The sequence below is a fragment of the Vibrio profundi genome (assembly GCF_005281835.1).
GTDB classification, from domain to species: Bacteria; Pseudomonadota; Gammaproteobacteria; order Enterobacterales; family Vibrionaceae; genus Vibrio; species Vibrio profundi.
The window spans coordinates 288,358-346,028 of the sequence record NZ_RZIS01000005.1 but is presented as its reverse complement, the minus strand read 5'-3'; the positions used below and the strand labels follow the sequence as shown (position 1 = coordinate 346,028).

At 42.3% G+C, this 57,671-nt stretch carries 42 protein-coding genes (2 of these 42 only partly in view); 20 read left to right on the top strand and 22 right to left on the bottom strand.

Going from position 1 to position 57,671, the window contains the following annotated elements; translation table 11 throughout:
- The 12 genes from ELZ11_RS15020 to ELZ11_RS14965 all read right to left on the bottom strand — a co-directional run.
- Nucleotides 1–1,880, bottom strand: the 5' portion of a protein-coding gene (locus tag ELZ11_RS15020; RefSeq protein WP_137358234.1) for an ABC transporter ATP-binding protein. Its footprint begins 37 nt before the window's first position; 1,880 of the gene's 1,917 nt are visible here — the first part of the coding sequence; it begins with the start codon at nt 1,878–1,880; its stop codon lies off the left edge, out of view.
- Nucleotides 1,858–2,100 carry a glutaredoxin family protein gene (locus tag ELZ11_RS15015; protein WP_137358233.1) on the bottom strand — a complete coding sequence of 81 codons (243 nt, stop codon included), beginning with the start codon at nt 2,098–2,100 and terminating at the stop codon, nt 1,858–1,860. The genes ELZ11_RS15020 and ELZ11_RS15015 overlap by 23 nt, the downstream gene beginning before the upstream one ends.
- 14 nt (nt 2,101–2,114) lie before the next feature.
- A complete protein-coding gene (gene rlmKL / locus ELZ11_RS15010; RefSeq protein ID WP_137358232.1) occupies nt 2,115–4,235 on the bottom strand; it encodes a bifunctional 23S rRNA (guanine(2069)-N(7))-methyltransferase RlmK/23S rRNA (guanine(2445)-N(2))-methyltransferase RlmL in 2,121 nt (706 codons plus the stop codon).
- Nucleotides 4,236–4,681: 446 nt separating this feature from the next.
- Nucleotides 4,682–5,233 (bottom strand): cell division protein ZapC, encoded by a 552-nt coding sequence (locus ELZ11_RS15005; RefSeq protein WP_137358231.1) that lies wholly within the window; start codon nt 5,231–5,233, stop codon nt 4,682–4,684.
- Nucleotides 5,234–5,391: 158 nt separating this feature from the next.
- Nucleotides 5,392–6,402 (bottom strand): quinone-dependent dihydroorotate dehydrogenase, encoded by a 1,011-nt coding sequence (gene pyrD / locus ELZ11_RS15000; protein WP_137358230.1) that lies wholly within the window; start codon nt 6,400–6,402, stop codon nt 5,392–5,394.
- Nucleotides 6,403–6,649: 247 nt separating this feature from the next.
- On the bottom strand, nt 6,650–11,494 hold the full coding sequence (locus tag ELZ11_RS14995; RefSeq protein ID WP_137358229.1) for an NAD-glutamate dehydrogenase: 4,845 nt from the start codon (nt 11,492–11,494) through the stop codon (nt 6,650–6,652).
- 219 nt (nt 11,495–11,713) lie between these two features.
- Nucleotides 11,714–11,932 (bottom strand): DUF2835 domain-containing protein, encoded by a 219-nt coding sequence (locus tag ELZ11_RS14990; protein WP_137358228.1) that lies wholly within the window; start codon nt 11,930–11,932, stop codon nt 11,714–11,716.
- An 83-nt stretch (nt 11,933–12,015) separates the two neighbouring features.
- Nucleotides 12,016–14,622, bottom strand: a complete 2,607-nt coding sequence (pepN, locus tag ELZ11_RS14985) for an aminopeptidase N (RefSeq protein ID WP_137358227.1) — start codon at nt 14,620–14,622, stop codon at nt 12,016–12,018.
- A gap of 192 nt (nt 14,623–14,814) precedes the next feature.
- The gene (locus ELZ11_RS14980) at nt 14,815–15,477 is read right to left on the bottom strand and encodes a hypothetical protein (RefSeq protein ID WP_137358226.1); all 663 of its coding nucleotides are present in this window, start codon (nt 15,475–15,477) and stop codon (nt 14,815–14,817) included.
- A gap of 144 nt (nt 15,478–15,621) precedes the next feature.
- The gene (gene prc, locus ELZ11_RS14975; RefSeq protein WP_137358225.1) at nt 15,622–17,622 is read right to left on the bottom strand and encodes a carboxy terminal-processing peptidase; all 2,001 of its coding nucleotides are present in this window, start codon (nt 17,620–17,622) and stop codon (nt 15,622–15,624) included.
- 17 nt (nt 17,623–17,639) lie between these two features.
- Nucleotides 17,640–18,266 (bottom strand): RNA chaperone ProQ, encoded by a 627-nt coding sequence (gene proQ, locus ELZ11_RS14970; RefSeq protein ID WP_137358224.1) that lies wholly within the window; start codon nt 18,264–18,266, stop codon nt 17,640–17,642.
- Nucleotides 18,267–18,365: 99 nt separating this feature from the next.
- The gene (locus tag ELZ11_RS14965) at nt 18,366–18,839 is read right to left on the bottom strand and encodes a GAF domain-containing protein (RefSeq protein WP_137358223.1); all 474 of its coding nucleotides are present in this window, start codon (nt 18,837–18,839) and stop codon (nt 18,366–18,368) included.
- A 91-nt stretch (nt 18,840–18,930) separates the two neighbouring features.
- Here ELZ11_RS14965 and ELZ11_RS14960 point away from each other — a divergent pair, with 91 nt between their 5' ends.
- The 4 genes from ELZ11_RS14960 (at nt 18,931) to rsmF (ending at nt 26,213) form a co-directional block, all read left to right on the top strand.
- On the top strand, nt 18,931–20,727 hold the full coding sequence (locus tag ELZ11_RS14960) for an ABC transporter ATP-binding protein (RefSeq protein WP_137358222.1): 1,797 nt from the start codon (nt 18,931–18,933) through the stop codon (nt 20,725–20,727).
- A gap of 42 nt (nt 20,728–20,769) precedes the next feature.
- Complete coding sequence (locus ELZ11_RS14955) at nt 20,770–22,014, top strand: paraquat-inducible protein A (protein ID WP_137358221.1); 1,245 nt, start codon at nt 20,770–20,772, stop codon at nt 22,012–22,014.
- Nucleotides 22,004–24,661: an MlaD family protein gene (locus tag ELZ11_RS14950; protein ID WP_137358220.1), complete on the top strand. Its 2,658-nt coding sequence runs from the start codon at nt 22,004–22,006 to the stop codon at nt 24,659–24,661. Before ELZ11_RS14955 ends, ELZ11_RS14950 begins: the two co-directional genes overlap by 11 nt.
- A 130-nt stretch (nt 24,662–24,791) precedes the next feature.
- Nucleotides 24,792–26,213, top strand: coding sequence for a 16S rRNA (cytosine(1407)-C(5))-methyltransferase RsmF (rsmF, locus tag ELZ11_RS14945; RefSeq protein ID WP_137358219.1), 1,422 nt, complete (start codon nt 24,792–24,794; stop codon nt 26,211–26,213).
- 252 nt (nt 26,214–26,465) lie between these two features.
- Here the strand turns inward: rsmF and ELZ11_RS14940 are convergent, their stop codons facing one another.
- Nucleotides 26,466–27,302 (bottom strand): CvfB family protein, encoded by an 837-nt coding sequence (locus ELZ11_RS14940; protein ID WP_137358218.1) that lies wholly within the window; start codon nt 27,300–27,302, stop codon nt 26,466–26,468.
- Between the two features lie 98 nt (nt 27,303–27,400).
- Here ELZ11_RS14940 and ELZ11_RS14935 point away from each other — a divergent pair, with 98 nt between their 5' ends.
- Nucleotides 27,401–28,753, top strand: a complete 1,353-nt coding sequence (locus ELZ11_RS14935) for a hypothetical protein (RefSeq protein WP_137358217.1) — start codon at nt 27,401–27,403, stop codon at nt 28,751–28,753.
- Nucleotides 28,754–28,818: 65 nt separating this feature from the next.
- Here ELZ11_RS14935 and ELZ11_RS14930 read toward each other — a convergent pair whose 3' ends face one another.
- Nucleotides 28,819–29,304, bottom strand: a complete 486-nt coding sequence (locus ELZ11_RS14930) for a DUF4442 domain-containing protein (protein ID WP_137358216.1) — start codon at nt 29,302–29,304, stop codon at nt 28,819–28,821.
- A gap of 133 nt (nt 29,305–29,437) precedes the next feature.
- Entirely contained in the window at nt 29,438–30,325 is an 888-nt protein-coding gene (locus tag ELZ11_RS14925; protein WP_137358215.1) for a putative PEP-binding protein, read from the bottom strand.
- Between the two features lie 207 nt (nt 30,326–30,532).
- Here ELZ11_RS14925 and ELZ11_RS14920 point away from each other — a divergent pair, with 207 nt between their 5' ends.
- Both ELZ11_RS14920 and ELZ11_RS14915 read left to right on the top strand, forming a co-directional pair.
- Nucleotides 30,533–31,591 (top strand): 3-deoxy-7-phosphoheptulonate synthase, encoded by a 1,059-nt coding sequence (locus tag ELZ11_RS14920; RefSeq protein WP_137358214.1) that lies wholly within the window; start codon nt 30,533–30,535, stop codon nt 31,589–31,591.
- Between the two features lie 12 nt (nt 31,592–31,603).
- Complete coding sequence (locus ELZ11_RS14915; protein WP_137358213.1) at nt 31,604–32,086, top strand: YajQ family cyclic di-GMP-binding protein; 483 nt, start codon at nt 31,604–31,606, stop codon at nt 32,084–32,086.
- 49 nt (nt 32,087–32,135) lie between these two features.
- On the opposite strand, the gene ELZ11_RS14910 is transcribed toward ELZ11_RS14915, so the two are convergent.
- Nucleotides 32,136–33,074 carry an NAD(P)-dependent oxidoreductase gene (locus ELZ11_RS14910; protein ID WP_137358212.1) on the bottom strand — a complete coding sequence of 313 codons (939 nt, stop codon included), beginning with the start codon at nt 33,072–33,074 and terminating at the stop codon, nt 32,136–32,138.
- 458 nt (nt 33,075–33,532) lie between these two features.
- Between ELZ11_RS14910 and ELZ11_RS14905 the strand changes: the two genes are divergently transcribed.
- The 6 genes from ELZ11_RS14905 to ELZ11_RS14880 all read left to right on the top strand — a co-directional run bounded on the left by ELZ11_RS14905 (nt 33,533) and on the right by ELZ11_RS14880 (nt 39,074).
- Entirely contained in the window at nt 33,533–34,561 is a 1,029-nt protein-coding gene (locus ELZ11_RS14905) for an amino acid ABC transporter substrate-binding protein (protein ID WP_137358211.1), read from the top strand.
- Nucleotides 34,562–34,632: 71 nt separating this feature from the next.
- Nucleotides 34,633–35,838 carry an amino acid ABC transporter permease gene (locus ELZ11_RS14900; RefSeq protein ID WP_137358210.1) on the top strand — a complete coding sequence of 402 codons (1,206 nt, stop codon included), beginning with the start codon at nt 34,633–34,635 and terminating at the stop codon, nt 35,836–35,838.
- Between the two features lies 1 nt (nt 35,839).
- Nucleotides 35,840–36,937: an amino acid ABC transporter permease gene (locus tag ELZ11_RS14895; RefSeq protein WP_137358209.1), complete on the top strand. Its 1,098-nt coding sequence runs from the start codon at nt 35,840–35,842 to the stop codon at nt 36,935–36,937.
- Between the two features lie 22 nt (nt 36,938–36,959).
- On the top strand, nt 36,960–37,724 hold the full coding sequence (locus ELZ11_RS14890) for an amino acid ABC transporter ATP-binding protein (protein ID WP_137358208.1): 765 nt from the start codon (nt 36,960–36,962) through the stop codon (nt 37,722–37,724).
- Between the two features lie 212 nt (nt 37,725–37,936).
- A complete protein-coding gene (locus ELZ11_RS14885; protein ID WP_137358207.1) occupies nt 37,937–38,602 on the top strand; it encodes a Bax inhibitor-1/YccA family protein in 666 nt (221 codons plus the stop codon).
- A gap of 142 nt (nt 38,603–38,744) precedes the next feature.
- Nucleotides 38,745–39,074, top strand: coding sequence for a TusE/DsrC/DsvC family sulfur relay protein (locus ELZ11_RS14880; RefSeq protein WP_137358206.1), 330 nt, complete (start codon nt 38,745–38,747; stop codon nt 39,072–39,074).
- 27 nt (nt 39,075–39,101) lie between these two features.
- Here the strand turns inward: ELZ11_RS14880 and yccX are convergent, their stop codons facing one another.
- Nucleotides 39,102–39,377 (bottom strand): acylphosphatase, encoded by a 276-nt coding sequence (gene yccX, locus ELZ11_RS14875; protein WP_137358205.1) that lies wholly within the window; start codon nt 39,375–39,377, stop codon nt 39,102–39,104.
- A gap of 91 nt (nt 39,378–39,468) precedes the next feature.
- Here yccX and ELZ11_RS14870 point away from each other — a divergent pair, with 91 nt between their 5' ends.
- Both ELZ11_RS14870 and ELZ11_RS14865 read left to right on the top strand, forming a co-directional pair.
- On the top strand, nt 39,469–40,872 hold the full coding sequence (locus tag ELZ11_RS14870; RefSeq protein ID WP_137358204.1) for a methyl-accepting chemotaxis protein: 1,404 nt from the start codon (nt 39,469–39,471) through the stop codon (nt 40,870–40,872).
- 111 nt (nt 40,873–40,983) lie between these two features.
- A complete protein-coding gene (locus tag ELZ11_RS14865) occupies nt 40,984–42,177 on the top strand; it encodes a class I SAM-dependent methyltransferase (RefSeq protein ID WP_137358203.1) in 1,194 nt (397 codons plus the stop codon).
- Nucleotides 42,178–42,274: 97 nt separating this feature from the next.
- Here the strand turns inward: ELZ11_RS14865 and ELZ11_RS14860 are convergent, their stop codons facing one another.
- Nucleotides 42,275–48,601 (bottom strand): Ig-like domain-containing protein, encoded by a 6,327-nt coding sequence (locus ELZ11_RS14860; protein ID WP_137358202.1) that lies wholly within the window; start codon nt 48,599–48,601, stop codon nt 42,275–42,277.
- Nucleotides 48,602–49,005: 404 nt separating this feature from the next.
- On the opposite strand from ELZ11_RS14860, the gene ELZ11_RS14855 reads away from it, so the two are divergent.
- The 4 genes from ELZ11_RS14855 to ELZ11_RS14840 all read left to right on the top strand — a co-directional run bounded on the left by ELZ11_RS14855 (nt 49,006) and on the right by ELZ11_RS14840 (nt 53,567).
- Nucleotides 49,006–50,316, top strand: coding sequence for a TolC family outer membrane protein (locus ELZ11_RS14855; protein WP_374939822.1), 1,311 nt, complete (start codon nt 49,006–49,008; stop codon nt 50,314–50,316).
- Between the two features lie 2 nt (nt 50,317–50,318).
- Complete coding sequence (locus ELZ11_RS14850; protein WP_137358201.1) at nt 50,319–50,930, top strand: OmpA family protein; 612 nt, start codon at nt 50,319–50,321, stop codon at nt 50,928–50,930.
- A gap of 144 nt (nt 50,931–51,074) precedes the next feature.
- Nucleotides 51,075–51,425: a DUF2750 domain-containing protein gene (locus ELZ11_RS14845; RefSeq protein ID WP_137358200.1), complete on the top strand. Its 351-nt coding sequence runs from the start codon at nt 51,075–51,077 to the stop codon at nt 51,423–51,425.
- 150 nt (nt 51,426–51,575) lie between these two features.
- A complete protein-coding gene (locus tag ELZ11_RS14840; protein ID WP_244291666.1) occupies nt 51,576–53,567 on the top strand; it encodes a tetratricopeptide repeat-containing diguanylate cyclase in 1,992 nt (663 codons plus the stop codon).
- On the opposite strand, the gene queC is transcribed toward ELZ11_RS14840, so the two are convergent.
- Both queC and queE read right to left on the bottom strand, forming a co-directional pair.
- Complete coding sequence (gene queC / locus ELZ11_RS14835) at nt 53,536–54,222, bottom strand: 7-cyano-7-deazaguanine synthase QueC (protein ID WP_137358199.1); 687 nt, start codon at nt 54,220–54,222, stop codon at nt 53,536–53,538. The two genes, ELZ11_RS14840 and queC, sit on opposite strands and share 32 nt — an antisense overlap.
- Nucleotides 54,223–54,249: 27 nt before the next feature.
- Nucleotides 54,250–54,900: a 7-carboxy-7-deazaguanine synthase QueE gene (gene queE / locus ELZ11_RS14830; RefSeq protein ID WP_167494700.1), complete on the bottom strand. Its 651-nt coding sequence runs from the start codon at nt 54,898–54,900 to the stop codon at nt 54,250–54,252.
- A gap of 192 nt (nt 54,901–55,092) precedes the next feature.
- Here queE and ELZ11_RS14825 point away from each other — a divergent pair, with 192 nt between their 5' ends.
- The gene (locus tag ELZ11_RS14825) at nt 55,093–55,899 is read left to right on the top strand and encodes a Cof-type HAD-IIB family hydrolase (protein ID WP_137358197.1); all 807 of its coding nucleotides are present in this window, start codon (nt 55,093–55,095) and stop codon (nt 55,897–55,899) included.
- A 45-nt stretch (nt 55,900–55,944) separates the two neighbouring features.
- Here the strand turns inward: ELZ11_RS14825 and ELZ11_RS14820 are convergent, their stop codons facing one another.
- Complete coding sequence (locus tag ELZ11_RS14820; RefSeq protein WP_137358196.1) at nt 55,945–57,372, bottom strand: bifunctional NUDIX hydrolase/phosphatase PAP2 family protein; 1,428 nt, start codon at nt 57,370–57,372, stop codon at nt 55,945–55,947.
- A 187-nt stretch (nt 57,373–57,559) separates the two neighbouring features.
- Nucleotides 57,560–57,671: the 3' end of a trypsin-like serine protease gene (locus ELZ11_RS14815; RefSeq protein ID WP_137358195.1), read on the bottom strand. Its footprint extends 1,445 nt past the window's final position; only the last 112 of its 1,557 coding nucleotides appear in the window; its start codon lies beyond the right edge, outside the window; the stop codon is at nt 57,560–57,562.

Genomic DNA, 57,671 nt, shown 5'->3' with positions numbered 1-57,671 from the left:
CGCTCAAAGGCAACTTCAAGCTCCTGCTCAGTAGCAGCAAGCTTATCTAATATCACTTTGGTGTCGTCTACAGGCTTACTGAAAAACTCAGGGCTATTCACCTGTTCCTGTAGCGACTCAATTTCGGCTTCCAATTCCTCTAAACGCATAGGTAGCGCTTCTAGTTCTCGCTGTAGCTTATAAGATAACTTCTTAGTCTTAACTTTCGCAGGTGCAGTTTTGGGAGTTTCCTCAACTACTTTTACCTGCTTAGCTGGCTTTTCGACCTGGCGAGACTGTAATACCTGTTTTCTTTGTTGCTGGGCGTCGTGATAACCACCAACAAACTCTTCAATTACACCTTCACCTTCGAATATCCAACTTGTCATTACCGTGTTATCTACGAACTGACGATCATGGCTTACTAGAAGTAACGTCCCCTGATAGTTGGCAAGCAAATCTTCTAAAAGTTCCAATGTTTCGATATCTAAATCGTTAGTCGGTTCATCTAGAATCAAAAGATTGTTTGATTTAAGGAAAATACGAGCAAGTAACAGGCGGTTTTTCTCCCCCCCAGACAAGGCTTTAACAGGAGTACGAGCGCGTTTTGGAGAAAATAAGAAATCTTGCAGGTAGCTCAACGCATGACGCTCACGACCGCCAACGGTTACTTCTTGCTTACCATCCGCTAAATTATCAATAACCGACTTTTCAGGGTCTAGAATTTCACGATACTGGTCAAAATAGGCAACTTCTAACTTGGTACCGCAGTGTAAACGACCAGAGTCAGGCTTAAGCTGGTCTAATAGCAATTTAAGAACGGTACTCTTACCACAGCCGTTAGGTCCGATAAGAGCGATTCTGTCACCACGCATAATGTTAAAGCTAAAGTCTTTAACAATATCCTTGCCCTCAAAACCAAAGTTAATATTTTCAGCTTCGAATACAATCTTGCCAGAACGATTTGATTCATCGATTTGAATGTTCGCCTTACCCTGCACTTCACGTCTGTTTAAACGCTCTTCACGTAGCTTCTTCAGCGCACGTACGCGGCCTTCATTACGCGTACGACGAGCTTTGATTCCTTGGCGAATCCATACTTCTTCTTGGGCGAGCTTCTTATCAAACTCAGCATTTTGCATTTCTTCTACACGGAGCGCTTCTTCTTTCTCAACAAGATAGTTTTCGTAATCACCCGGGAACGAACTTAACTGACCACGATCGAGATCGACAATACGTGTCGCCATTGACTTAATGAATGCGCGATCGTGAGAAATGAAGATAATCGAGCCACGGAAATCCTTTAAGAATCCTTCTAACCATTCAATTGTCGTTACATCTAAGTGGTTGGTAGGTTCATCAAGGAGTAATACATCAGGGTCGCACACAAGAGCGCGAGCAAGGGCCGCTTTACGTTGCCAACCACCTGACAGATCAGTCAGCTTAGTATTTGGTAAAAGCTTAAGTGCACCCAACACATTGTTAACACGATCATCAAAACGCCAAGCATTGGCATGATCAAGTTGTTCTTGAACACGAGATAAACGATTAATGTTCTTCTCGCTTGGATCTTCCGCAATAAGATCCAATAGATCGTGATAGATCTTTAGCTGTTTGCCAATTTCTGCCAATCCACCAGCAACGTACTCATAAACCGTTCCCTCTTCGTTACGAGGAGGATCTTGTTCTAATCGCGAAACGACTACATCTTGAGTAATTTGCATTTTTCCGTCATCCATAACGATTTCGCCGGCAAGCACCTTCATTAAGGTTGATTTGCCCGCTCCGTTACGACCTACTAAACACACACGCTCATTTTCTTGCAAAGCAAAGTCGGCTTTATCCAATAAAGGATGGTCACCAAAAGCTAATTGCCCATTATGAATGGTAAGTAATGCCATTTTCATCTAACCAATTTTGTAATTCTTGAAGGCCAAAAGGCCAATTTAATTCTGACTCTTGATATTTCAGCACAGGAATCGTTACGCCGTAACGAGAAAACAATGCGTCGTCGAACGCAATATCCACAACTTCAACCTGTTCACTAATATTCAATTGTTTCGTAAGTTCAAATGCCATCTCACAAAGATGGCATCCTTCAGTACTGTATAAAGTCAGCACTCGATATTCCTTTTCTATTTGTGCGTGATAAGCCAGCAGTTATGAATGTGCTTATTACGAGAGAAATCCAGCGGCAAAGTCTTAGAAGATATGTTTTGAGCAGATAAGCCTAGAGCTTCTAACGCTTCAAGATCCATTTTGAAATGACGCTTATTGTTTGAGAATACAATCGTACCCTCTTCCCTTAAGATGCGCTTCAAGTTTTCCATAAGCTGGATATGATCACGCTGAACATCAAAAGTTTGTTCCATACGCTTTGAGTTAGAGAACGTAGGAGGATCAATAAAAATCAGATCATACAAGCCTGACGCTTGCGCTAACCATTGAAGGCAATCTGCCTGTACAAATTGATGCTGTCGTCCCACGCGGCCATTTAATGTCATGTTTTCTTTAGCCCACTCAAGGTAGGTATTAGACATATCAACAGTCGTTGTAGAACGAGCACCACCGACTGCAGCATGCACACTTGCACTACCTGTATATGCGAACAGGTTAAGGAAATCTTTACCTTGCGCCATTTCGCCTAAACGTCGGCGTGTAATCTTATGGTCTAAGAATAACCCGGTATCAAGATAGTCATGAAGATTAACGATAAGTTTCACGCCGTATTCATTAACTTCCATCTGAGACGACTCTTGAGACAGCTTTTGATACTGAGAACGTCCTTTTTGCTTTTGGCGTACCTTAAGCACTACGTTGTTCGCCTCTACACCAGTCACTTGGATAGCTGCACGAATAATATCAGTTAAACGACGCTTCGCTTTCTCTTCAGGGATATTTTTCGGTGCTGCGTATTCTTGGATAACAAGATGATCCAGGTAAACATCAATAGCAACGTTGTATTCAGGGAGGTCTGCATCGTAGATACGGTAACAGTCTAACTGCTCTTTCTTAGCCCACTTACCTATTTTGCCAATGTTCTTCTTGAGACGATTAGCAAAGTCTGGTGCGATCAAAGATTCGCTATCCTTGTTTGGGCGGTCTTCTTGAGGTCTGTCTGAAATTGAATAGTTCTTTTGGTGACAAGGTAACGCACCATTATTCAACTTGAACTGCTTATCGGCGCGCATGCGTAAACAGCTTAGTAGCTCATCAGAACTAGAGAAGATTGATGCATTGCAGCCACCAAATTCGGCTTTCAGTTGAGCACCAAAAGCGGTGTACAAGGCAATCAACCCAGGCTCTGTACCTAAACGCTCGCCGTATGGTGGGTTTGAAACGATCACGCCGTTTTCAAACGAAGCCGGACGTTTCACCAAAGCGGCATCGCCAACTTCAAATTCGATTAAATCTGCAACACCAGCGCGTCGAGCGTTATCTCGAGCTACCTGAATAACGCGACTGTCGTTATCGTATCCGTAAAACTTACATTCAACTTTCTTAACACCACGACGAGCTTGAACGTTCGCTTCTGCTTTCACTTCAGCCCATAGTTCTGCATCAAAGTCTTCCAGTGATTCAAAACACCATTTCTGACGCTTTACGCCTGGAGCCATGTTTGCCGCCATCATCGCCGCTTCAATCACCAAAGTACCAGAACCACACATTGGATCTAAGAATGGCTTGGTTTCATCCCAGCCACTACGAAGCAAAATAGCAGCAGCTAAGGTTTCCCTTAATGGCGCTCTACCCGATTCAGGTCGGTAACCACGCTGGTGCAAACCACTACCTACCATATCCACACCTAAAATCGCCTTATCGCGATGTAAGCGCACATGAATACGTACATCTGGGTTTTCTTTACTGATTGATGGACGAGGTAAGCTCTTTTTCTCGAAGCAATCGACCACCGCATCTTTAACTTTCATCGCACCATACTGGCTATTGCGAATTTCCCGGTTAGTACCATTGAAATCAACGACGAAACGCTTACTGCTATGAAACTGGTTTACCCAGTTAACTGCTGTCGTAGAAAGGTAAAGATCCATGTCATCTTGACAGGTGAATTCAGACAAAACACGCACAAATCGAGAGGCTAGACGACTCCACAAACAACAGCGGTAGATCTGCTCATTGGTCGCCTTGAATTTAACGCCCGCTTGGACTGGTTTTGCGTTCGTAATCCCTAATTGGGTTAGTTCTTCAACTAGTAAATTCTCAAGGCCGTTTGAGGTAACCGCTAGATATTGATTCATAGTGTTCTTTTATTGATAAAAATGACCTCAATTATACCTCACTTTCCTTGTCAATCATCCTACTAACGTATTCTTTTCTCAGATATAGACAGTAAACGCTCAGCAAATAAACAAGACGGCTAAAAGGACCAAACCCTTTTGAAGTAAGTACTTCTTTACCCACAAAACCACCAAATGCATAAATATTCGAATCAAAATTGGTATATACCAGCAACGAGATAGAGGTGTAAGTTAGCTACATATGAAGGTAAAACGGGAATTTATGAGGAAAATACCAACTATAGCGGCTTAAGAATCGCGTAAATGTATGGATAAAAAGCGTGCTATTGCTCCCATTTATCAGCGATGAATAGTAGAAGTACTATGATCACCCTGAATTTTAGGTAAAAAAAATCAGCCGAAAGGCTGATTAAATAACACAGGAATGAATATTTTGAGATGAATGCTTAGCCAACTAAGGCCATCGGAGGATTATTTTTATTAACAAGTGAATTGGCGCAAACCATTCGGTCATGCATGACTTTAATATAATCACCAAACCTCAATGATTTTGAGCTGGTTAAACTGAATTCTTCTAGCTCTATTAAGGCGCACAAACTGGAGCTGTCCCCTACCTCTAGGACGATAAAATGCCCTTGACTCAGGTCATTACTCAAACGAACGATATCACCTTCTTGAGGTTCTTCATGGCTATCAAATTGAGTATCAAAAAACCAGCTTTTTGGCTGAACAGGCTTATGGAATCGCTTAGCGGCAACGCAATACAACGTCAATTCTGCCTGTCTAGGTTCAGAAAGGTCCAAACCACTGATTTTTTCTTTAAAGGTTTGATAGGAAGATGCATCATCTACAGTGAATTCGTTATCTTGAAATGCACACTGCACCAGCGTTTTCTTGACGAGATTAGTTTTAAACAACATATCTTGCCCAAGATTCAGCATTAACGAGCTGTGTTGCTCGTCGTAGTACCAACTCCATGTATCGCTGGGTTTAAGCATTGTATCGTCTCACACTGATTATATGTTTCTCTAGGTAAAACGCTTAATTACCTTCCTAATAAACGTAATTCTACTAACGAAAAGACAAAAAAAAAGAGGAAATGAATTCCTCTTTTTGCCCCTAAAACTTGTAACTTCAAATAGTTACACTGTAGCTTCTATAGGTTTTTTACAATATCTCGAACTAAGCCTGGGCCCTGATATATAAAACCAGAGTAAACTTGAACTAGCTTAGCGCCAGCCATCATCTTCTCTTTTGCTGCTACATAAGAATCGATGCCACCTACCCCAATGATTGGTAGTTGATCGCCAAGCTCTTCATGTAAACGACGAACCACTTCAGTGCTGCGAGATTGAACCGGGCGGCCACTTAGACCACCAGCTTCATTAGCGTGTTTCATACCTTCAACGATACTGCGATCTAAAGTCGTATTAGTTGCGATCACGCCATCGATCTTATTCTTGATCAATGACTCACAAATTTGGGTGATTTCATCATCACTTAGATCCGGTGCGATCTTTAAAGCAAGAGGGACATATTTGCTATGTTTCTCTTCAAGTTCTTTCTGCTTTAGCTTCAATTCAGCAAGAAGTTCATCCAAAGCTTCACCATACTGAAGAGAGCGAAGACCAGGAGTATTTGGAGAAGAAATATTTACCGCGATGTATCCTGCGTACTGATATACCTTTTCCATACAGATCAAGTAGTCTTCAGCACCCTTTTCTATCGGTGTATCTTTATTTTTACCGATATTGATACCCAGCACGCCATCGTAGTTAGACTTCTTGACGTTCTCGACAAGGTTGTCCACTCCAAGGTTATTGAAACCCATTCGGTTAATAATGCCTTCCGCTTCGACTAAACGGAACAAACGAGGTTTGTCATTACCAGCTTGAGGGCGAGGTGTCACAGTCCCTACTTCGACAAAACCAAAACCCATTGCGCCAAATGCATCAATACATTCGCCATTTTTGTCTAAACCTGCAGCTAGGCCTACTGGGTTCTTGAAAGTTAGACCCATGCATTCTACAGGTCGGTTTGGTAATTGCTGGCGGTACAGAAGATCAAGTGGAGTACCAGTGAATCGCTTGAAATTTTGAATTGCAAGATCATGTGCCTTTTCGGCATCAAGTTGAAAAAAGCCAGTTCTGGCTAGACGGTAAAGCATTGTGCCTCCGGTAGAAAAAAGCCCCGTGTAAACGGGGCGATATTATTTACTTATTTATGCAACTATTCAATCTATTACTGTATGTAAGGAGAAGATAGTCGAGTTTGATAACGAATGAGGTTCTTTATTAAGCAAACGTTACCGTTTTTTGCCAAAACTAGGACCGATAAAACTCGACCACTAAGTACTAAACGAAAAAGGCAGACCAACTGGCCTGCCCTCGTATATTTTCGTCTTTGCCTAAACGTTAGTCGTTAGACATACAGTTTAGATTCAACAACATTAACTCACGTAAAGCGACTGAGAATTTTGCAAATTCATGTACTGAACCAACTTTAAACTCATTCAAGATGCTTTCCCATCTATGTAGAGAGATTGAATTTGTTTCCATCCACTCATCAAGCGCTTTAATCACATCCAATTCTTCTGTCGTGCAGCCACAGTTAAGAACTTGACCCGTTAGTTGGCGTTGCTGCCAATCCAGATCTTCTCTAAATGCCGCACGTGCCAACGCTTGCCAGTTGTTATCGACAGCTTGGCTGTTGATCTGTTTCAAGAACCAATGAAGTGATAGGCGATCACCTAAGTTAAAGTACAATTTTGACGCTTGTTGAACAGTTTTACCCGTTTCACGGGCTACTGTGGATATATCCAGTGCTGAGTATAGGCTAGACAAACGAGCGACAAAATTCGCCAGCTTCTCACCAACACCTTTATCAATCCAAGCTTGAGCAATGATATTGTGCTCTTCTACTTCAGACTGAACTAGCATGTCGTCTAGTGTTTCGGTAATCGCATGAACATCACCTTGGTAAAGTTCAACCAGTGCTTTCACGGACTGTTTACCAGTGCGATTACGTAGTAACCAGCGTGTTAGGCGGCGCATAGTACGACGAACATGGAAGATCAATTCGTATTGAGCATCAGAACCTGCCACGTTATCTAGTGCACGGATTTCTTTAAGGATTTCCCCTAGCCCGTAAATCTCGCGAGAAGCCGCATACGCATTTGCGATATCAACAATATCAGCGCCCGTCTCTTCTTGTAGACGAGTGATAAAGTTACAGCCCATCTCGTTAACCATTTGGTTAGCAAGTGCGGTAGCGATAATCTCTGCTCGTAGTGGATGGTTATCCATGTGCTCAGAGTAGTTACGGCGTAACTCAGTTGGGAAGTATTGCGTTAGCTGCTGAGCGTGGAACTCATCATTAGCAATATCATCACACACTAGATCTTCTTTCAGTACCATCTTACCGTAAGCAACCAGTACAGATAGTTCAGGTCTAGTTAATGCAAAGCCTTGCTTCTCACGCTCTAGTAAGGTTTCATCATCTGGAATGTACTCAAGTGCACGATCTAGATAACCCGCTTTCTCCATAGTATGGATGAAGCGAATCTGTTCTTTCACTAAGCCAACACCTTGATGCTCAGTAACAGAAATAGACTCTGCTTGGCAGTACGCATCATCCAATACGATCTCGCCTACTTCTTCTTCCATGGATTCAAGAATTTGGTTACGTTGCTTAACTGTAAGATCACCATTCGACACTAGGCCATTCAAGAAGATCTTAATGTTAACTTCGTTATCCGAACAATCCACACCACCAACGTTATCTACAAAGTCAGTGTTAACACGGCCACCAGTCAGAGCGTATTCAATACGACCTAGCTGCGTCATACCTAAGTTACCGCCTTCGCCAACAACCTTAGCTTTTAGGTTGTTACCATCGATACGAAGCACATCATTCGCGCGATCACCTACATCAGTGTGCGTTTCAGTTGATGCTTTCACATAAGTACCGATACCACCATTCCAAAGCAGATCCACTTCCATTGATAGGATCATTTTGATCAAATCATTTGGTGCTAGCGATGACTTCTTAGTACCAAGCATTTTCTGAATTTCTGGGCTTAGTGGGATTGATTTCGATCTACGAGAGAAAATGCCACCGCCTTTAGAAATTAGCTCTTTGTTGTAATCTTCCCAGCTTGAACGTGGAAGTTTAAACAAGCGATCACGCTCTTCCCAGCTCGATGCAGACTCTGGATTTGGATCAATAAAGATGTGTAAGTGGTTAAACGCAGCTTGAAGACGAATATGCTTCGACAACAACATGCCGTTACCAAATACATCACCCGCCATATCACCCACACCGATAGCAGTGAAATCTGTAGTTTGGCAGTTGATGCCCATCTCACGGAAGTGACGCTTAACAGATTCCCAGCCACCTTTAGCTGTGATACCCATTGCTTTATGGTCGTAACCGTTTGAACCACCAGATGCAAATGCATCACCTAACCAGAAGTTGTATTCATCCGATACAGAGTTTGCTAAGTCTGAGAATGTTGCAGTACCTTTATCTGCAGCAACAACCAAATATGGGTCGTCTTCATCGTGACGCACAACACTCTTAGGTGGGATAACTTCACCTTCAATGATGTTATCTGATACATCCAATAGTGCACGGATGAAGCGTTTGTAACAACGTTGACCTTCTGCGAAGATTTCATCACGGCCAGTCATAGTGTGCTGGCGTTTACATACGAAACCACCTTTAGCACCAACAGGAACAATTACTGTGTTCTTAACTTGTTGTGCTTTCACTAGACCAAGAATTTCTGTACGGAAATCTTCTTGACGGTCAGACCAACGTAGACCACCACGAGCAACTTTACCGCCACGTAGGTGCACACCTTCAATATCTGGTGCGTATACGAAAATTTCAAATGCAGGAACTGGAGCTGGAATCTCAGGGATTTCACTTGGCTTCATTTTCAGAGCAAGCCAAGGCTTAAACTGCTTATTAGAATCAAGTTGGTAATAGTTAGTACGAAGCGTTGCGGTGATCATTTCCATGTAACGACGGATAATACGATCATCATCTAAGCTTTCTACTTTATCCAGTTGTTCAGTGATCTTCTTGATCAGGTCGGCTTGTCCTTTCTTACTTCCTTTGAACTTAGGATCAAAGCGTTTCTCAAATAATGCCACCAACCCTTTTGCAAGATCGGTATGCTGAGAAAGTGTTTCTTCAATGTAGTGTTGGCTGAATGGGAAACCTACTTGACGCATGTAACGAGCATACGCACGTAGAATTGAAATCTCACGACCAGATAGGCCAGCACCTAATACTAACCGGTTAAAACCATCACTCTCTAATTCACCAGCCCAAATTGCTGCAAATGCTTGTTGGAAAAGATCACGAGCTTCACGTAAATCAACAGTCTCTTCGCTCTTATGCAGCATAGAGAAATCGAGGATCCAATACGTACAGCCGTTTGTTTTACGAACTTCGTATGGAGATTCACCAATAACTCGTAAGCCTAAGTTTTCCAACATTGGCATTACGTCTGAAAGGTGAATTGGATCATCACTGTGGTAGAACAGTTTTAAGCGAACCGCTTTTGAATCTGCCGCTTCTTCTTGTGGGCGGTAGAAAAGCATACCCAGCTTGTTATCTTCACTTAACTCTTCTAGACGCTCGATATCTGCAACCGCAGAACCTGGCATCATGTCTTCTTTGTAAGAGCGAGGGAATGCACGCATGTATTCTTTAGAAAGTGGTAAACCTTTGCTCTCACCAAAGTTAGCAATGATTGACTCAGATAAACGATCATCCCAAGATGAAGATACTTCCATTAAGTTCTGCTCTATTGTCTTAACGTCTACGTCCATGTTGTTGTTATCAACACGTACGATGTAATGTGTTCTTGCTAGTGGGCTTTCTGAAAAGTAAGTCGTGAATTCAACTTCTTGCTCACAGCCAAAATATTGTTTAAGGATGCGCTGAGTTTGACGACGCAGTTCTGTGTTATAACGATCTTTAGTAACGTAAACCATGCAGCTAAAGAAACGACCAAACGGGTCTTTACGAACAAACAGACGAAGTAAGTCACGGTCTTGCATTTGTACAACGCCTGTACCTACTTCTAGTAGCTCTTCTTCACGAGCTTGAAGTAACTCGTCTCGAGGGTAGTTTTCTAGAATGTTGTGAAGCGCTTTGTACGAGTATGACCCGTCACGGTAGCCGCTCGCATCAAGAATACGTTCAACCTTTTCACGAACTAGTGGAATAGTTTCTACAGTTTGGTTATAAACAGCAGACGTATAAAGACCTGTGAAACGGTGCTCACCGATTACTTTGCCTTTTGAATCAAACTTCTTGATACCAATGTAATCCGTGTAAGCTGGGCGGTGAATACGGCACGCCTTGTTGCCTTTAGTTACGATAACAACATAAGGCTTTTTCGCTTCTAGTCGCGCTGAATCAGAGAATTCAGAAAGCTTCACGCTTCTTACTCGTTCTGGTTTAGCAAACAGACCTAAGCCCTTTTCTTCTGTTGGACGTAGCTCAGTATCACCATCAACATTCACTAGGTCATACTCTTTGTAACCCATAAAAGTGAAGTTGTGATCACCTAACCAACGTAAGAAGGCTAGAGTTTCATCGAAGCGCTCGCCATCTACTGGAATATTTGATTTTTGCGCTTCAACTTGATTCGTTACTTCTTCTAATCGCTCGACCATTAACAGCCAATCATTTACCACTAGACCAGCATCTGTGAATATATCCAGTAGTTCTGTTTTCAGTGCCGTCATTTCAGCTTTGCTGCTTAGACGGTCTACTTCGATATGGAACAGAGATTGGAAAACACCTGCGTCACTATTCACGCCAACTACTTCGCCAGAATCTGAACGTTGAATTTGGGTTGGGTTGTGTAGCATAAGGTGAGAAGAAAGGTCTAGACGGTTCAGTGCCATTTTTACTGAATCCACAAGGAATGGACTATCAGGCACTACAACTTCAACGATGGTGTGTGTCGATTGCCAACCCTGACGGCTAACCGTTGGGTTAAACACTCGAACCGAAATATCTTCGGGTTTCTTTTCGTTAATATGGTGCCAAAGGCTAACTACCGCACCATATAAATCAGATTCGTTCCTTTGGAATAGGTCGTCATGAGAAACATTGCTAAACATATGTTGAGCAAGTTGCGTTACTAGAGGTCGATGAGCAAGGTCAAGTTTGTCTTGAATTAGTTTGTACACTTTTTCAAGTAAAACCGGTACCACAGTTTCACGTGCGGTCATAGTCACACTCCACAATTAGAATTGTATTTTATTATAGGGGGTTCACTCAGAAAACTTGTAAAAATTCAGGTTTTATTAAAGCTAACTAAGCAATGGGTAATGCATTTATTTATTGTAAAAGCATTATTGAGAAATAGTTAATAATTTTAAGGGGGGAGAGAGGTGAAATGTTTGATTATGTGATTAAGATTCCTTTTAAGTCTCTGGATTTCATTAGCTTCACAGAGCTTCCAACTTTATAAACTTATTATTTTGGTCAGTTGTTAGTCTAAACTGCCCTTTAACGCCTATTTGTGTAAGAAATGGTCTGAATCGAGTTGCAGGCAACTGTAAACGAATTCCGTTGTCAGTGACTACCTGAACGCTACTTGCCGCTCCCGAATAATGAGAAAGGAAATGTTGATAAGAAATGTTAAGACTGAAACGATAGTAGTTCATAAAGTTTCTCAAAAAATGAATGGTGCACCTCAGCGCACCATCCTTGTTACTTTGCCTTGAACGCAATTTGCATCACGTAAATATTAGGCTTCTAGTGCTTTCGTCACCTTTTCAAAAAGGTCTTTAGCTAAGTCGTCCATTGCTTTCAAAGCTTCAAGCTCTTTTCTCATCAGTGCTTGGCGCTCTTCATCGTACAAACGATACTTTAACAGCGGATCGATTAGACGCGATGCAACTTGTGGGTTACTGCTGTTTAGCTCACGTAATATTTCACCAGCGAAAGCATAACCTTTGCCCGACTTATCGTGGAACTGAACCGGGTTTTGCGTTAAGAATGAACCAATTAGGTTACGGGTACGGTTCGGATTTTTCAAGCTAAATGCAGGGTGATCCATTGATGTTTTAATCACATCAAGTACATTAGCATCAGGATTTGACCCTTGCAGTGCAAACCACTTATCCATAACCAAACCATCGTGCTTCCACTTGTCACTGTAGTCAGACATCAAAGCTTCACGGCACGCCAGTTGGGCACTATTTGCAGCAGTCATCGCAGAAATAGTATCTGTCATGTTATTCGCTGATTCATATTGTGCGATTACTAAATCATTACCTAATTCCGTAAACGCTAAATAGCTCAAGCAGATTTTACGCAATGTACGTTTGCCAATCGCATCATGTTCAACAGTGTACTCAGCTTGTTCATGGCTGTGGTAAACCGCTCCAAGTTCATCTACTAAGGCTGTCGCTAGCGCTACTTTCATTTGTTTTAGTACAGAAGAAATCGCATCGACATCAACCTGCGCAAACCAGCCCGCGACTTCGTTTGCATTTGGTAACGCTAGCATTTCTGCAATGAAAGCAGGTTCAAGAGAATCGCTCAGTAATACCCCACGGAATGCATCTATAACGTCGTCAGATAAATCAAAAGCCTTGCCTTGTTGAACATTCTCAATATTCGAACGAATGTACTTCGCCATCAACATCTGGCCGGCATCCCAACGAGCGAAATCATTACGCGCATTCACCATCAAGAAAATCAGTTCTTCGTCTGAGTAATCATAAATAAGTTTTACAGGAGCCGAGAACTCTCGCAGCAAAGACGGGATTGGTTGCTCTGAAACATTTTCAAATACAAATGTTTGTTCTTGCTTGGTTACATTCAATACATTATTAACCACTTGGCCATTACATTGTAGCTCTACAACTTCACCGTTAGCTTTATATAACTCAATATCAAATGGAATATGAAGTGCCTGTTTCTCTTGCTGCTCATGTGTTGGCTCAGTTTTCTGGTTCACAGTCAGAGAGTATGTTTTCGCTTCCGAATTATACTCACTAGTAACGGAAACCGTTGGCGTACCTGATTGGCTGTACCATAAACGGAATTGTTTCAGATCGGCACCAGACGCATCTTCCATCGCAGCAACGAAATCTTCGCAAGTTGCTGCTGTGCCATCATGGCGTTCAAAGTAAAGTTTCATCCCTTTTTGGAAACCATCTTCACCAAGCAAGGTGTGCATCATTCGAATAACTTCACTGCCCTTTTCATAAACCGTTAAAGTATAGAAGTTATTCATTTCTATAACTTTTTCTGGGCGAATGGGGTGAGACATTGGACTAGCATCTTCCGCAAATTGCGGACCACGAATTATACGGACATTGTTGATACGATTTACCGCACGAGACCCCAAATCTGATGAAAATTCTTGATCGCGGAATACGGTTAAACCCTCTTTCAAACTTAGTTGGAACCAATCGCGACAAGTCACACGGTTACCAGTCCAGTTATGGAAATACTCATGACCAATTACGGCTTCAATACCTAGGTAATCGGTATCTGTTGCAGTCTGATCATTTGCAAGTACAAATTTAGAGTTGAAAATGTTTAGGCCTTTGTTTTCCATCGCACCCATGTTGAAAAAGTCTACCGCTACAATCATGTAGATATCTAGGTCATACTCTAAATCGAAACGCTCTTCATCCCACTTCATTGAGTTAATCAGTGAAACCATTGCGTGATTTGCGCGATCCAAATTCCCTTTGTCAACGAAGATTTCTAAATCGACTTTACGGCCCGATTGAGTCGTGTACTCATCACGAAGTACATCAAAGTCACCGGCTACGAGAGCAAAAAGGTAAGCTGGTTTTGGATGTGGGTCTTGCCACTTAACCCAATGGCGTCCAGATTCAAGATCACCTGACTCCATTCTATTACCATTACTCAATAAGAATGGGTAGGCCGCTTTATCTGCGATAACGGTCGTTGTAAATTTTGCTAATACATCGGGACGATCCATGTAGTACGTAATACGACGGAAACCTTCAGCTTCACATTGGGTGCAGAACGCGCCACCAGATTTGTATAGCCCTTCTAGTGCGCTGTTACCCTCTGGATCAACTTCGGTAATTATTGTCAGTTCAAACTTTTCAGGTAACGAGTTCAAAGTCAACTGCGTTTCTGACTGCTCATACTGCCCCCATGCCTCTCCGTTTACTGAAACAGAAACAAGCTTCAAACCTTCTCCATCGAGGACCAACGTTGAGCTGTCTTTCAACTGATTAACATTCGATACTGCCGTAATAATTGAAGCGTTATCGTATAAATCAAAAGTCAGGTCAATATCTGAAATAGTATGAGAGGGAGATTGATAATCTTTACGATATTTGGCTTGAGGGGTATGTGCCATTTCTTAGTCCTTTTAGAGCATTCATGTGAAAAACATTTATCTTGTCTATATCTAAGGGTTGAGACAACAGAACACAAGACCCAAAATAAAAAAACGAGGTATTTTTGAAAAATACCTCGCAAACTTGCTAGTTTAATGCACAACCTACTTATTAAAGTCTGATTATATGCGCTTCTGCGACATATTTTGTTACTAGCGTATTCGATTTAGTACCGCGTACATGCCACCTTCTTCACCTTCTAGGGTCAATACATCACTATTTAGCGTATAGGTTGTGTCATGCTCGCCATTTTCATATAAAAGCACGAGGTGGTTTCCTTCGGTATAGTACACACCACGATGAATCGCCTCTCCGCCAATATTGTCCGATACCCGAAACATGAATACGAAATCAGGCTGCAAAATGAGATCCATTTTCTGAACATTGCTTGCTAGAAGATCGTCACCTGCCAGATGTTGACTCGACCAAATTCCGGCTAGAGCATTAGGAAGCGCCTTGGTAAACATCACCCCATTAAGGTTCAGCATATTATGGTTGCTGGTATACGCATAAATTTGTGGCTCGGACGAGTCTAACCCTAATATTATGGTGTCTTCATTGGCTGTGTACAAACCTTCCCAATGATCGACACTAAAATCTTTCTTTTGAATATCAATTTTGAATGAGTAATTGGAGTCTAAACTAAGTTTTATCGCTAAGAAGTTTTCATTACCGGAGTCAGGATTCTGATTGACTAAATACCAATCCCCTAATAACAAAGGTTGATCAAAATGAGACAAGTCATTTGGTGCTGAGCTTTCATTGCTCGCTGCGCCTAAACTGATACAGGCGAGAAGTATTAACATCCATTTCATAAGCGTCACCTCGCTTTTTCTTTAAGCTTAGGCACGGAATTTGGATAACGCGAAATATTTGATCTAAATCACTTAATTTTACGGCTGATAAAAATAAAAAAAGCGAGCTACACGCTCACTTTTTATTATTTATCAGATAGTTAACTACTTTTCGGCTGAAATCATATCGATCATAATTGCGACTGATTCATTTAAATACGCATCTGGTACTTCGTAGTCTTTTGGCACATCATCAAGAGAAGCATAAAGTTCTTGTTTCGATGCTTTTTGTCTTAAATTGATGCGCTCTAGACGTAGTTTTTCAGCGTCATCTGACTCTTGCTGACGGATTTTTTCACTTAAAGATAAGCGATTATCATCTTTATCAGCTTTGTATTTAACGATGTCTTCAGCGATAAAATTGAATTCCATATCATTCGCTATGCGCTGTTGGTGCTTAGCGGTAAGCGCTGCAATTTCTTCATCATTACTTTGTAACACATCATACTTAGCTTTGTCGATGCTATCCCAAGGCAATGCATTATCTTCTACACTTTCGCCAGTATCTGCCGGATCAATTGGTGTTGGGTACGCAATATCAGGAACTACCCCTTTATTCTGCGTACTACCGCCATTAATTCGGTAGAATTTTTGAATAGTATATTGAACATACCCTAATTCTTTATCGAACAAGTCATAGATATGATTCAAAGAACGATGCTGTTGAACCGTGCCTTTACCAAATGAGTTTTCACCCAAAATAATCGCACGACCATAATCTTGCATTGCCGCGGCAAAAATTTCAGAAGCAGAAGCACTATAGCGGTTAACTAAAACCGTTAATGGGCCTTGGTAACTGATTTCGCCATCGGTATCACTATTAACTTTCACTCGACCGTAGCTATCGCGAACCTGTACAACAGGCCCTTTTTCGATAAACAAACCTGAAAGCGCTGTAGCCTCGGTTAATGCACCGCCACCGTTGTTACGTAAATCAACGATAATCCCTTCCACGCCTTTCTGCTTTAATTCAGAAATTAGCTTATCTGTATCTTTAGATAAACCTACGTAAAAACTCGGAACTTCTAAAACGCCTATCTTACGGCCATCTTGCTCAATCACTTCTGACTTAACAGCGCGGTCTTCTAAACGAATTTTATCTCGAACAATTGTGACAACGTGACTTTTGGCATCTTTCCCATCAGGTAAGATTTGTAGCTTAACTTTAGTTCCTTTTGGACCTTTAATCAGTTGCACTACATCATCTAAACGCCATCCAATGACATCAACAATTTCTTCGCCATCTTGCCCTACACCAACAATTCGATCACCTTCACCAAGTTGCTTACTGTTAGAAGCTGGGCCACCAGCAACCAATGAGCGGATCACGGTGTAATCGTCCGTCATTTGTAACACGGCACCAATTCCTTCTAGAGATAAATTCATCTCTGATTGGAATTGTTCGGCATTACGAGGTGATAAGTAACTTGTATGAGGATCCACTTCACGAGCGAAAGCATTCATATAAAGCTGGAAAGCATCTTCATTGTGCGACTGCGTAATACGCTTCATCGCATTGTTGTAGCGCTTTTCCAACACTTCTTGAATCTCAGGCCACTCTTTGCCTGTTAACTTAAGGTTTAACGCATCGTATTTAACGCGTTTTTGCCACAATTCGTTAACTTCTGCAGTATCAATAGGCCAAGCAGCTTCACTTCGATCTAATTCGATACTTTCGTCGACATCAAATTTGATTTCGTCATCAAGTAATGACAAAGCATATTGAAAGCGTTCAAAACGCTTCTGCATAGACAAGTTATATACATCGAAAGCAATTTGGTTATTGCCCGACTTCAACTGCTCATCTAGTTGAACAGAGAGCTTATTGAAAGAATCGATGTCTGCTTGCGTGAAGATATTACGATTGTAATCAAGCATTTCAACGTAACGGTCGAATATCGCTTGAGAGAAGTCGTCGTTGAGATTGAAGTGTTTATAGTGAGATCGCGTGAAGCGAGAAGTGACTCGTTTGCTCGCAGTTTCATGTTGCACTTCTGGAGCAAGGACTGGTAAGTCGTCTTTGTTTAGTTTGGCTTCTAAAGCCTGAGCTGAAGCTGCTAGCCATAAGCTAGCAGCAATCAGTGTCAATTTTGAACGGCATTTCATGCGTAGGAGTATCTCCTTTATGCGCGCAAGTGCTCCGCTTTAACAACCATTTGTAGGCCGTTTGCTAGTTGAACACGTACATCTTCCTTATTGATTTCAACAATGGTCGCAGCCATGTTTCCTTTACCCATGTTCACATTTACTTCTTTACCAGTGACGATTTCATTGGTTTCTAAAGCGCGTGTTTCTACAGGCTTGCTTGGAGCTTTTTGTGTTTTAGGCGCTTGACGACGAGGCTGTTGAGCTTTCTTCGCCTTAGGTTTTGCTTTGCCTTCTTCACGAGCTTTCTGTGCTTGCTCTTTACGACGAGCTTGTACTTTAGCTTTACTTTCTGCAAGTGTCGCTTTTGCGTGCTCTACGTGTTCTTCTTCAAGTTCACCACTTGCATTACCGTCTAAATCTACACGCTCTGCACCTAGTTTAACACCGTGAAGATAACGCCATGATGATGTGTACTGTCTTAACGCTGCGCGAAGTTGAGTCTTACTTACTTTTTCATCTTCACTAAGACGTTCAGCAAGATCTTGAAAAATACCAATTTTAAGTGGTTTTGCTTCACCTTCTAAAGTAAAGCATTTAGGGAAACATTCAGCAATATATGCGATAACTTCTTTGCTGTTTTTTAACTTTTCAGTGTTTTCCATGAGGGTTCCTGGTTGTTGCGGTCTTTCCGCGAGCATTAAGAAAATATTTTTTACGTATTATAGAGACATGCAAAGGAAAAACCACACTAAGAGGTTAAATTATGCTTTGTTCGCGTGTGAATTGAGCAGCTTTTCCACTTCAACCATGAAATTTGTTAGACCTTCCTCATCAATTTCATTGAAACGGCCAATATTTGGGCTATCGATGTCCAATACCCCTGCTATTTTTCCGTTGATAGAAAATGGAATTACGATCTCAGAATTGCTCGCAGCATCGCATGCAATGTGTCCTTCAAACTCATGAACATCATAAATACGTTGCACTGTATTAGTTGAAACAGCAGTACCACAAACGCCGCGCCCTACAGGAATACGAACACAAGCCGGCTTTCCTTGGAAAGGACCAAGAACCAACTCATCTTCTTTCATTAGATAGAAACCAGCCCAGTTTAATTCTTCTAGTTCCATAAACAGCAGAGCACTAATATTTGCTAGATTCGCAATTAGGTCTGATTCAGATTCAATTAAAGCAACTGCCTGTTTGGTTAAGCGCTGATAATGTTCTATTTTCATATTAACTTCCGATCGAATTGAGACTTCCATTATTAAGAGATCTACGTAGAATGCGTCGCAATCAACCTAAATAGGACTTATTCTCATTATAATGACTTATACAAATGACACTATTAGCCGTTCTTGGTTAATAACTCAAGTAAAAAAACACAAGTCCAAGCTGTTGTTTGCAAATGGAATCGCCGTCGTAGCCACTCTTCTTAGTGTCCCTATTCCGCTATTAATGCCACTAATGGTAGATGAAGTTTTACTCAACCAACCGGGATCGGGGTTAGAGATGATGAACTATCTCTTACCTGAGTATTTTCAAACTCCAACTGGCTACATTGCTCTGACTTTATTACTTGTCATATTAATGAGAAGTTTGAGCCAAGGTTTTAATATCCTTCAAAGCCGACAATTCACGTTAGTTTCAAAGACAATCACTTATCAAATGAGAAGTAAGATGATTGATAAACTTGGCCGAATAAGTATTCGCCAGTACGAAACTAAAGGTAGTGGCGGTATTAATGCCCACCTAATTACAGACATTGAGACCATAGATAAGTTCATTGGCTCCACCTTAGCAAAGTTTGTGATTAGCCTGCTTACTGTTATTGGCACAGCCGGTGTATTGCTGTGGTTAGAATGGCGATTGGGGTTGTTTATTCTATTAGTGAACCCGATTGTTATCTATTTTTCTCGTAAGCTTGGTGGGATGGTCAAGCATCTTAAGAAAAGAGAAAACCAATCTTTTGAACGCTTTCAAAACCGCTTAGTGGAAACCCTAGATGGTATTTACCAACTTCGCGCGGCTAACAAAGAACGCATTTTCTTAGACGAGCTAAAACAGCAAGCAGACCAAGTACGTCAAGACGCCGATAAATATGCTTGGCAATCGGAAGCCGCTGGCCGTGTTTCATTTCTACTGTTTCTACTAGGTTTTGAACTGTTCCGTGCTGTCGCAATGTTAATGGTTCTCTTTAGCGACTTAACCATAGGTCAAATTTTTGCTGTATTTGGTTACTTATGGTTCATGCTCGGCCCTGTACAGGAATTGTTAGGAATTCAATTCTCTTGGTATAGCGCTAAGGCCGCGCTGAATAGAATTAACAACCTACTGCAACTAGAGGAAGAACACCGGCCAATAAGTAAAGTGAACCCATTCATTGAAGGACATGAAGTTGACGTTTCGATTGAAAATGTTACATTCTCTTACAATGAAGAAAACACTGTTTTAAATAATATTTCGCTCTCTATTCCGGCAGGAAAGAAGGTCGCTTTAGTCGGGGCCAGCGGTGGCGGGAAGTCGACGTTAATTCAACTTTTGATTGGCGTTTATCGCTCGAATAAAGGGACAATTCGCTTCAATGGAGAAGCCGTCGACGACATCGGTTTCGAGGTAATAAGAAACCAAATAGCGGTTGTATTACAACAACCTATACTTTTTAACGACAGCTTAAGGCATAATCTCACCCTTGGTGAAGACTACGATGAATTGTCATTATGGCGTGCGTTAGAAGTATCTCAAATGCAGGACGTTATTTCGCAACTAAGTGACGGTCTTGAGACACAAATTGGACGCAACGGGATTCGGCTATCAGGAGGCCAAAGACAGAGGCTAGCGATCGCGCGTATGGTGTTGAGCGACCCTAAGTTTGTTATTCTTGACGAAGCGACCTCAGCGCTCGACACAGCAACAGAAGCTGCATTACACAAAGCACTGAGCGAATTCCTAAAAGGTCGCACAACTTTAATTGTTGCTCACCGTTTATCGGCGGTAAAACAGGCTGACCTCATCTATGTTTTAGAAGATGGTCAAGTGACACAGACAGGGACTCATGGTGAATTGGTTGAACAAGAAGGACTGTATCAAACACTGTATGGCAGTGTGCAATCTCACGCCTAGCAAAACTCACCCACTGTTTGTCCGCTTTGACGAGGAGGTCGCATGACCTCCTTAGTTGATCATCAACACTCTCCTCAAGATGTTCGCCTTTGTCAGGGTTGTGAGCTACCAGTAGATATCGTTGACGTACCAAAAGGTAAAACAGCATATTGCCCAAGGTGTGGTACTCAGTTATATCGAGGGGGCTCTCCTAGCTTATCCGGGAACTTAGCGATTGCAGTTACTTGTTTACTGCTTTTTATTCCATCCCACTTCTTTGATTTTATTAGTATCAGACTGATTGGAGTGATGATCCCAGCGACATTGCCATCTGGAATGCTCACACTGATGGACGAAGGCTTTACGTTGCTGGCTATCCTCATTCTATTTTGCAGTTCGATCGCGCCATTTTTGGTTTGTTCATCTGTATTAGTCGCGCATTATTCGTTAGCAAAACGTCTATTTACACCCTTTCGCTATGCGCTCATTCTCATTCAAGATTTAAAGCACTGGATGATGCTTGATGTATTTCTAGTAAGTATCGCTATTTCATGCTTCAAACTTCAAGATTATTCCGACATCTTTATTGGACCTGGGCTACTTGGGTTGCTGTTACTGCAACTGTTTAGTGTATTACTCGTAAGTAGAATCAGTGTGCGTCGTTACTGGGAAGCATGGAAACAAGAAACCGAATTTACGTTCGAGAGCAAAGACGTCCACTGTCATAACTGCCATCTATCCCAACCAGAAAATCATAAATGTGTTCGCTGCCATAAGGCACTGCATCACCGTAAACCTTACTCGCTTCAAAAAACGTGGGCATACTTAATTGCCGCTTCCGTCGCAGTCATTCCAGCAAACGTCATTCCCATTTCAATTTTAATCACCAATGGTCAACGTTTGGAAGACACGATTTTTTCTGGGGTTGCTTCTCTTATTAATAGCGAAATGTATGGCATCGCTATCATCATTTTTGTTGCTAGTATTGTTGTACCTGTAGCCAAAATTCTTGGCCTTGGCTACATCTTACTTTGTATCCAATTTAAACGTTCGGTGTACCACCGACAAAGAATGACAATCTACTTCATTGTTAAGTGGGTAGGAAAATGGTCCGTCATGGACTTATTTGTAATCTCTATCATGATGACCTTGGTTGACCGAGGACAAATTCTAAACTTTACCCCAGGCTATGGCGCCGTAGCGTTTGGCATTGTTGTAGTACTTACGATGCTAGCCGCAGACAGTATTGACCCTAGATTGATTTGGGATAATTACACATCTAAAGATGAGCCAGTGAATGAACGATAAGCACCAAACTCAAAAGTCCTATACACCGGATATTAAGAAAAATAAGGGAGTCTCGCCCCTTTGGATCTTACCTATTCTCACACTAGTGTTAGCCGGGTGGCTGGTAGTTAAGTCCATCCATGATGCAGGCCAACGGGTACAAATCTATTTCTCCGATGCGGCAGGCCTTGTAGCAGGTCGAACGACAATTCGCTATCAAGGTTTAGAAGTTGGTATGGTGCGCGATATCACTTTGTCGAAAGACCTTACCAATATCTATGTCGATGCTGATATCTATCCAGAAGCCGCTAAGCTACTTACAGAACACACGCGCTTTTGGTTAGTGAAACCGACAGCCAGCCTTTCTGGAATATCTGGTTTAGATGCGCTCGTGTCAGGCAACTATATTGCATTGCAACCTAGTGAAGAAGATGGTGATTTAGAAACTAAATTCCATGCTTTAGATAAAGCCCCTGCCGATCTTCATACCTCTAAAGGTTTGAACATTATGCTGCAGGCCAAAGACTTAGGCGGTATATCCATTGGTTCGCAAATCATCTACAAGAAAATCCCAATTGGTGAGGTGTACAACTACCAGCTGAACGACGACGCCAAATCCGTTACTATCCAAGCTTCAATTCAAGACGAGTATAGCCACATCATCACCAACCAGAGCCGCTTTTGGAACGTAAGTGGATTAGGTGCAAGTATTGGCTTCTCCGGCGTCGACGTTCGATTGGAAAGCTTAAGTGCTCTTTTAGGTGGCTCGATCGCTGTTGACTCCCCCGATGGTGGTGAGCCTGTTGATAAGGACTCTCGTTTCAGGTTGTACCCCGACCTTAAAACTGCAGGACGTGGTATCCCAGTTAAGATTTCTGTACCTGACGACAACAAAATTAGTTCTAAAGGTGCGCCTATCATGTATAGGGGTATCGAGATTGGCCAAATTACCGACCTATCTCTAAGTGAAGGCCGCGAAAAAATCGTTGCGTCTGCCGCAATTCAACCTGCATTCAGTGATTTACTTAATACCGGCAGTAAATTCGTATTGGAAGAGGCGAAAGTTTCGTTAACCGGTGTCGAGAACATAGCCAACTTAGTGACTGGCAACTTCTTAACTTTGGTTCCAGGTGAAGGAAACAAGGCTCGACGTTTCACCGCTATTAGAAAGCACGAATACAATCAAGAACAAGAGAAGTCGATTACAATCAGGCTTGCATCTAATAATTCATTTGGCTTAGATGTAGGTGCAAACCTGCTTTATAAAGGTATCGTAGTTGGCTCAATCATTGAGGTTGGTTTAATTGACGAAGTAGGCAATAGCAATGGCCACAGCGAAGTATATATGGATGCCTTAATTGACAACCAATATGCTCACCTAATTAAAAGCAATAACCGCTTCTATGTAACAGGTAGCGCGACAGCAGAACTTACAGAATCCGGATTAAGTGTTACCGTTCCACCCGCCAAACAGCTATTAACGGGCTCTATTAGCTTTGTTAGTGAAGGTAAAGCCGGCGTTCGAGATGAGTATCAGCTGTTCCAAAGTCAATCTCTTGCGGAATTAGCTAAATATAACCAATCCGGTTCGCAAACCATTTCACTGTTCGCTACTGAGCTCCCTCCTATTTCTAAGGGTAGCCCACTGCTCTACCGTAACCTTCAAGTAGGTAGTGTTTCTGATTTTTATCTGACAGACGGTGGCGTAAGAATTAAAGCGACCATTGAAAACCGTTACAAACATTTAGTCACTAGCCAAACCGTGTTTTGGAACCGCTCTGGCGTTGAAGTCGATGCATCACTGTCGGGAATCAATATCAAAGCCGCCCCTCTTAAAACCTTGGTTCAAGGTGGAATCGCTTTTGATTCCTTACCGGGTATAGACAACAAACTGGGTAAAGAATGGAAGCTCTACAAAGATCATAACTCAGCAAGAAAGTTTGGCAGAGCGATCACCCTTACATCTAATGGTACACAAGAAATAACCAAAGGAATGCCGATTAAATATCAAGGGGTTCGCGTTGGTGAAGTAACCTTAGTGGTACCGAACTTTGAACGTGGTGATGTTGAAGTGACTGCACGCGTGTTACCTGAATACGTTGATGATGTTGCCCTGCATGGTAGTCACTTTTGGCTTGCAGAAGCCGAAATTGGTTTAGGTGGCGTGAAAAACGTTTCTGCATTACTTTCTAAGTACATCAATGTTCAACCAGGTAGTGGCAAACAACATTTCGCATTTGAATTGCAAAATGGTCCGAATAAGGTTCAAGGAAAACAGTTCACATTACAAAGCGAAAGCCGAGGTTCAGTGACAGTTGGTACACCAATTCTGTATCGTGAAATCGAGGTTGGCGTAGTTACCGATGTTAAGTTAGGCGAATTTGCTGACCGAGTCATTAGTTCCATTGAAATTGACCCGGAGTACGCGTACCTGATCCGCGCCAACAGCGTATTCTGGAATGTCTCTGGTGTAGACGTATCAATTGGTCTTTCTGGGGCAAATATCAAAGCCGGTACATTTGATAGCTTAGTCAGAGGTGGCATTACTTTCTCCACACCAGAGAGAAATGCGCTCCAGTCTGTTGCAGATGAAGGCCAGTCTTTCTACCTTTACCCGACTGCTGAAGATGACTGGAAAAAATGGCGAACCGCAATACCTAAACCTTAGCCGTTATTCGCCTTTAAATTAACCCAACAACTAAAATGCAGCCATAGTGCTGCATTTTTCTTGTTTAGACTCTTGCCCTTTTCGATTAGAATCCAACATTCAAAAAGCATTCAACACTCGGGTACTACCTTTGCACGCTAATATTCACATCCCTGACGAATTCCTAAAAAACATCGAAGAAACCATGCCTAAGCACTTGGACATGGAATCATTCATCGCAGCTTGTAAAAGGCCATTAAGAAAAAGTATCCGCGTGAATACTCTAAAAATCTCAGTGACTGATTTTTTAGAGCGAGCACAAGATAAAGGTTGGGAATTAGAGCCCGTCCCTTGGTGCGAGACCGGGTTTTGGATCACTGCAGATGAAAGTGTTATCCCATTGGGTAATACTGCTGAGCACATGGCAGGCCTTTTTTACATTCAAGAAGCCAGCTCTATGATGCCAGTGTCCGCGCTATTCATAGGTGAAGAATCATTTTCATCGGTACTCGATACCGCTGCCGCACCAGGGTCAAAAACAACCCAGATCGCCGCGAAAATGAATAACCAAGGGATACTCGTTGCGAACGAATACGCGGCAAGCCGCGTGAAAGTTTTACATGCCAACATTGAAAGGTGTGGAGTACGAAATGCGGCACTAAGCAATTTCGACGGCCGTGTTTTCGGCGGTTGGTTACCAGAACAATTCGATGCAGTACTTTTAGATGCTCCATGCTCAGGCGAAGGTATTATCCGTAAAGATGCCGATGCGATGAAGAACTGGAGCCGCGAGTCCGTATTCGACATTGCGAACACACAGAAAGATCTTATCGAGAGTGCATTTCACGCCTTAAAGCCTAACGGCACGCTAGTTTACTCAACCTGCACCCTAAACTTAGAAGAGAACCAACAAGTGTGTTTTCATCTAAAAGAGACGTTTGGTGACGCTGTTGAATTCGAACGCCTAGATAACTTATTTGATAACGCTGAAGCCGCCCTAACCGAAGACGGTTTCTTACACATATACCCTCAAGTGTTCGATTGCGAAGGCTTCTTTGTCGCTCGAATTAAAAAATTAGCGTCGGTTACCCCACCAGAAGTCAAAAAGCGTATGGGGAAATTCCCATTCGAGAAAGCATCAAAGAAAGTTCAAACTGATATTAATGAGCAACTTCAAACAAGCTTGAATATCTCACTGCCTAGTGACTCTAGTGTGTGGCTACGAGACAAAGACGTTTGGCTATTCCCAAATGCCCTTGAGCCAATGATCGGCGAACTCCGCTTTTCTCGTATGGGGATTAAGATTGCTGAAGCACACAAGAAAGGCTACCGCTGGCAACATCAAGTGGCGACTGCATTGGCAACAGGAGATGAGTCGAACAGTGTTCAGCTAACTGTAGATGATGCACGTGAATGGTACATGGGTCGAGATGTACGCCCTGAAGGCGTTTCCGGTAAGGGCGAAGTACTAGTTAAGCTTCATGATGATGTGATCGGCTTAGGAAAATGGGTCGGTACCCGAATCAAAAATGGGTTACCAAGAGAACTAGTAAAAGACAAAAACTTATTCTAGAAACTCTACCTTAGTTCAGCTCTGGAAAGTTTTACTTTTTGTGGCTGGCTATGGCTAACACCTGTACTACACTTATTGAAACAGCGCGTTTCACCGAGCACTTTAACCTTGGTTAAAGCCTATTTTTACGTGTCATGAATTCAATACAGTTTTAGCGCAGGCTCGTTAGGAGCCGTTTCCCCTAGGCCCAAAACATAGACGTTTCGGGCCTCTTTTTATTCTTATTGAATGTAATCGATACATCCAATAAGTCTATTCGGCGATTCGAATGCCTTCTTTTTCAATCGTGATTTTACCTTGCTTGTACAAACCACCGATTGTCTTCTTAAACGTACCTTTACTGGTTCTGAACGCCGAGAAGATCGCATCAGGAGTCGACTTATCATTAAGTGGCAAATAGCCGCCTTTCTTCTCTAGCAGATCCATAATCTTGGTGCTCAAATCGTCCATCTTAGCTACACCGACTTTCTGCAAAGAAAGATCAATTTTTCCATCTTCACGAATGTTCTTGATGTAACCTTTCAGTGTTTTACCAATAAACAGCTTACCGATAACATCAGACGGGAAAATCATACCCCAGTGCTCGCCGTTTACGATCGCTTTGTAGCCCAACTGACTACGCTCAGCAATAATCAACTCGACTTGCTGGTTTCGTTTGTATTCTGCTGGCGTGTTATCTAACCATTTATTGAACTTCGTCGTGCCCACAATACGACCAGATGCCTTATCTGTGTATACGTAAACTAAAATGCTTTGACCTTCATGTAAGCGGCCACGTTGCTCACTGAATGGGATCAAAAGGTCCTTACCTTTAACACCCCAGCCAACAAATGCGCCAATGCTGTTCACACCTTCAACGGTCATCAATCCCCATTCGCCAACTTTCGCGATAGGTGTTTCAGTTGTTGCAGCTACTTGATTGTCTGAATCAATATATAAAAATACGTCTAATTTATGACCAATTTCAGCCCCTTCAGGAGTAAATCGTTTTGGCAGCATGACAGTTCCATAGTCGCCTGCATCCAGGAACACACCAAAGTCTGCTAGTTTTACTACTTCTAAGCTGTTTATTTGACCAATGTTAATCATCTATATTGTCTCTCTTTAAATTTGGCGGAGATTATACGTGATCTCTGTTATGCTTTCGCTAGTTTCAATTAATATTTTTCATTCTCTAGGAGCTTTAGTTGATCACGGTAGATAAACAAGATGCGATAACTCTAAAAATAAACCATGCAATGGCAAAAACCAAAATGCTCGACATGGATGTATATCTTTTTATTCCCGGTGAACTGGGCTTATCCCCTGAAGTACTATCTGAAAGCGAATTCTATTACAGCTCGATTACGCAAAAACGCGCTTACTACAGTGATAAAACACTTTTACCTTTAGTACACAGCCGATTAGCAAAGCGTGGCCGCCTCTCTATCACGCAATACCGTGTCAGTTTGAGTTTGTTCGCCTATCAATATGTGATCGCATTAGATAAAGCGGTGAGTAGCCTTAACAAAACAACAGGTGACAGCGTAACCTCGGATGAAGTGGATGAAGTTATTGAACTAGCGCTAGATATCCTAAAGCGCCTAAGACGTAGTATTCCATATGAAGAAAATTTAAAACGTTATTATGCGAATATAGACAACTACCTATCTTGGTACACCGAACAGAAATTCTTGTCGCTAGTAGCCCATCTTCCCCGCGAGAAAGAGTACTCCACAATTAAAGAACGCTTGACGACACTTTGTGAGAAAGAAACCGCTCACCGTAAACTCAATCACTACAATTCCAAACAAGTCCGTGATGACGTTACTCGCCTTAGTAACAAAATGCGCTTATTAAGGCGTTTGATTGAGCACCCTATCGTTCTTAAGGAAAAGACCACTTCGATGGGTAAAAACATCAAGCGGGCCGTTAAAGGGATTGCGACAGGTCTGGTGATGGTATTTGTGACCACAACAGTTATTTTAGCGCGAGACTTCTTAGGTGAGATCACCGCATCTTTCATCGTTGCGATGTCATTTATCTATGCATTACGTGAAATATTTAAAGACGATTTACGTGATATTCTGTGGCGCTGGATTCGCAAAGGAAAACCTAAATGGAAACGCCGTTACTACGATCCAAGCACTAATAAATCCGTTGGTCATAAATTGGAATGGTTGGATTATACGAGCTTTTCCAAGCTTGCCGACAGAATTCAAGCCATACGTAAAAAACGTGTCGTCCAAAGAGAAGAACAAATTCTGCATTACCGCTCCCATGCAGAGATGTCGACTTCTACCTTTATGAGTGGTTACGAAGAAACAAGAGAGACACTCTCAATCAGTTTAAGAGCCTTAACCCGTTTAATGGATAAAGGCTCTAATAAGATCTATCGATTGAATGAAGGGCAAGTCAGCCGAGAATCAGTGGAAAAGCGCCACTTGCTTAACTTGGTTATCAAAGAAAATAACCACGATAGTGAACCTAACTACTACCGTTACAAAATTATCATGAGCCGTTCGAAAATTGTTGATATAGAAGAAATTAAGCTGGATTAGTCAAATTTGAGCCGCATTATGTGTTTCACTAGCGGTTTGCTCAAGGCTCGGGTTAGTGAAGCACTTTATCTTTTACTGGCAATTTTTCTAATCGATAAAGTTAACGAAAACTTTGCCATTGGTTCATCCCCATGCAAACTCGGGCAAGTAGCAATAATAGTGACGGGCTGATTGATCCGCTCTCCAGTTTTCATTGTCGTTTCAAGCATATCGTCAATCAGACCACCATCTAGACAGGTAAAATGAACGTCGGCTTCAGGCCTTTTTAAAAACTCACCAGTTACTCCTTTAAATGCTAAAGAGATTTTCTCCCCTTGCTTCTCTGCTTTATGCATAGCAAGGAAACCTCCTGCAACATCGGCTCCAACCGCTAACACTCCAAAATACATACTGTTTAAATGGTTTTTTGTACGACGCTTTAAGGGAATTTTCACTTCAACCTTTTGCTCGTCCAGCTGAAGTATTTTCGGGCGGCATAACCAAATAAAAGGGACTTTAAAAAATCCGAACAGTGCCAAATATAAGTTTGCTTTTTGAAGTGGATTAAACATGAAACTGACCTAATGGTTATAGTTGTCAGACCAGTTAATAGTTAAGACCGCAAATTGTCAAAGAATTGTTACAAAAAAGGAGATATTGACCAAGTTCAACATCCCCCTTTCTTATTCACTTGCGCGCTTATCGTTACACGGTAACTACAAGTTCAACACCTTCTAGGTCTACAATGTATTCCTGTAGCTTCGGATATTCCGCCAAAGCCTGAGTTACGATAAGCGTTGGTTTTTTAACAGCAATCGTGGCTTTCACCATTATATCTATAAGTGCTATTACCGCTTCGTTTTGCGGATCAAATTGGTAATTCTGCTCTTCATTTAATTTATCAACACCTAAAGCAAATTGCGCGAGATTATCTACATTAACAACAACCCCGTCGAAGTAATGCAGCAAGCGCTCAGCCAACAGAACAGAAGAAGGAACGTCACACGAAAAAAAGACTTTAAGCCCATTTAACCCTCTAGGTAACCCTTGCTCTGCGAGTAAATCAATAACCTTAGCCGCATCACTTAGCGAACGAACAAATGGCACAACAATATCAATGTTCATGCCCTGCTCGCGCAAAGTTTTGACCACTAAACACTCTAATGCAAAAGCATGCTGGTACGCTTCTGTCGCGAAACGAGATACGCCTCGTAAGCCAAGCGCAGGATTAACTTCTTGCTGCTCGTGAATACCACCAAGAAGCGAATTGTACGTATAGCTATCCGCTCCACTTAGGCAAACGCGAATCGATTGATGAGACGGTAGAATTGCCGCTTTAATTTCAGCAACTAAGGTATCAACAAAATGTTCAGATACCGCTTGGCCATTAAGGATAACTTCTAACGAACTACGCTCTATGTCAGAGAGAGCAGCCAAGTTATTCTCAATGCTTGGATGATAGAAAATGCGTTCCATTACCAACTCTGAAATAGAAACGTATAAATGGTGAGAATTATGGTTATTGCCATAAGACGGTAATACATCACCAAGCACTAGCTCAGGATGAAGAATGCCTTTGTTTTCTTGGGTCATTGCAGCTCCAGTGAATAGATGTTGTTTTGGTCGAAAATACCGAGAGCAATCCATGAATACAAGTGTTAATCAAGCATTTAGCCTCACGACCTAGAGAAATATCCTTTTATTGTATTAATGATAGATAAGATTGACGTTAAGGAGTTTATTCCTCAGTTCAATTCCGTTATCTTTACTGCTTCGCAATAGAAATAATAAAGCTATCACATGCCATTAAAAACTGATGAGTTGAGAACCCAAGCTCTAGGGCCAATGCCGACTCCAGCCGAACTCGGCTCTGCACATCCCATTACTGACGATGTTGCTGAACGCATTGCAAATTCCCGTAGACAAATTGAAGATATTTTAACCGGACGAGACAATCGCCTTTTAGTGATTGTTGGACCGTGTTCTGTTCATGATACCGATGCCGCACTCGATTACGCTCAGCGTTTAAGTCAAGTTCAAGACCAATACAAAGATGAGCTCTTTGTAGTTATGCGTACTTACTTTGAAAAACCTCGTACTGTTGTTGGCTGGAAAGGCCTAATTACCGATCCAAATTTAGATGGCTCTTACGCGCTTGAAGCAGGGTTAAACAAAGCTCGTAAGCTTTTGCTAGACATCAACAAACTCGGCTTGGCAACAGCGACTGAGTTCCTAGATATGATCACAGGGCAATACATTGCTGACTTGATCACATGGGGCGCTATCGGTGCTCGTACAACTGAATCGCAAATTCACCGCGAAATGGCATCTGCGCTATCTTGCCCAGTAGGGTTCAAAAACGCGACTAACGGTAATGTGAAGATTGCCATCGACGCGATCCGAGCTTCTCAAGCGTCACACTACTTCTATTCTCCCGACAAAAATGGACGTATGACGGTTTACCGCACTTCAGGAAACCCATACGGACACGTTATTTTACGCGGTGGTGATAAAGGCCCTAATTTCGATGCGGCATCTGTTGAAGAAGCTTGCAATCAGTTAGCTCAATTTGACTTACCACAGCGTCTTGTTGTTGACTTCAGCCATGCAAACTGTCAAAAACAGCATCGTAAGCAGCTCGATGTCGCACAAGATATCGCGACTCAAATTAAATCTGGCAAAAACCAGATCGCAGGTATCATGGCAGAAAGCTTCATTGAAGAAGGTAACCAGCCAATGACAGACATCAACAACCTTGAATATGGAAAATCGATTACCGATCCATGTTTAAGCTGGGGTGATACCACCAAGATGTTAGATATCCTCGCCAACGCCATTAAAGAACGCAACCTAGCTTAAGGACATAGAACAATGCCATCATTTGACATTATCTCTGAAATCGACACTGTTGAAGTACGTAACGCAGTAGATAACGCTAACCGTGAATTAGCGACTCGTTTCGACTTCCGTGGTGTAGAAGCAAGCTTTGAATACAAAGATGAAACCGTAAAGCTTTCAGCAGAGCATGATTTTCAGTTGAACCAACTACGTGACATCCTACGTGGTAACCTAACGAAACGCGGTGTAGACGTTAGCGCTATGGAATCTCAAAAAGCAGATCAAACAGGTAAATTCTGGAACCAAAACGTTATCTTTAAACAAGGTATCGAAACGCCAGTTGCTAAAAAAATCGTAAAGCTAATCAAAGACAACAAGGTTAAAGTTCAAGCTGCGATTCAAGGTGAAAAAGTACGTGTAACAGGTAAGAAGCGTGATGACCTACAGGCTGTAATGGCTCTAGTTCGCAATGGTGAACTTGGTCAACCTTTCCAGTTTGAAAACTTCCGTGACTAATCTCTAGTTAGTCCCTTAAATGAAAAAGGCCTCAAATTGAGGCCTTTTTTTAGTTTTCAGTCGAACAACTCAAACGCGTGTCATCACCTATTAATAAATTGAACGCCGAACTTGCTGGTGGTATCAATACCACAACTCGTAGTTGCTGCTTCTTCGCAAGCATCAGTTTAGTAGAAAGCTCACCGCTATCGATGAAGACATCACGCTCAGCATCTCTGCGACATAAATCAACAAAAGTAAACGGGCAAAGCTCCGCATGTAGCACGAGTTCAGCTTCTTGCATTAGCCGTAGTGCTTTTATAGACAACAGCTCGACATCTTTACCAAATTCGACCCAAGTTACGCGGCCCTGAGCTTCAATTCCAGACTTAAGCGCCTCTTGGTATAAACTTTCCAACTCATCGCGTTCTGTTACTTTTTCTACCTCACTAGACGATAAAAAACTTTCCCAAAATTTTCTTCGTTCATCGACGGTAGAAAAGAACTCTTTTATAGAATTGCGCTTCGATGCGCCAAAATCTGCTAACAGTGATAGGTTCTGTGGCAATGCCGTCTCAAGCTTTTCACGGATGCCTCGCACCAATACTGGTGAAGCCCCTCCACTTGAAATTGCTATTTGAATACGACCGCGATTGATCATAGAAGGTGTAATGAAATCACAGTATGGAAGGTCATCAACCACATTGACCAAAATACCCATTTTTTTTGCATCTCTATGAACCTGATGGTTGAGTTCTGGGTTGTCAGTAGTAGCCCACACTTGTATGTACTCAGACGATATAAGCTGAGATGAATAAAAATTCTGAATCCAATTTAACTTTTTATCAGAGATTAGAGCCTGTAAATAAGGTTCAACCTTTGGAGAAACAAGAGTTACTGCAGCCCCAGCTCGTAATAGAGCATCAACCTTTCTACATGCGACCTCACCGCCTCCTACAACTAATATTGGTTTATTCTCAATATCTAAAAACAGTGGAAAATAACGCATTTTCTTCCTTGAGTCTGATAAATAACTATTCACTCATGCTACCAAATTTGGAGCATATTAATAACACCCAAAGACCATTTAAAACAATTAACGACCAAATTTTAAACTAATTGAAGACCATAACTTCAACCAATTATTCATAAAACAGACTAATAACCTGATCTATTGATAAATTTAAAATCTAAATCCTGTTGCACCAACAATGTGATCTTTTGCACTATTTACATTCAGTTAACATTTGGTCATTCTAATTGTGTTCGGATTTGTGATTTCACTCAAAATTCTTTTTAAATTATAAGTTTGTGAAACCCTGAATCCTTTCCTAATCTTATAAACGGTTGTTCAAAATTACTGCAGGATTCGTAATTTCAGCCACTTAGATATTAGTTAATACAAATAATTGAGCACGTGTATCAGGTGTCACCTGGTTTAACATTGATCATACAGGAAGGATACAAATGACAAATAAACTAACACTTCTTGCTTCAGTAGTAGCTGCATCAACTGCAATGATGGCAACATCTGCATCAGCAGCAGAAAGCACTCTGGACAAAGTTACATCTCAAGGCTTTCTAACTTGTGGTGTGAGTACGGGTCTTCCAGGGTTCTCTAACCCTAACTCAAAAGGTGAATGGGAAGGAATTGATGTTGAGTATTGTCAAGCTCTTGCTGCTGCAGTACTTGGTGATAAATCAAAAGTTAAATACGTACCATTAACAGCAAAAGAACGTTTTACTGCACTTCAGTCTGGTGAAATTGACGTGCTATCTCGTAACACAACTTGGACTCTTCACCGTGATACCGCTCTGGGTCTGAACTTCGTAGGCGTAAACTACTACGATGGTCAAGGCTTCATGGTTAAGAAAGATCTTGGCCTTAAAAGTGCTAAAGAGCTAGATGGCGCATCTGTATGTGTTCAATCTGGTACAACAACAGAGCTTAACCTTGCGGATTACTTCCGTAACAGCGGCATGTCTTACAAGCCAGTTGTATTTGATACTGCAGCTCAAACTTCTAAAGGTTTCGACGCAGGTCGTTGTGACGTACTTACAACTGACCAATCAGGCCTTTATGCGCTTCGTTTGAACCTGAAAGATCCTTCATCTGCACAAGTTTTACCAGAAATCATCTCTAAAGAGCCTCTTGGCCCTGTAGTTCGTCAAGATGATGACAAATGGTTCAACGTTGCTAAGTGGACATTATCTGCAATGATCAATGCTGAAGAATACGGCATTAGCTCTAAAAATGCAGACCAAATGCTTAAGTCGAAAGATCCAAACATCAAACGTATTCTTGGTGTAGACGGTCCTAAAGGTAAAGGCTTAGGTATCCGCGATGATTGGGGCTACCAAGTTATCAAACAAGTGGGTAACTACGGCGAAAGCTTCGAGCGCACTGTTGGTACAGGCTCTCCACTACAAATTTCTCGTGGTGTGAACGCACTATGGAATGCGGGCGGCTTTATGTACGCTCCACCTATCCGTTAATAAAGCAATCAGTATCAATTAGGGCGGAGCTTTCCGCCCTATTTATTAAATGGATTTGAGGTTATAGCAGTATGAAACCTAATGAAACTCTTTCTCCATCTCAGGAAAAACCGCAAGCTAAGAGTGCCAACCTTCTTTACAACCCTACCTTTCGCTCAGTTGTTTTCCAACTTCTTGCAGTAGGCGCACTTGGCGCTTTTATTTACACCATCGTAAATAACGCCCTCACTAACCTAGACGCCCGTGGTATCGCCACAGGTTTCGACTTTTTAACACAAGAAGCCGGTTTTGGTATCGGTTTAACCCTAGTCGAATACGATGAAACCTTCTCATATGGAAGGACTTTCGTTATCGGCTTATTGAACACAGCGCTAGTATCGGTTCTAGGTATTATCCTTGCCACCGTTGTTGGCTTTACAATGGGTATTGCAAGACTTTCTTCTAACTGGTTAGTTAGTCGTTTTGCTGCCGTGTACATTGAAATCTTCCGAAACATCCCTCTTCTTCTACAAATCTTCTTTTGGTATTTCGCTGTACTACAAGCACTCCCTTCTGCTCGTCAGAGTATGAGCTTAGGCGAAGCTATTTTCTTAAATGTGCGTGGTTTATATTTCCCAGCACCTATTTTTGAACAAGGCAGTAGTTTTGTTATCGCGGCATTTGTTGCCGGCATCATTGCTACATTTGTAATAAATATTTGGGCTAATAATAAACAAAAGCTAACAGGCCAACAGACACCAATGGGACGAATTGCTTTAGCATTAATCGTCGGTCTACCAGTGGTGACTTACTTCATTATGGGAATGCCAATCTCTGCTGAGTATCCTGAACTGAAAGGGTTCAACTTTAAAGGGGGAATTAGCATTATCCCTGAGCTTGCAGCACTGATGCTCGCATTGAGTATCTATACCGCTTCATTCATAGCAGAAATCGTTCGTTCTGGTATTAATGCGGTAAGCCACGGCCAAACTGAAGCTGCGATGTCACTAGGCATCCCTCGTTCTCGTACACTTAAGCTTGTTATTATTCCTCAGGCTTTAAGAATCATTATTCCGCCGCTTACGAGCCAATTCTTAAACTTAACCAAGAACTCTTCGCTTGCAATGGCGATCGGTTATCCGGATTTAGTTTCTGTATTTGCAGGTACAACGCTTAACCAAACTGGTCAAGCAATTGAAATCATCGCAATGACGATGGGAGTTTACTTAACACTAAGTCTTCTCACTTCAGCATTGATGAATGTGTATAACCGTAAAGTAGCATTGGTGGAGAGATAAGATGAACGTACATCAATTTCAACCTGACCTCCCACCACCGGCAAACACAGTTGGCCTTGTGGGGTGGTTACGAAAAAACCTTTTTAATGGCCCTGTAAACAGTGTCGTGACAGTTGTATTAGGATACTTTGCATTTTCTTTGATCTGGTCAATCTTTGACTGGGCAATCATTAATGCGGATTGGATTGGTACGACTCGTGATGCTTGTACAAGTGATGGCGCCTGTTGGGTATTCATCAGCGTACGCTGGGAACAATTTATGTATGGCTTCTACCCTGAAGCTGAGTTATGGCGCCCTCGCCTATTTTACTTCACCTTAGCTGTTTTTGTAGGTTTACTGGCTTACGAAGGAACGCCTAAGCGTACATGGATCTGGCTGTTCTTTGTAAACATCTACCCGTTCATTATCGCTGGGTTGCTCTATGGTGGGGTATTCGGTCTTGAAGTCGTTGAAACCCATAAATGGGGCGGCTTACTGGTGACGCTGATCATCGCGCTTGTCGGCATCGTAGTATCTCTACCAATAGGTGTAGCGCTTGCACTGGGTCGACGCTCTGAGATGCCAATCATACGCAGTATGTGTACGGTCTACATTGAAATTTGGCGTGGCGTTCCACTCATCACTGTTCTATTTATGGCGTCAGTAATGCTTCCTTTATTCCTAACGGAAGGCTCTGAAACCGATAAATTGATTCGCGCTCTGATCGGTGTGGTGCTGTTTAGTGCAGCTTATATGGCGGAAGTGGTTCGTGGTGGTTTACAAGCGATCCCTAAGGGCCAATACGAAGCAGCCGACGCTCTAGGCCTAAGCTATTGGAAGAAAATGGGATTAATCATTCTTCCTCAAGCACTGAAAATTACTATCCCTTCAATCGTGAACACCTTCATTGGTTTGTTCAAAGATACCAGTCTGGTACTCATCATCGGTATGTTCGATGTATTAGGTATTGGACAAGCTGCGAACACCGACCCAGAGTGGTTAGGTTTTGCAACAGAAAGTTATGTATTTGTCGCGTTAGTGTTCTGGGTGTTCTGTTTCGGCATGTCGAGATACTCGATATGGCTAGAAAACAAACTTCACACCGGTCACAAACGATAATTAGGAAGATCAAGGACGTATTATGACGCAGCAACTAGACAACGATTCAAAACAACTCATGATTGAATTGAAAGACATGAACAAATGGTACGGTGAATTCCACGTACTAAAAAACATCAACCTGGAAGTAAAGAAAGGCGAAAAGATTGTAATTTGTGGCCCTTCAGGCTCAGGCAAATCAACGATGATTCGTTGTATTAACCGCCTAGAAGAACACCAAAAAGGCCATATTTTCGTATCTGGAAATGAGCTAACAGAAGATCTTAAAAATATCGAAGCGGTAAGACGTGAAGTAGGTATGTGTTTCCAACATTTCAACCTATTCCCTCACCTTACTGTTTTAGAAAACTGCACATTGGCTCCTATCTGGGTGAAGAAAATGCCTAAAGAAGAAGCTGAAGCGATCGCGATGAAATACCTTGAAAGGGTTAAGATTCCAGATCAAGCAGACAAATACCCAGGCCAACTTTCAGGGGGCCAACAGCAACGTGTAGCTATCGCTCGCTCTCTTTGTATGAGCCCGCAGGTGATGTTGTTTGATGAGCCTACATCAGCACTCGATCCAGAAATGGTTCGTGAAGTACTTGATGTAATGGTAGAGCTTGCGGAAGAAGGCATGACTATGCTTTGCGTAACCCACGAAATGGGTTTCGCGAAGGAAGTTGCCGACAGGGTGATCTTTATGGATGCTGGAGAAATTATTGAAGAAAATAATCCAGTCGATTTCTTCGAAAATCCACAGTCAGATCGTACGCAAAACTTCCTGAGCCAAATCTTACATCACTAATATGTTGTAAAATGTTACTTAAAAGGGCGGCTTAGGTCGCCTTTTTGTTTATAATGTGGAAACAAGTAACATTGTGTTACACCTTCAAAAACACTTAACCAGTTATTTTGATTATTATTTTATTTACTCATAGGGATTGGAAGACTTGATTTTCTGAACTTTCAGCCCCATAAATGAACTAATAACTATGAAGTCACCTTACGAGGAAGATTATGAACAGCCCTATGTTTACCCGCACAGCAACTAAAGAAAGTGCTTTGCAAACAAACAAAGTATTGCGTAACACTTATGCTCTACTTTCTATGACATTGCTTTGGTCTGCTGTGGTTGCAGGCGTATCTATGGCAATGAACTTGCCTCGCCCTGGCCTGATTATCATGCTAGTTGGTTTCTACGGCTTACTATTCTTAACTGAAAAGAACCGCGATAACGGTATGGGTCTGGTTTTCACATTCCTATTTACTGGTTTCCTAGGTTACACAATCGGTCCAATCCTGAACATGTACATTGGTGCAGGAATGGGTGACGTAATCCTAACTGCACTTGGTGGTACAGCCCTTGCGTTTATGGGTGCTTCTGCTTATGCACTAACAACAAAGCGTGACTTATCATTCCTTAATGGCATGCTGTTAGCTGGTTTCGTTGTTCTTTTAGTTGGTATGGTTGCAAATATCTTCTTGCAAATGCCACTACTATCACTAGCAATGAGCGGTATGTTTATTCTGTTTTCAACAGGTGTAATCTTGCTAACCACTCAAAGCATCATTCGCGGTGGTGAGACTAACTACATCTCTGCAACTGTTAGCCTTTACGTTTCAATCTACAACATCTTCATTAGCCTGCTTAGCATTTTAGGTATTATGAACAGCGACGACTAATATTTAGTCTATTACAAATACCAAAAGCCCAAGAGTTAATCTCTTGGGCTTTTTTGTACCTGCTAACTCAATATTACTTGGGAAAAGCGCTTACGCTCATGTACCCTAACTATAAGAGTTACAATATTTACTGGATAATGAAATGTTTGAATATCAAGGCAATCAAATAGAAACTGACGCACAAGGCTACCTACTCGACCACACTCAATGGGAAGAAGGCATGATCCAAATTCTAGCTGACGATGAAGGCATTGAGTTGACAGATGCGCACCTTGAAGTGGTTCATTTCGTTCGTGACTTCTATGAAGAATTCAACACCTCACCAGCGGTTCGCATGTTAGTCAAAGCGATGGAAAAGGCTCATGGGCCAGAAAAAGGCAACAGCAAGTATTTATTTAAATTATTCAAAAAAGGCCCAGCAAAACAAGCGACAAAACTGGCAGGGCTACCAAAACCTGCTAAATGCTTATAGACCAACTCGTATATGCTGTAGAGGGACCTACAGTATTTCAAATCCACGGTATATTACCCGACTATCGATATCTTCCATGTCTAAACTATCCACCCTAGCAGTAACTGGTCCTTTGATAAGCCACTTACCCATTAGCTCTACATCTTCGGGTTCACCACATACCAGCACTTCTACGCGCCCATCAGGTAGGTTTTTAGCATAGCCCTTTAACCCAAGCTGAAGCCCTTTTTGACTCGTATAATATCTAAACCCTACTCCCTGAACGACGCCAGACACGACGAACATCTTGTATTTGTGTTTCATAGCGTTGCCTCTAAATTTACAGAAATGATATGATTGCCAGTATCTATTCACGCACACACTTCGTGTGGAAAGAAAACTGAGAATAATAATTATGAAAGAAATGCCGTTTCGCTGGATTGACAAGTATCTCATTCACTTAAAAATCCAAGAAAAGTTTTACTTACTTTTCGTTCTCCCACTTATTGCTTTAATCATCCTCACCTTAGTTCTCGACAGCGCAGCAGATTCGTTACTCACTCACCTGTACCAAGAAGAACTGCTTTTAATGAAAAATCTCATCGAGGCTGGAGATCTGTCCCGTGATCAAGTCGTCAGCTTATTAAGAAGCTCTGACACAATATCAATTGGTAGCGGTGCTGGAGCCATTTCGGTAATGAATGGCGCTTTTAGTTTAGTAGCAAACCACGACCAAGATTTGTGGACCTCTTTGACTACAACTCAAGTGATAATTATATCTGTGACATTGTCACTTATTGCACTAGGCGTATACTACATCATGACTTTCATTGGTGGCGCAATGTTCGCTATGAATAAATCATTAACGACATTGGCAAGTGGTGATTTAACTAGCCGAATGAATTACTTCCCAGTCCGTGATGAGTTCAGTGAAATTGCTATCACCATTGACAAAGTTGCAGAACGCGAACAACAAATGGTGTTATCTATCCAAGAATCTGTCGCTTTGATGCAGCAAATCAGCTCAGATTTAAATCAGTCGACTCAGCAGAGTTCTGACATTTCAAACACTCAGCAAGAACACTTAAACGGCCTAGCAAGTGCAACAGAGCAAATGGCAGCGACTATTCGCGAAGTAGCAAACCTTGCACACGAATCCAGCTCTCAAACGATGGATGCTCGTGGCGTGGCAGAAAGTGGCCAAGTGAAAGTGTCCAATACACTGAGCTCTATTTCTAGCCTATCAAGTGAAATACAATCAGCATCGCAAGCAGTAGAAGAGCTAGATGCTAACGCCGCACAAATCGATGAAGTAGTCACAACGATCAATGCTATTTCAGAACAAACCAACCTGTTAGCTCTTAATGCAGCCATCGAAGCTGCTCGTGCCGGTGAACAAGGGCGTGGATTTGCAGTTGTAGCCGATGAGGTTCGTGCGCTTGCTGCTCGTACACAACAAGCGACAGTAGAAATTCAAACGATGATCGAAGCTCTACAACGTAATAGCCAATCACTTACGACCCTTATGGGCGTAACCGTAACCAATGCTAACGAAGGCCAGAACCTAATGGCGGAAGTTAATGTTGAAATCGGCTCACTGGCTGAGAAGAACCAATCTATTTCAGACAGCAGCACTCAGATTGCTACAGCAGCAGAAGAGCAAGGTGTCGTGGCAGACAACATCGCACACAGCGTTGAAGAGATTCGTAACCAATCTAACAATGTGTGTGAAATGATCAGTATGACAAATAGTAATGTTGACCAATTACGTAAACAAAGTGATTCAATGGAAAGCTTGTTGACTGGCTTGAAGGCATAGACTTTCCATACTAACTCTTAGGGCTGCTAATGCGGCCCTTTTTCGTATTTGCTTTTCACACAATCATCCACGACAATACAGCCCCTTCAAAGACAACTAAAAGATCTAACTATGACTCCAGCAATTTATCTAGCGAAAGGCCGAGACAAATCGTTACGCCGTAAGCACCCTTGGGTTTTCTCTCGTGGTATCGACAAAGTAGAGGGTGAACCTCAGCAAGGTGAAACTGTTGATGTATTTGCTCAAAATGGCAAATGGCTAGCTAAAGCTGCTTATTCCCCTACTTCCCAAATTAGAGCGCGAGTCTGGAGTTTTGAAAAAGAAGAAATCAATGTAGAGTTCTTCATAAAACGAATCCAAAATGCACAATTGTTACGTGAGGATATCATCGAACGTGATGGGCTCACTGGCTATCGTTTAATCGCAGCAGAATCTGACGGTTTACCTGGGGTTACTATTGATAAATACCAAGACTATTTGGTTTGCCAATTATTAAGTGCTGGCGCTGAATTCAATAAAAAACAATTGGTTGCAGCCCTTGTGCATTGCTTCCCAGGTTGTCACGTCTACGAACGTTCAGATGTTGCAGTACGTAAGAAGGAAGGACTAGAGCAAACGGTAGGTGTTCTACATGGTGAAGAGCCACCTAAATCCGTCGTCATTGAAGAAAATGGCGTCAAGATTAGTGTTGATATCGTAGAGGGGCACAAAACAGGTTTCTACTTAGATCAGCGTGATAGCCGTAAAGAAGCAATGAAATATGTTAAGAATAAAGATGTTCTTAACTGCTTTTCATATACTGGCGGCTTCGGGCTATATGCTCTAAAAGGTGACGCGAAGCGTGTTATTAATGCCGATGTTTCCCAGACAGCATTAGACACTGCAAAGCACAATGCTGAAATCAATGGCTTCGATATTTCTAAAAAGCGCGCAGTTTTCTTAAACGCAGACGTGTTTAAACTACTTAGAGAATACCGTGATCAAGGTACAAAATTCGATGTCGTCATCATGGATCCGCCAAAATTTGTATCAAGCAAAAACAACCTGACTTCAGGTGCTAACGGCTATAAAGATATTAATATGTTAGCGATGCAAATATTAAAACCTGGTGGTACATTACTGACCTACTCTTGCTCTGGCCTCATGGGAACCGACTTATTCCAGAAAATCATCGCAGATGCAGCGCTTGATGCAGAACGTAGCGTTAAGTTTGTTGAACGTTTCGAGCAAGCGGCAGACCATCTAACGGATACCGCTTACCCAGAAGGCTTCTACCTAAAAGGTTTTGCCTGCAAGGTTTTATAAGCGTATAAAGGGATCCAAGAAATACACTGGTAGCCTTCGAGCTTTCATAAATTTGGATTTAGTAAAATACAAAAAAGGGCCTTTCGGCCCTTTTCCTTTATGAGTTAGGTAGGTTGGTCATTAGTGAGTTAACTAGGTTGGTCAACTCATCCCCCGTATAGCTACCGTTTCCATCCGCATCTAAACCACCTAAGGTAGTGGTAACGCCACCGATATTTACTTCTTGCCCTGTGACATTTTCCAATAAAATCACTTGAGTATCTCCGATATCATCAGCATCTTTCTGATTTTCTGAAATGGTAATCTTAAGGTCATCATCACCTTCTTTACTTACAGAAATATGAGCAAGTAAGTCTCCCATGGTGTTTTCTTCAGGTAACAGCTGAGAAATATCAATATGATCTTCATTCACATGGAAATCGGTAATCACGTCTTCATGGTTAGCTAACGTATCATCAACCCATTTGAAGATATCATCTCCATCTCCCCCGGTGAGAATATCGTCACCTAAGCCACCGATGAGGATGTCGTTTCCACCTTGTGCGTAAATAATATCGTCACCAAGGCCACCATCAACAGTATCATTACCGCCACGAGTATCTCCATCGACACTAAACAGGTGATGGTTTTCTCTCACATACTCATAAACTTCTACATCTGACGGCGCTATACCATTTAACATTTGTAGGAACGTGGTTAACGCATCTAGCCCAGAACCATCAGCCAATGAGTCAGGGCGAGTCAGACCATTCTCACTCCACGGTAAGTTGTCAGTATTAATAGCATCACCAAACAAGATATCGTTACCTGCCCCACCATTAACGTTATCATCACCAACTGGTAATAAGGTAATCTCTTGGCTACCTTCATCTAGTACTGCTTGTAGGTCTTGAGCGGAATTCACTATCTCAACGTTCCCCGTAGGCGCTGTAACACTCAGCATAGAGAAGTCATCTAAGTACACATCAGCAGTGTATCCAGATTGGTCTTCGAACACGGATAGCACTAACTGGTAAGTGCCCTCATATAGCAGGTCAGTTTCAATCGTGCCAGTACCGTTACCTGATGTTACATCAACCCAAGTTTGTGATTGACTATCAAACTTCTGAACAACCCACGTAAAGGTGTCCCCTCCTCCGAAGTCGTCACCTTGAGATGCCGTGAAAGTAATAACAGATGCTGAGTCAGTTGCAACTGTGAACTGAGGGCTAGTCATAACGGTAGCACCAGAAACGCTACCTTCATCAACTAGATGAACACGTGAACTTACGACTTGAGCAGAGCCACCGACTACGGTGAAGTTACTTAAGCTCCAAGCTTCACCGGTACTATTAGTAAAGTCAGCTAATACTTCAGTACTTGTTGAATACGATGCGCCCGAACTATCAGTGTTATCAAAGTACTCCAAAATATCAGAATTGATACCATCTCCAATACCAATCGCACGAACAGAAGATACAGTAGACAGCTCTTGGAATGCCGACACTGAATCTACAAATTCATTGTATTCGGTGGTAGAACCATTATTGCTACCGCTTGTAGTTGATACCGTTGGAATGCCATCGGTTAAAAAGAAAGTCATATTCTCATAACCTGAAGGCTGATCATCGAACCAATCTTTCGCAGAATCGAACGCCGCTTCATAGTTCGTACCACCGTCAGCAGAAAGTGCATTGATCGCATCATTCACCGTCGAAGTAAGATCATTAGAATCAAGATCATCTATATCAATTTTGACTGAAGCTGAACTTTCAAATCCAATTAACGTTAGGTTAATCACACCAGGATGGCCAGCTATGTCCGCCAACATAGAAATCAATGCCGCTCTAACCACGTCAAGCCTTGACTGGTTAGAATTTGCATTTAGTGTACTACCCATACTTCCGGACGTATCAACAACTAGAGCCAAGTTATAGTTAGTTGGCGCTGTAGAGTTATCCTGAATACCTCCACTGTCTCCAAGTAACACGTCATCACCGTCGAGCCCTATAATAGTGTCATCACCATTGGCGTCTCCACTCGGAGTAACGATAGTGCCAGTTTGTGTTTGCGCATACTCTGGTAGGTCGACAGCTTCATTGGCACTATTTACCTCTTGAGCACCTGCAGTAACAGTAAGAACCGGCACTGTACCTAAAGGAGCTTCGACGACGAGTGTAACTTTCCCTTCACTATCAAGATCTGAAGGCGAAATAACCCACGTTCCATCGGCCTGCTTATCTCCAAGTGACAGTGTTACATCTGAAGGCACGTCACTCACTACAACCGACGTAATAACTTCACTGCCATCGTTGTCATTTAGGTCAATATCAATATTTAGTTCATATACTTCAGCGACTTGAACTAACTCATTACCCTGAACTTCATACTTACCGTCTGAGAAGTAAAGGGATTCAACACTATAAAAGTCATGATTGGCGTTTCCAGTGCCGGAGTGCACTAAAGTAAAGTCCGAAGCGCCAACTGTAGTAAATTGGTAATCTGCGCTGCTGCCCGTTAAATAAGCAGCATCGGTTCCTGCACCACCATAATAAGTCGTCGTTGTTGTTGGGCTCCTCGATATGAATACGTCATCACCTACCTCATTAACATCATCCCCTACAAGATTGATACTCGATGAGACACCAGAACCACCAATAAGGGTGTCACTCCCATCTCCACCTTGTAAGTCCTCTGTCAAGACAGTCGACGATCCATCACTACCTACGATAGTGTCATTATCATCGCCGCCACGAGCCTGCATGTGCATTCCACTACCGTAGACGATCGTATCGTCGCCTTCTAGGCCATCGACCCAAGAACCCCAAGTCCCGGTAGTTTCCAAGTGGTTATCAGAGCTGTCACCGGTAGAGTCCACTGTTTTACCACTCAATGAATTTTCGATATTTGTGATGATAGAATCAAAAACGTTGTTGGTTGGCGTACTAATATTTGCTGTGACAGTTAAACCGTCACTCGCAGGATTAACTGATGTTGTAACAACAGCAGTGTCAGTGAGGCCTGTACTGTCGACAATGGTATAGGTAAAACTAGCAGTACCTGTTACGCCAGGGTTAGGAGTAAATGTCACTTCACCAGTAACCGCATCATAAGCGACTTGGCCATCATCAGAACTAAAGCCATCAGAGACTATAGAGTATGTATCTCCTTCGTTCGAGTCATAATCATTTGCCAACAGTAAACTAGAATTAACAACCAGTGGTTGGCCTTCATCTGTTGCAAGAACGTCACCGATTAATGGGAAATCATTTAAATCATGTTCGCCATTGTCGTAATTACCATTTGCGTCAACAGTACCTAGATTAATGTCTAAATTAGCCGCTCCACCTTGATCCCAGTAAACAATTTCAATCGAATGATAACCCGCACTATCTACAGTGAATGAATCATGCAGTGTTGTCGTTGAAGACTGATTTTCATCAACAGTTGCAACAGCAACGCCATCAACAATTATTGTATATCCGTCATCTGCCGTAACTTTAAACGCGTAATCACCAGGTTCCAGATAGACCGAACCACTCATTTGTACTACGCCATCAGTATGGCTGCCAACCGTACCTTCTACCGACGAAGCATCATTATTTAAGAAGTCTTCGAACTGAGTTTGAGAGCTCAGCCCATTTCCATTCCCATCCAACGTGTAGTTGATATCTTTGGCATCGAACGTTAGGTCAGGATCTTTACTCGCTATTACGTCAAGCGCATCTTGAACTGACTCCAAATTGCCGTTTACACTTTCGGATGAGGCGTAATAGTAACCTGACAATCCACCGAATACAGATACCGTATCATCTTGAGCAACAGGAGCTAACTCTACAGTATTGTCAGAAATAGTTAACTGAGCCGTTTCGTCACTCAACAAGCCATCAGAGTCTAAAGATTTATAATCAATAACCTCATTTAGTTCCGCACTTACCACATCAACACCTTTTAGTGTGATGTTCGAGTTGGTAGTTGGTGAATCGGAGCCATCTTGAGTGGTATAGACTCTTAGTTCAGTAAAACCACCTGGTACATTTACGTTAACCGTTGCTACACCGTTACTATCAATGACGAGTGGGAGATCACCATTGTCTTCGTCAGCATCATAGTTAAATTGAGCAACCACATTGCCATCAGCATCCAATGCAACGATATTGATCTCACCTTCCGCACTATGTCCTTCATTATAGTGGCTATATACACTACCAAATTCGACGTTCGCTTCAGTAATAACAGCACCACTGTCGCTGTAGTCGATTGAAATGAACTCTTTGCTAGTAACGTCTAACTCACTGTTTGAACTAGGCGCAGTGCTTACACCAAACCCATCCTTCTGTGAGCCACTCACATAAGACAGATAAGTAGTTGAAGAAGATACATTGCCTGGTGTTGGTCCATTCCCGGTGTAACTACCGGACGAAATAGAAACGGAGCCATTCAAGAAATCGACTGAGCTAGCACCTGAATTAACTTCAGATGAGAACTGCGAAGCAACAAAGTCTAAGTTGTCAACAGCATTGGTGTCTTCAACATACTCAAGTTGAGCTTCACTACTAATCGCCGTATTAGCACTAACTGGAACAGGCGTACCCGATGAAACGTCATAAATCGTACCGAACAACGGCTCTTCCAACATCACGATTTGTACCGGAGTACCTGAAATGTCGTCCTCTTGGTCCGAAACATTATCTTGTGAACCAGACTGACCTCCATCAAATGTAAATGACGCTTCACCCTGGCTGTTCAGGCCAACTGAGAAATCTTGTGCTTCTGGCTTATCCTGTATGCTATCTAAGCTCAGCGTACCTTCCGCACCCTGGTTGCCCGCCACGTCGGTGTAGCTTTCATCGGTCACGGTCACGCTCGGGGTTTCGTTGCCACTTTGCGTGAACGTCGCTGTCCAGGTGTCGCCATCTACTTGCGTTAGCCCGCTCAGCGTACCGCCAGCTACCGTGATGTCTTCTTCCGCGAAGCCTTCTACCGCTTCACTGAACTGGAACGTGATGGTGGTTGCTTCGCCTGCCGATAGGTTGGTGTCTGTTGCTGTTATAACTACTGTTGGTTCATCTGTATCTAGCATTACGCTCAGTGCGTCAGAGCTGCTCTCGTTGCCCGCATCGTCGGTCACTTTCACGCTCAAGTCGTACGTGCCGTCCGCCAGAGGCGTGCTCGGCGTGAAGCTCCAGCTGCCGTCTCCCGCCTGCACCGCATCGCCCAGCTTGGTGCTGCCGTCGAACACTTCGACTGTATCTGCATCGCTGTCGATGTTGCCCAGTGCGAACGTTGGCGTCGTATCGTTGGTCAGGTTGTCGCTGTTGCTGACGCCAGTATCGCTGCCGTCAACCAGGTCGATGGTTGGTTTGCTCAGCTCGATGTCCACCTCAACGCTCAGTGCGTCAGAGCTGCTCTCGTTGCCCGCATCGTCGGTCACTTTCACGCTCAAGTCGTACGTGCCGTCCGCCAGAGGCGTGCTCGGCGTGAAGCTCCAGCTGCCGTCTCCCGCCTGCACCGCATCGCCCAGCTTGGTGCTGCCGTCGAACACTTCGACTGTATCTGCATCGCTGTCGATGTTGCCCAGTGCGAACGTTGGCGTCGTATCGTTGGTCAGGTTGTCGCTGTTGCTGACGCCAGTATCGCTGCCGTCAACCAGGTCGATGGTTGGTTTGCTCAGCTCGGTATCCAAGAGCAGCGTATCGGTCACTTCTTTGGCGTTCCCTGAACTATCGGTTACTAGCGCCGTCACGGTGATGTTTCCGTCGGTCAGTGATGTCAGATCGGCATCCGCCACACTCCAGACGCCGCCTGTTTCCGTCGCGTCCACAACCACGCTGTTTGTGCCATCGCTGAACGTCACTTTCACGCTCACGGCATCCGCGTCCACGCCACCTAGCGTCACGCTCACATCGTCGGCTTCTTCAGCATTGGTGATTTCGTCGCTTGAAGCCACGGTCACGCTAAAGTTGCTGTCCGCATCCGCTGTCGTATCAGAAGCTGATGTACCGGATTCGCTATTGAAGGCTTCAAGCAAAGCCAAACTTTGTGTGGTTGAAAGGCCTAATGATTCAAGACCTGCGGTATCGAATTCAGTTTCAGCTATGGATTCAGCGCCGTCACGTTCGACGCTGCCTGCCGATACCAAGCTCGAACCTGTTCCGGCACCCGCTGCTGTGGCGAACTCATCATCTAATTGGGTAGGATCTTGCCCTTCTTCAAGAGCTGCGAAAATATCTTCAATTTCGCTAGTTATATCGACTTCACCTTCTTCAGATATTCTAGATACCTTTGGAGTAGCATCTGGGTTGCCACTGAACGACTCCAGCACAACATCACCAAACTGAGGTGACTCACCAAGTTCCAGCAGTTTGATATTACCGTTTATATCTAAAACGATACGTTGCCCAATAGTAAGAGCACCACCAGCAATCAAAGTCGATAAATCCATAAAAGCCTCTAAATCCCGTAAATCAACATGCAGCGTCAATTTTCTGACTTGAAATAATCATAATTACTTTAAATATAACACTGACAAGTATATAAGACACTTCAAAACGACATACTGATAACATCCCAGTAACCAGGACTAGATTTAGGTCACAACATTTTATTAGAACCAAGATCTCATAATTGTGTTTATTTATGCTTTTGAAAAATATAATTTCAAATACTTAGGATAGAAGTTTATCTTATGGGCTATGCAACAATGTTTTCACATTCAACAGCCTGTACAATTATCATTTGTGATTATGATGTGTTAATTTATTGACACTAAATTTCCACTTTCTCAATTTTGAGACTAAGATTCTAATAAGATTCACGCATTGATTGCATGCTTTTTGGAGAAGCAAGTTGAACTGGATTCAAAAAAGTACGTTAAGCACACTTATCGCGTTGAGCTTTCCTTCTTTAGGGCAAACCTTAGAGCAAGCAGTATCGCTCACATTACAAAACAACCCTGAGATTAAAAGCTCGTTTAATGAATATATAAGTAAAAGATATGTTCATGATGCTTCTGGCGGAGCGTATAGACCAAGCATAGATTTGGACGCTGGTATCGGCTATGAAGAAACCAACTTAGCATCAAATAATAATGAAGGTACTGAGCTAACTCGTAAGGAAGCGACGCTAACTCTTACTCAATTAATATGGGACGGTTCGGGTACACTCAATGATATCGACCGTACCGCTGCGGACGCAGAGTCTGTGCGCTTCCAATTATTATCCGATGCCCAAGATATTGCACTTGAAGTTACGAAGATTTATTTGGATGCTGTTAAGGCATATGAAGTTTTATCTTTGTCTGAGAGTAATCTCGCGACCCACAAAGACATCTATCGTGATATTAAAAAACGTGTAGATTCCGGCATTGGGTCAATTGCGGATATGACTCAAGTCGAAGCTCGTATCGCGAAAGCCCACGGTAATTTGCTTGCAGCGCAAAATAACCTGTTTGATACCCACACACAGTTCATGCGAATCGTTGGTCAATCACCGCAAGGCTTAGTATTCCCTCGCGCAGATTCAACCGCTATCCCATTAACGATAGATGGCGCTTTAAAACAAGCTTTAGAACATCACCCAGTGATTAAGATTGCTCAAGTGGATGTCGACTCTGCGAAATTCCAATATAAACAAAGCAAAAGCACCAACTATCCAACCCTATCTTTTCAAGCCGCTCAAACTTGGCGAGATGATGCAGGTGGTACTGAAGGCAGCAGTGACGAACTTTCGGCTATGCTGCGTCTGAGATACAATCTATATAACGGTGGCGCAGATTCAGATCGTGCAGAAAGTGCAGCGTACCAGTTAAATAAAGCGAAAGATTTAAGAGAACGTACTTACCGCACGGTTGAAGAAAGTTTAAGGCTATCTTGGAGTGCATTAGACCTAACCTTACAGCAAAAAGACTTCTTGTCAGATCATGTCGATTCGGCATCAGAAACGGTTATCGCCTATGAGAAACAATACCGTATAGGTAAACGTACTCTATTGGATTTATTAAACACTGAAAATGAGTTATTCGAAGCTCGAAAAGGTTACCTAGACGCGAAATATGATGAGCAATACGCTAAGTACCGCGTAATGAATGCGACAGGCAACTTACTGACAGCGCTTCGTGTTGATGTGCCAGAAGAATGGAATGAGAAGGTGGAATATTAATCATGCTTAAACAATTATTGCCACTTTTACTATTGCCTATTTCTGTTAACGCACTTGCATCACAAGATGATGAGTTTGAGTACCGCGCGACTCCAATAGCAAACCAGGCGTCAGATTTACTCGATGATGACAATGATGGCGTTATCAACGCGCGTGACTTATGTCCAGATACACCGTCTCGTGCAGAGTTAGACAATGATGGGTGCGGTACTTTTGTCAAAACATCCCAAAAAATGCAACTACATGTATTGTTTGCTAATAACTCAACTGAGGTTAACCCCGTATTTCTTACACAAATCCGTGAAATGGCAGGGTTTCTTAAGCAATATTCTAGCACCTCGATTGAATTGCAGGGTTATGCAAGTAAAACCGGCAAGGCTTCACACAATTTGATGCTATCTAAAGAACGTGCAAATAACGTTAAGCAAGCGCTCATAGGAAACGGAATTAGTCACACTCGTATTAAAATTGTTGGTTATGGCGATGAAAACTTGTCTGAAAAAGGAACTGATGAATTAAGTCATGCAAAAAATCGAAAGGTTGTCGCGAGTGTCGTCGGGTTCAAAGGCAACGTGAAAGAAGAATGGCATATATTTACTACCATAGATAAATGACAACAATTGAGGCTAGCTATCTGCTAGCCTTTTCTTTTATTAACGACCAAGGGCATACCTCTTCTCTAAGAGCATAGTTTTATTATGTACCTTGTAAATCTATAGTGTTACTCTATCGGCGTTCAAATTATAGAGAGCTAACTAATGAGTAAACTAACTGCTGACATCCAAGCAAACCTAGAACTATTTGTTTCAGAGACTACAGCGAACAAGCTGGTATGGGGTCTTCGTAACGAAGAAGGTTGGCTAGCATGTGACTCAACTGAATTCGAAAACAGCGAAGTGATGCCATTTTGGTCAAGCAAGGAAGATGCTGAAACTCATAACGTAGAAGAATGGGCTGACTTTGAAGTTCTAGAAATCCCACTAGATATCTTCGTTGAAGACTGGCTACTGACACTAGCTGAAGATGGCGTTTTAGTTGGTACTAACTGGAATGCAAGTTTAGAAGGTAAAGAACTAGAGCCTTCAGATCTAGCCAAGTTGTACATCTAGTATGTATGAGGCCGCATAACCTAATGCGGCCTACAATCCCCTTACCGCCCGCGAACTTTATCGCACATTTCATATTTCTACCCGCATAAAATTGCGAACTCAATCTGTTAAACTTAGAATGGCATTCCTTATCAAATAATTATAAGAAATATGCCGACTCTCCAGCTATCTATCACTTGTTTCATTTTCGCACTGCTTCCGAGTTTCTCTTACGCAAGTAACGAGCTCGCCTCTCCTCCTGTACAAAGCAAAAAAGCACAGTGGCATGAAGTTTACCTAGATAAGCTTGATACAGATAAAAACAGCGCCCTAAACATGCTTCAAGACCGATACTCTAGTTTGGAGGCCTCTGGAGAAAAACTTTACATTAGTTCTTTGCTCTACAGCTTTATGACAAACAACCAACAGCCCTATTTTGGTGGTGACTCATTAGACGCTCAATTTAACGCTCTAGAAGAGCAATTTATTAATGCGCTAGCTAACGATGGTCGAGGTAATTACAGCGACGCACAACAAGCTTATTTATCCATTCTAGAACGTATGCAAGCTACTCAGGATTTAGATGGAAAGATATTAACAGAATACCAACTATGCCGTTCTTTAAATGAACAGGCTCAATACCACAAAGCCAACTACTACTGTTCTTCATTAGAAAACCATATTAAAGCAGCTGACGATCCAGCTATGCCTCGCTACCTAGCGTATCGTGTTATCGCCAATAATCACTATTTTAGAGGCAACTACCACCTAGCCTTGAATTCATACCAAGAGTTACTTCAACAATTTCCATCTGGTCGCGATGTCTCCGGTATTTACAACGATATTGGCAACCTATTGAGGGATCTAAAGCAATACCAGCAATCAGAAGAATACTTAACCGAGGCCCTAAAGCTACGTCAAACGTCATCGAAGTTAGAACAAGCTCAAGTTCATCATAGTTTAGCCAGCCTTTACATCGTGCAAAGCTATATAGATAAAGCGATTCATCATTATAAGGTTGCATTTCAATTGCTAACCGATGTTAGTCACGAATATGGCTTGGGCATGACTAACTTGGGTTTAGGTAAAGCATATACCGCTTTAGGTGATTATGACGTCGCTCACGGTTACCTCGTCACAGCATTAAGCAGCGCAGCAAGCTTTGGTCATGACGGAATCCGAATTGAAAGCTATTTGGCGCTGAGTGATATGTTTGAAGATCAAGAATTAATTAATGAAGCGTTTCATTATGCCAACTTAGCCAAAAGCCTTTCAGAGAAAGTCCAACGTACCAAGTATCTTAGTCGTACGTTGATCCAGCTAACCGACTTATCGAACTTAAACCACGATTATCAAAGTGCTTATCAGTATTACAAGCAATATGCAGAGGCAGAGCTCACTACTCGTGATTCAAACAACAGGCTCGCGTACGAAGCATTGGAACTTACCAAAGCTCAATATGAGAAAGAGTTGAGCAACTCTAATTTACTCAATAAGTCACGCTTAGATCGCATGCAAATTGAACAAATGGAAAACCAAAGACTGATGTATAACTTGGTGGTGATCTTATTGTTGTGTATCGCCAGTCTTTCCTTTATTTCAAACAGAAAAACAAAGCTAAAATCCCAGCTAGATCTAATGACACAGTGCTTGAATCGAGCAACCGCAATTCAAAAAATAAAACAGACACCAGCTATCAACGAACATGAGCATAAACACGTATTGATATTGCTTGATTTAGATAACTTCAAACTGATTAATGACGAGCACGGGCACCCTACCGGTGATCGAGCATTAGTTCATATATCACAACGTATCCGCGATCTACTGAATGACAATGAGTTCATTGGCCGACTTGGAGGAGAGGAGTTTATAATTTTGCTTACGGATGTTGAAGAACAAGACATCAGCCTACGTGTCGCCCACCTTCATCAAACCATCGCAAACTCAAGGTTTGTTTCAGAAGCTCACACACCATTGAATGTCACTGCAAGCTTTTCTTATTTGGCTACATCACGTTCATTAAGAGACTTTGATGAGTTGTATTCAATTCTCGACCAAGCCCTTTACCAAGCAAAGAAGAATGGTCGAAATTGCATTATTGATGCCTACAATGAAGCTATCGATCTTCCTACTTCTGCTTATTCACCAGAGACTGCATAACTTGTTCACGGTTATCTAGGTAATCCGTTAAACCAGCTTTACGTAAATCACATGCAGGGCAATCACCACAACCGTCTCCAATGATCCCATTGTAGCAAGTTAGTGTCTTGTTTCTGACTAACTCTAACGCTTGGTATTGATCGGCTAGTGCCCATGTTTCAGCCTTATTCAACCACATCAATGGGGTTTTGATTTCTAGCTTCTTATCCATACCTTGAACTAACGCAGAGTTCATTGCTTTAACAAACTCATCACGGCAATCTGGGTAACCAGAGAAATCTGTCTCACATACACCAGTAATCACCGTGTCTGCACCTATCTGATAAGCATAAATACCAGCTAATGTTAGAAATAGAATGTTTCTTCCTGGGACAAACGAGTTAGGTAAACCATTTTCCTGTAGCTCATGAGATACAGGAATATCGTCACGAGTCAAAGAGCTAATCGCTAGCTCATTTAATAGAGTCACATCCATCACTTTATGCGCTTTTACGCCTAGCTCTTTTGCAAGCGTCTCCGCTACTTCAATTTCTAAACGGTGGCGTTGACCATAATCGAATGTGATTGCATGTACTTCATCAAACTCTTTAAGCGCTTGCACTAAACAGGTTGTGGAATCTTGTCCACCACTAAACACTACAACTGCTTTATTCATTTCTATTCCTCGATAAGCTTGGCAAATCTAAGCGATACTAAGATATTTATGTGTCTGAATTGAAAGGCGCCAATTACGTTTCACACAAGTATCGATACAAAGTTGTGTCGCGCGGTCTTTTTGACTAATTGGCTGAAGAGCAATGACAACACCTTTTAGCAACTCTGCACTCTCAAGAAGACGATCCAAATGTTCGATATCTTTCGTGGTCCCTACTGGGTGTTTAATTTCGTTTGCTCGCTCAAGCGCCGATTTCAATACGGGTAATTTCCCTTTCATTGCCACTTTTGGTGACACTGTCACCCATGTATTTTTAGTAGCAAGAACCTCTGAGGTACCGCTTGTTTCAATTTGGCACTGGCAATCAATGGCTTCAAACGCCTCTGTTAGAGGGTTCAAGTCGTAAATACAAGGCTCGCCACCCGTAATAACGATATGCTTAGCGGTGTAACCCTGCTTTTTGTACTCTGCGACAATACCTTCAGCGTCGATTGGGGACCACGTTGGTGAATCCTCAGTCTTAACCATAATATCGCCTAATGTAACTTGCTCTTCTGGCAAAGCTTCCCACGTTTGTTTGGTGTCACACCAAGAGCAGCCGACAGGGCAAACTTGTAAGCGGACAAATACAGCAGGAACTCCGGTAAAAAACCCTTCACCCTGAATAGTTTCAAACATTTCGTTAATTTTATACAACTTTGCCTCGGCTCATACCAATATCAAAAATACGCAAGGGCGAGACCTTAAAACACTCTTGCTAGAAGGTCAAATTATAGAAAAATTCAGTTACTAATTGATCAAATAACTGGCTACTGTTACCAACTTTCAATATGCTCAGTAACGAATTATAAATCACGTTTTAGGTAAGTTATGTACAAGCTCGTTGCTCTAGACATGGACGGCACATTACTCAACAGTAATAAAGAAATATCACTCGAAAACAAACAGGCAATAACCAAAGCTCGAGAAGCCGGCATCAAAGTTGTCCTCGCTTCAGGTCGACCACTTGAAGGTATGCAAAGTAAGCTTGATGAATTAGGCATAGACGGCCAAGATGACTTTGTTCTGTTCTATAACGGTTCTAAAGTTCAAAACATTTCAACAAAAGAAGTGATCCACAGCGAAATCAGCAATGGTCGCTCAGCGAAGAGGATCGCTAAACTCGCTAAAGAACTTGGTGTCTTTGTTCATGCTTTTAGTGAACAGCATGGCCTCATCACTCCTCAGAACAACGAATACACTCAACTTGAAGCAACTATCAATGGTCTTACCATTACTGAGTTTGATTTTGAGCAACTGGAAGATGATCACCAGATCATTAAAACCATGATGGTCGCAGAGCCTTCGAAGTTAACCGAAGCCATCAAGCAATTACCGAGTGAACTGCATGATCAGTTTACAGTAGTACAGAGTGCACCTTTCTTTTTAGAATTCTTAAACCCGAAATCCAACAAAGGTGTTGGTATTGCGGCTATCGCACAGCATTTGGGCATAAAATCGGAAGAAGTCATTTGTATGGGTGACGCCGAGAATGATCACCATATGATTAAGTTTGCAGGTTTAGGAGTCGCAATGGAAAACGCGATGGAAGAAACAAAAGCGATTGCAGATTACATAACGGAAAGTAACGACAATCACGGCGTCGCACACGTCATTGAAAAGTTTGTATTCGCCTAATCAATCATCTATATAAAGGGCCTCATTGAGAGGCCTTTGTCTGTTTTAAGCTTGTTTTTTTGAGCTAACTTGTCGAATGGTAGACACAAATATCAACATTAATAATGGATAGCGAATAGTTTCAACCATCAATGACAAAATCCCACTATACGATACAAACGTAGCGCCATATAAAATCACTTCGTTGACGAACAATAAGATTAGAACAATCGCTGCTGTGTATCTAAAGCTCACCATTTCCTGATTTTTCTCTATCGACAACACAAGAGCAGAAGTAGTCATTAATACCGCCAACCAAGCCGTAAACACTGGTAAAGGCCATAGAGTGGTGATGATGATAGTGATAGCCGTTAAACTAAACCACACTCCTTTCGAACACATCAATGACTGAATATCGATGTCGCTACGACCTGCTAATCGTATGATATTCCACGAAGCTAAAGCTCCAAACACCGCCCCGACTAACATATCGACAATGAATGCAGAGCCGCTATAGAATTTCGCGAACGCAACTAAAGACATCAGTGCAAGGAAGGTCATAGATAACTTGTTCACATTAAGCTTATCAAGTTTGTACAAAATCAATGTAACCGCACAGAACCAAACCGCTATCGGTAAGCTAGGAAAACTATAGCCATAACTTGGGATAAGCTCTAATGCAGGAGTATAAACATGAGGCTTAGGTAAGGAGAAGCCTTGCTGCGCTACCAAACACATCAGCGATGTGACAGTTACTGTAAAAAACAGCTTATAGCCAAACTCTTTTCCAAAATACCAATATGTTAACGGAAACAAAATCAGCAACATTAATGGACTGGTTAACACCGCTGCACCATAGGCTAAGCCTGTAAATACCGATTCAAAAGCACTTGGTAATGAAGCTATCGCTTGTTGCAAGGACAACATCCAGCCTAGCTCTACCTGATTGAACTTAGGGGCAGCTTTAACCAAGTTGTCTACATAGGTCACAGGTTGGTTTGTTGCTTCTTTATACATCACTCGTATAGCAGGCCATTGCTCAGAGTAACGGTATTGGCTAGCATTCAGGTTTTCAGGGTCGAGTAACATGGCACTCGACACTTCAACGCCATAGTGAGGTGCGAACCAAACGGGTAACTCATGCCCATCAAGTTGGTTATTGAAATCATAAGCAATAACATCAGAGTCTGATACGCAGTCATACAACACAGCCGTATCGGTATAACCCAAAATATTCTTGGCGGTTACGACTAACCCCGATTCTTCCCATGTTTCTCGTTCAGCGGTAAGGTGCGGCGGTTCACCTTTGTCTATCGTCCCTCCGGGTAACGATATCTGCTTCGTTAAAATCTCATTAACTAAGACGATCTTGTTGTCCGCCCTAACCACACACAATGCCCCTTTAATATTATCTGGGAGCTCAGTTGCCATGGCTAAAGCTGAAAATAATGTACTGATGAACCACAATACCAGTAAATATGGTCGCCTATTCACGTTAAAACCATCCTTAATACGCTAGGTACTGGCATTACTACCAGTCAATGTCATTGCAGAGTATTTTTACTGTGCAAATAAAGTCAATTTTAGTGATTCTAATCTATTTTCTATTTTTATACTCGCTGAAATCAAAAAAGCCTCCCTTTTAGAGAGGCTTAATTGAATAATAACTTTTTAAAGATACTTATAGTGCAGTCCACGCATCCTTCCAAGCTGAACCTACGCCTGGCTCATAAGCACTTGGAGTTGCTCCACACCATAAGTTGTATGGCCACGGCTTACATTGGTAAGCAGTG

Coding starts and splice junctions, on each gene's coding strand:
- rlmKL (WP_137358232.1), bottom strand. CDS start 4,235: ATGAATCAATATCTAGCGGTTACCTCAAACGGCCTTGAGAATTTACTA.
- ELZ11_RS15005 (WP_137358231.1), bottom strand. CDS start 5,233: ATGCTTAAACCCAGCGATACATGGAGTTGGTACTACGACGAGCAACAC.
- pyrD (WP_137358230.1), bottom strand. CDS start 6,402: ATGCTTTACCGTCTAGCCAGAACTGGCTTTTTTCAACTTGATGCCGAA.
- ELZ11_RS14995 (WP_137358229.1), bottom strand. CDS start 11,494: ATGACCGCACGTGAAACTGTGGTACCGGTTTTACTTGAAAAAGTGTAC.
- ELZ11_RS14990 (WP_137358228.1), bottom strand. CDS start 11,932: ATGAACTACTATCGTTTCAGTCTTAACATTTCTTATCAACATTTCCTT.
- pepN (WP_137358227.1), bottom strand. CDS start 14,622: ATGGCACATACCCCTCAAGCCAAATATCGTAAAGATTATCAATCTCCC.
- ELZ11_RS14980 (WP_137358226.1), bottom strand. CDS start 15,477: ATGAAATGGATGTTAATACTTCTCGCCTGTATCAGTTTAGGCGCAGCG.
- prc (WP_137358225.1), bottom strand. CDS start 17,622: ATGAAATGCCGTTCAAAATTGACACTGATTGCTGCTAGCTTATGGCTA.
- proQ (WP_137358224.1), bottom strand. CDS start 18,266: ATGGAAAACACTGAAAAGTTAAAAAACAGCAAAGAAGTTATCGCATAT.
- ELZ11_RS14965 (WP_137358223.1), bottom strand. CDS start 18,839: ATGAAAATAGAACATTATCAGCGCTTAACCAAACAGGCAGTTGCTTTA.
- ELZ11_RS14960 (WP_137358222.1), top strand. CDS start 18,931: ATGACTTATACAAATGACACTATTAGCCGTTCTTGGTTAATAACTCAA.
- ELZ11_RS14955 (WP_137358221.1), top strand. CDS start 20,770: ATGACCTCCTTAGTTGATCATCAACACTCTCCTCAAGATGTTCGCCTT.
- ELZ11_RS14950 (WP_137358220.1), top strand. CDS start 22,004: ATGAACGATAAGCACCAAACTCAAAAGTCCTATACACCGGATATTAAG.
- ELZ11_RS14940 (WP_137358218.1), bottom strand. CDS start 27,302: ATGATTAACATTGGTCAAATAAACAGCTTAGAAGTAGTAAAACTAGCA.
- ELZ11_RS14930 (WP_137358216.1), bottom strand. CDS start 29,304: ATGTTTAATCCACTTCAAAAAGCAAACTTATATTTGGCACTGTTCGGA.
- ELZ11_RS14925 (WP_137358215.1), bottom strand. CDS start 30,325: ATGACCCAAGAAAACAAAGGCATTCTTCATCCTGAGCTAGTGCTTGGT.
- ELZ11_RS14920 (WP_137358214.1), top strand. CDS start 30,533: ATGCCATTAAAAACTGATGAGTTGAGAACCCAAGCTCTAGGGCCAATG.
- ELZ11_RS14915 (WP_137358213.1), top strand. CDS start 31,604: ATGCCATCATTTGACATTATCTCTGAAATCGACACTGTTGAAGTACGT.
- ELZ11_RS14910 (WP_137358212.1), bottom strand. CDS start 33,074: ATGCGTTATTTTCCACTGTTTTTAGATATTGAGAATAAACCAATATTA.
- ELZ11_RS14905 (WP_137358211.1), top strand. CDS start 33,533: ATGACAAATAAACTAACACTTCTTGCTTCAGTAGTAGCTGCATCAACT.
- ELZ11_RS14900 (WP_137358210.1), top strand. CDS start 34,633: ATGAAACCTAATGAAACTCTTTCTCCATCTCAGGAAAAACCGCAAGCT.
- ELZ11_RS14895 (WP_137358209.1), top strand. CDS start 35,840: ATGAACGTACATCAATTTCAACCTGACCTCCCACCACCGGCAAACACA.
- ELZ11_RS14890 (WP_137358208.1), top strand. CDS start 36,960: ATGACGCAGCAACTAGACAACGATTCAAAACAACTCATGATTGAATTG.
- ELZ11_RS14885 (WP_137358207.1), top strand. CDS start 37,937: ATGAACAGCCCTATGTTTACCCGCACAGCAACTAAAGAAAGTGCTTTG.
- ELZ11_RS14880 (WP_137358206.1), top strand. CDS start 38,745: ATGTTTGAATATCAAGGCAATCAAATAGAAACTGACGCACAAGGCTAC.
- yccX (WP_137358205.1), bottom strand. CDS start 39,377: ATGAAACACAAATACAAGATGTTCGTCGTGTCTGGCGTCGTTCAGGGA.
- ELZ11_RS14870 (WP_137358204.1), top strand. CDS start 39,469: ATGAAAGAAATGCCGTTTCGCTGGATTGACAAGTATCTCATTCACTTA.
- ELZ11_RS14865 (WP_137358203.1), top strand. CDS start 40,984: ATGACTCCAGCAATTTATCTAGCGAAAGGCCGAGACAAATCGTTACGC.
- ELZ11_RS14860 (WP_137358202.1), bottom strand. CDS start 48,601: ATGGATTTATCGACTTTGATTGCTGGTGGTGCTCTTACTATTGGGCAA.
- ELZ11_RS14850 (WP_137358201.1), top strand. CDS start 50,319: ATGCTTAAACAATTATTGCCACTTTTACTATTGCCTATTTCTGTTAAC.
- ELZ11_RS14845 (WP_137358200.1), top strand. CDS start 51,075: ATGAGTAAACTAACTGCTGACATCCAAGCAAACCTAGAACTATTTGTT.
- ELZ11_RS14840 (WP_244291666.1), top strand. CDS start 51,576: ATGCCGACTCTCCAGCTATCTATCACTTGTTTCATTTTCGCACTGCTT.
- queC (WP_137358199.1), bottom strand. CDS start 54,222: ATGAATAAAGCAGTTGTAGTGTTTAGTGGTGGACAAGATTCCACAACC.
- queE (WP_167494700.1), bottom strand. CDS start 54,900: ATGTTTGAAACTATTCAGGGTGAAGGGTTTTTTACCGGAGTTCCTGCT.
- ELZ11_RS14825 (WP_137358197.1), top strand. CDS start 55,093: ATGTACAAGCTCGTTGCTCTAGACATGGACGGCACATTACTCAACAGT.